Source organism: Microbacterium sp. RG1 (genome assembly GCF_005347485.1).
GTDB lineage: Bacteria > Actinomycetota > Actinomycetes > Actinomycetales > Microbacteriaceae > Microbacterium > Microbacterium binotii_A.
Genome location: NZ_CP034121.1, coordinates 1,080,475 through 1,136,181 on the forward strand (window position 1 = coordinate 1,080,475; position 55,707 = coordinate 1,136,181).

A 55,707-nucleotide genomic window follows, 5' to 3' on the forward strand; every position below is an offset into this window, starting at 1 on the left:
CCTGGTCACGCTGCTCGCCCAGGGGACGTGGTCCTTCCGCTTCGAGGCGTTCGCCGACCGGTACGCCACCTGGCGGCACGCGGCGGAGCTGAAGATCCCCGCCGGCGTGGACGTGGCGCTGATGCGCGAGATCGGAGCGCGTCTGTTCGACGATGCCGCCGCGGAGAAGGACCGCCCCGCCGCGGAACGGCGTCTGTTGACCGACCAGGCGGCGAGATTGCGCGCGAGCGACACGGACGAGGAGGCTTCCCTCGCAGTCGTCCACGACGATCGCATCGCCGACGCCTTCACCACCCGGCCGCTCGGTGAGCTCTGGACCGTCGGCGCGACGCATGATCTCCTCGTGGAGCGCGAACGGGCCGGAGTCGGCGCGTGGTACGAGTTCTTCCCTCGATCCGAGGGAGCGACGCGGCGAGCGGACGGCACCATCGAGCCGGGCACCTTCCGCACGGCCGTGGAGCGGCTCACCGGCGTTGCGGCGATGGGGTTCGATGTGCTCTACCTGCCGCCGATCCATCCGATCGGCCGCACGCACCGCAAGGGCCCCAACAACACGCTGAACGCGGGCCCCGCCGACCCCGGGTCGCCGTGGGCGATCGGTGCGCCGGAGGGCGGCCATGATGCCGTCCACCCCGAGCTCGGCTCACTGTCCGACTTCCGCGCCTTCGTGGCCGCCGCCGCATCCGCCGGCATCGAGATCGCGCTCGATCTTGCGTTGCAGGCCTCACCCGACCACCCGTGGGTGAAGGAGCACCCGGAGTGGTTCACGACCCTGCCCGACGGAACGATCGCCTATGCGGAGAACCCGCCGAAGAAGTATCAGGACATCTATCCCGTCAACTTCGACAACGACCCCGCGGGCATCCGCGCCGAGGTGCTGCGGATCGTACGCCACTGGATCGCCCAGGGGGTGAGGATCTTCCGCGTCGACAATCCCCACACCAAGCCCCTGCAGTTCTGGGAGTGGCTCATCCGCACCGTCCGCGACGAGGCGCCCGACGTGGTCTTCCTCGCCGAGGCCTTCACCAGGCCGACGCCCCTGCGCGGGCTCGCGCAGGCGGGATTCCAGCAGAGCTACACGTACTTCACGTGGCGCAATTCGAAGGCCGAGCTCGAAGAGTTCCTCGACTCGCTCGCCCACGAGACCGACGACTACCTGCGCCCGAACCTCTTCGTCAACACCCCCGACATCCTGACCGAGTACCTCCAGTACGGAGGACGCGCGGCCTATCGCATCCGAGCGACGATCGCGGCGACGGCGGCCCCGACCTACGGCGTCTACGCCGGGTACGAGCTGTTCGAGAACGTCGCGCGCCCGGGCAGCGAGGAGAACATCGACAACGAGAAGTACGAGTACAAGCTCCGCGACTGGAGCCGGGCCGAGGCCGACGGCGACTCCCTCGCGCCGTACCTCACCTTCCTCAACCGCGTCCGCCGCGCGCATCCCGCGCTACGCCAGCTGCGCAATCTCCAGATCCAGCACAGCGACGACGACGCGATCCTGGTGTACTCCAAGCACCTCGCGGGCGCTCTCAGCGAGAGCGGTGAGAACGACACGATCATCGTGGTCGTGAACGTCGACCCGCACTCGGCCCGCGAGACGACCGTGCATCTGGACACCGAGGCGTGGGGCATCCCGGCGGGAACGCCGTACGTCGTCGAAGAGCTCGTGACGGGTAGCACCTGGACCTGGACCGACCACAATTATGTGCGCCTGGACGCGTTCCGCGAGCCCGCACACATCCTGCACGTGAAGGGCCTTGCATGAGCGTCATCGAATCCCGGGTGCTCGACACCGTCGCCACCGGCTCCTACTACGCCCCGCACGACGTGCTGGGTCTGCACCCCGACGGCGCCGCTGGCGGAGTGATCCGTGCCCGGCGGCCACTGGCCGCATCCGTCACAGCCGTCTTCGCCGACGGTCGTGAGGTGGCGCTCGAACACGTCCGCGCGGGCATCTGGGAGGGAGCGTACCGCGGTGAGGCGGGTCCGTACCGACTCACGGCCACCTACGAGGGTTCGGCCCCGTACACCGCTGACGACCCCTACCGGTTCTCTCCGACGGTCGGCGAGCTCGACCTTCATCTGATCCGCGAGGGACGCCACGAGCAGCTGTGGCAAGTCCTGGGCTCCCACGTACGCGACCACGAGGGCGTGACGGGGACGTCCTTCGCCGTCTGGGCGCCGCACGCGCAGGCGGTCCGCGTCGCCGCGGACTTCAACGGCTGGGACGGCCAGGCGCACAGCATGAGATCCATGGGCGCGAGCGGCGTCTGGGAGCTCTTCGTCCCGGGCATCGGGGCGGACAGCACATACAAGTACGAGCTGCTCACGCGCGACGGCCGCTGGATTCTCAAGGCGGATCCGATGGCGCGGCGGGCCGAGCTGCCGCCGGCGACGGCCTCCATCGTGACCGCCTCGAGCTATGAGTGGAGCGACGACGCGTGGATCGCCGGGCGGGCTGGCGCCCAGCCGCTCGAGCGCCCGATGTCGGTCTACGAACTGCATCTCGGCTCCTGGCGGCCGGGTCTGGGCTATCGCGACGCCGCAGACCCGCTCATCGAGTACGTGAGCGCACAGGGGTTCACGCACGTCGAGTTCCTCCCGCTCGCGGAGCATCCCTTCGGCGGTTCATGGGGATACCAGGTGAGCGGTTACTACGCGCCGACGAGCCGATTCGGCTCGCCCGACGACCTCCGCTACCTCATCGACCGGCTGCACGGCGCCGGTATCGGCGTGATCATGGACTGGGTTCCGGGCCATTTCCCCCGTGACGAGTTCGCGCTCGCTCGTTTCGACGGCGAGGCCCTCTATGAGCACCCGGATCCCCGACGCGGCGAGCACAAGGACTGGGGAACCCTGATCTTCGACTACGGCCGGGCCGAGGTGCGCAACTTCCTCGTCGCCAACGCGCTGTACTGGTTCGAGGAGTTCCACGTCGACGGTCTGCGCGTGGATGCGGTCGCCTCCATGCTGTATCTCGATTACTCCCGCGAGGCCGGCGAGTGGGAACCCAACATCTACGGCGGCCGCGAGAACCTGGAGGCGATCCAGTTCCTCCAGGAGACCAATGCGACCGTCTACAAGAAGTTCCCCGGCGTCGCCATGATCGCCGAGGAGTCGACAAGCTATCCGGGCGTCACCGCCCCGACGAGCGCCGGCGGTCTCGGATTCGGCTTCAAGTGGAACATGGGATGGATGAACGACTCGCTCGTCTACATCTCGCGCGATCCGCTCTATCGTGCACACCACGAAGGCGAGCTGTCCTTCTCGTTCGTGTACGCGTTCAGCGAGAACTACGTCCTTCCGATCAGCCACGATGAGGTGGTGCACGGCAAGGGCTCCCTGTTCGCGCGGATGCCCGGCGACCACTGGCAGAAGCTCGCCGGAATGCGCCTCTTCCTCTCCTACATGTGGGCCCACCCCGGCAAGCAGCTGCTGTTCATGGGTCAGGAGTTCGGGCAGATCGCCGAGTGGTCCGAGTCGCGCTCCCTCGAGTGGTGGCTGCTCGACCAGCCCGCCCACCGGGAGCTCGGCGACTTCGTCGCCGCCCTCAACGCCACCTACCGTGACACCCCGGCGCTGTGGCAGCGGGACGCGGACGGCTCTGCGTTCTCCCGCATCGGCGGACCGACGTGGAACCCCAACGTCTCAGCGTTCGTGCGATGGGATGCCGACGGTCGGCCTCTCGTGGCGATCTTCAACTTCTCGGGCGCACCGCTGCACGACTACGAGCTGGATCTGCCCCTCGCAGGCGTCTGGCAGGAGCTGCTCAACTCGGACGCATCCGCCTTCGGAGGTTCCGGGGTCGGCAACCTCGGAGCGGTGACCGCCGACGCATCCGGGCGCGCACGGATGACGCTGCCGCCGCTCGGGGCGCTCTGGCTCTCCCCCACGGACTGACAGAACGGGTTGCGGACGGCGCGGCCTCAGAACAGGAGCGAGGCGAGTCGTCCGCGCGCGCGGATGACGCGGGGATCCGCGTCGCCGACGAGGCCGAACAGCTCGAGCAGACGTGCCCGAACCGGAGCCCGGTCGTCTGCCGGGAGCGCGGCGAACAGGTCGAGCAGACGCCCGAAGGCGTCGTCCACGTGCCCGCCCGAGATGTCGAGGTCGGCCACGAGGAGTTGCGCGTCGACATCGGTGGGCGCGGCAGCGGCCGCCGCACGGGCCTGCTGCAGATCCGCACCCTGCACCCGCTGAAGCAGACGCACCTGTCCGAGCCCGGCGTGGGCATCGGCGTCGCGCGAGTTCTCTGCGAGCGCACGCTCGTAGGCGGACGCCGCTCGCGCGTAGTCGCCTTCTTCGATAGCGGCGAAGGCCTCCGCGTGCAGGGGCGGCAACGGGGCCTCCTCGGGAGCGTCCGCGGTGCTCTCGGCGCCGGCGTCGACCGTCCCCGTGACCCCGTTCTGCGCGGCGAGCTGCAGGAGCTGTGAGAAGACCTCGCGGACCTGCTCCTCCGGCACAGCGCCGGTGAACAGCGGCACCGGCTGGCCGCCGACCAGAGCAACGACCAACGGGATGGACTGCGCGCGGAAGCCCTGCGCGATCTGCGGGTTCGCGTCCACATCCACCTTGGCCAGGACGAGACGACCTGCCAGCTCCTCGACGACCTTCTCGAGGATGGGGCTGAGCTGCTTGCACGGCCCGCACCACTCGGCCCAGAGATCCACGACGACCGGGACCGTGCGTGAGAGCTCGAGGATCTGGCCGAACGTCGCGTCGGTCACGTCCCGCACGAGAGAGCCGGAGGCCGGAGCGGACGGTGCAGCATTGGAGCCCGGCGCGGGCCGGTTGCGCAGAGCGGAGAGATCGACGGCGCCACGCAGAACGGCGCCAGGGGCCTGATCGGACATCACAGAACCTTCGCTTCCAGGATGTTGGAGGTGTAACCGAGGAGTCGGATCTTCTCTGAAGAGCCCTGTGCCGGCACGTAGAAGAACAGCTGGTCGGCGAAGGTCGAACTCACTCCTGTCGCGGACTCCGACACACCGGTCAGTGCTTGCACGGTCGGATTGTCGGTCAGCTTGATGACGACGTCGCCGCTGTTCGGCGTGACCGTGTCGACCTCGTTGACCGAGACGGCGACGATCGCTCCACTCTCGAGCGTCGCGAGAGCGAGCGGCGTCTGACTGCCCGCCTGAGCCGCGAACTCGATCGTGCCAGTCGAGGCACCCGTCTCATTGAACTTGTCGCGCCGCTCCTGGCGGTTCGCGGCCACGTTCTGGCTGAACAGGTCGGTCTGCTCGTCGAACAGTCCGATGGACGTGCTGTCCTTGCCGTTGTTGAGCACGTCCGCGTAAGCCTCGGCCAGCTTGTCCGGCGCGACCGTCAGGAACGACGAATCCGGCGGCACCTGGGAAGCGCCGATGTAGGCGGGGGCGAGGTCGGGCATCTCGACCGACCCGAGCAGATCCCCGATGTAGGACAGCTTGTAGTCGGCCCACTGGTCGGCCTGCGTCAGGAACATGATCGTGGAGACGGGCCCCTGAGCACCTTCCTTCTGCACGACGGCCATCACGGTGCGCGGCCAGTCGTCGAACGCCTGCGGCAGGATGATCTGCGTCGGCTCGGCCGGAATCGGAGGCAACGCCGCTTCGTCCGCGAGAGCGCCGCGCAGCACGTAGTTGGTGTTGCGCTCGGCCAGCGCGGCTCCATCGAGTCGGGTGGCCGCGAGGTTCGCGTCGCGTGCCTCATCGGCGGAGGCGACCGTCGTCGAGATGCGCTGCAGGATCGCCTGCGCCTGCGCCTCGGTCACTGCAGGCGCCTGCTGGTCGGCGGAGTCGACGATCGATGCCGTCCCGGAAGGCGTCGGCGTCGGTGCCAGATCAGGCCACGCATCGGGCGAGCAGCCGGTGAAGACGAGCGCACCCGCCACGGCCAACGGGATGGCGAGGAAGGGACGACGCGAGGAGCGTCTCGACGGGCTGGCGCTGATCACGCCCTTCGCCCCTGGCTCCACGGCGAGATCGATCGGCTGGGTCTCCGGCAGGGGCGGCGGCGCCTTGCGGCGCGGTCCGCGCGAGCGCCGGTCGTGTCTGATGGCCAGGACGTACAGGACGATCCCCGCAACGAGCGCCACGCCGCCCAGAAGCATCAGGGGTCCCGCCCAGGGCGTAGTCTGCGCGATGTTCCAGGTGATGCTGGCCTCGGCGGGAGCGGGCTTCGTCCCGTCCGAGGCGATCAGCACGCTCATCGAGTCGGGCAATTGCAGGGGGACGCTGACGGCACGGTCGTCGCTGTACTGGGCGAGCCAGAGGTCGGACTGCGCGGGATCGCGGCTCTCCGTCGTCGCAGGCGCGGCTGCAGACTCGTCGCCTTCCGCGGCCGCATCGGCGGGTGCACTCGCCTCGGAGACCTCGGGCTCGACGACCGCCGCGTTGAGAACGCCGTCCTGCCCCACGGTGACGTCGTTGTACGTCTGGTCGGAGAGCCATGCGCGCATGTCAGCGGTGCGGCCGTAGGCGACGAAGACGCCGTCGGAGGAGGAGACGCGAAGGGTCTGCGTGCCGGGGAGAGAGGTGAGGACGGCGCCGTCGACCATCGTGTAGGCCGCTCCGTCGGCAGCGGGGATCTCGGCGCTCTGGGTGGACGGGCCGTAGAAAACGGTCCGTTGAGCGATGCCTGCCCCGATGAGCAGAGCGGCCAGTACGAAGGCCGCGACGGCCCAGACGAAACGCACGAAATCTTCCTCCCATGCCCGCGGAGCGGAACGATCCGACATTCGAGACTAGCCGAGACGCCTGTGTGTTGCGCGAGAGGGGGTCGCTCCCGCCTCCACAGACGCGTCACCCGTATCGTGTGTGCAGCACGTTCCGCTCGCCGAGGAGGCACTGTGAAGCTTCACAACCCGTTCCGCATCGCCTTCATCGGCACGCTCGGTGTCGGCCTGGGGCTTCTGCTCATCGGCAGCGTGCAGACTCTGTCGACGATCCTTCTCTACATCGGCACGGCTCTCTTCCTTTCGCTCGGTCTCGAACCCGTGGTGGCCTGGCTGACGAGAAGGCGGTTGCCTCGCTGGTCCGCGGTGCTCGTCACCGTCCTCGGCGTCCTCGCCATCTTCGCGGGGATCGTCTGGATGGTCGTGCCCATCATCGTGAGTCAGGTCAGCCAGCTCGTCGAGGAGGTCACGCGCTTCCTGCAGAGCACGTCGTGGCAGGACGTCAAGAACTGGATCCATTCGGTGTTCCCGGGAATCCAGGACAGCACCATCGACGACACCGTGTCGAACGTCCAGGATTGGGCGATCTCGAACTGGGGGAACATCACCGGCGGCGTCATCAACGCGAGCCTCGCCTTCCTGGGCGGGCTGACGGGCGCCTTCATCGTCCTGATCCTCACGATCTACTTCACCGCGTCGACGCCGAACCTCAAGGCCGCCGTCTACAGTCTCGTCCCGGCTTCGCGCCGTCCGCGATTCATCGAGTTGTCCGAGCAGATCACCGACTCGGTCGGCTACTACGTCATGGGACAGGTCAGCCTCGGCGTGATCAACGGCGTGTTGAGCGCGATCTTCCTGACCATCATTCAGGCGCCGTTCCCCGCCGTCCTGGCCGTGATCGCGTTCTTCTTCTCACTCATCCCGCTGGTCGGCACCCTGACGGGTTCGGTCATCATCGTGTTGACCTGCCTCATCCCCGGCCTGGGGTCTCCGACGACCGCGCTCACCGCTGCCATCTGGTACGTCATCTACATGCAGCTCGAGGCCTACCTGGTTTCGCCGCGCATCATGAGTCGCGCCGTCGCGGTCCCCGGAGCGGTGGTCGTGATCGCCGCCCTCGCCGGCGGATCACTGCTCGGACTTCTCGGCGCACTCGTGGCGATCCCGGTCGCCGCAAGCATCCTCATCATCTACCGTCAGGTGATCGTCCCGCGCATGAACGAGCGCTGATCAGCTCTGAGGCCCGTCCCATTCCGTCGGCAGGGGCGCAGCCGCGGGGTTGACGACCTCGACGATTTCGTCCAGCACGCGGCGGGTCTGCGCCTCCCCCACCCACAAGTGCTTGCCGCCCTCCACGGGGATCAGTGTCATCTCGGGGACCGCTGCGAACCGTTGACGCGCCTCTTCGGGGCGCAAGTAGTCGTCGAACTCCGGAATGAGAGCGATCAATCGCCGATGATCTCCCCGCCAGGCGGCGATCTCGGACTCACTGGCGCGGTGAAGCGGAGGCGAGAGAAGGATGGCCCCGTCGACGGGGTGTTCCCGGCCGTATTTGAGTGCGAGCTCGGTGCCGAAGGACCAGCCGACGATCCACGGATGCGGAAGCACGCGCTCCGCGACGAGGTCCATGGCGGCCGCGACGTCGGCCTGCTCGCCGATGCCTTCCTCGAAGTGACCGTCGCTCCGTCCGCGCGGCGACGAGGTGCCTCTGGTGTTGAACCGGAGCACGGCGAGGTCCGCGAGAGCCGGAAGGCGTGCGGCCGCCTTGCGGAGGATGTGCGAATCCATGAACCCGCCGTGGGTGGGCAGCGGATGAAGCGTCACGAGAGTGGCGACCGGGTCCTTCTCGAGCGGAAGCGCCAACTCCCCCACCAGTTCGAGCCCATCCGCCGTGCGCAGAACGATGTCTTCGCGCCGCGCCGGAAGCACACTTGCCCCACGGATCTCGGCCATCACGCCACCTTCCAACAGTGAGAATGCCAGTGCCGACGAGCCGCGAGGTCGGCGGCGTCGCCCATGACGCCGTCGGCACGCCACACCACGAGGTGGGCCGTTCCGGCCGGGACGACGCGGTGACAGCCGGGACAGGTGTACTCCTTCACGGCCTGCATGGCCGAGATCGGCTGCACCGTCCACTCGCGGCCGCCGCGCATCTCCGTGCGTTTGAAGCCCGCCAGGAGGCGCTGGAACGACTCTTCGGAGCCGGAGTGCTCGGGGCGGCGTCGACGCGATCGCGCCACGGTCACCACCAGTTGTTGTTGATCCAGAAGTTGTAGGCGCCCGCCCAGCTGCCGTAGCGCCCCACAGCGTAGCCGTTGGCCCAACGCAGGTTGTCGACGGGGTCGTACCCATTGCCGGGAACCTTGCTGCACGGCAGCGCCTGGACGAGGCCGCACGCGCCTGAGCTGCGGTTCGTGGCGTTGGGGTTCCAGCCACTCTCCTTGGAGACGATGTAGTCGACGTAGCCCCAGTCGCTCTCGGCGAGGCCCGCGGCGGCCATCCACTCGGAAGGGGCTCCGCCACCGGAGTAGAAGGGAGTCGCCGGAGACGCCGCTGCGACCTTCGGCTCCGGCTCAGGCGGCGGCTTGGGCTTCTCGAAGGCGCTGTAGGAATCCCGATCGAGCGACACGACGGCCCCGGAGGCCACGACGAGGCTCTGCGCGTCGTCGATCGTGCTCGAGTAGACCGTCTCGGTCTCGGACTGCGTGGGCGCCGCATCCGCGAGCGCGAATGCGGCGGGACCGACGGATGCGGCGGCGAAAGCCAATGCGGCGACGCCGGCGAACACCCCGACGACCCCACGACGCCGCGACCAGCGCGCGCTCGTCGCGGCCTTCGAAGCGGGTGCCGAGGCCGGAGCAACCAACGCACGAGCCGACCGTCGGGTCAACGGCGCCGGGTTTCGGGTGTCATCTCCGGAAGTCACGATGTCCCGATTGTAACGATTCGGTCCTGAGAACGCCATGCGAGCATCGCGCCGCGTCTCTCAGCCGACCGCCAGCATGATCTCGACGACGGCGTCGAGCACCGCATCCACCTGAGTCTCGCGGTATCCCCCGCGCTGCATCCGGAAGGCGACAGACCGCACCTGTTCAACGGTCAGGCCCGTGCCGTCCGTCAGATAACCGGCGATCCGATCGGCCACGAGATCGACTTCCTCCACCCGGTATCCGTAGTGGACGAACGAGACGCGGTCGAAACGGTGTCGACGATCGCGCCCCAGTCGGTCGAGCACCACCTGCGCGTCTTCACGCTGCTGCTGAACCCAGGCACGTGCGCCCATGCGGGCGATCGTCTGCTGACGCTCCTGCGCGGCGAACGCGTCCTCCACACGACCGAGTGCGGCATCCACCGGTGCGATCGCGTACCCGCCGCGCACCAGCGCGAACGACACGTCCCGCACGTCGGAGGCGCCGACCGGGGCGTCTCCTGGTGCGTCGGATTCGAAGGCCTCGCGCGCACGCGCGAGGAAGGCGTCCACAGCGGCAGGGTCGTAGCCCTTCGCCCGCCCTTGCACGCGCGGGAAAGCGTTGTGACGGGACGCGGTGGAGATCGCCGTGGCTTCGCTGCGCTGCTCGAGCGCGGATTCTTCGTGAACTGTCATGAGACCGCCAGAGGTGTCAGCAGGTAGAACAGCGCGAGAGCTGCCGGAGCGGACGGAAGGATCGAGTCGAGCCGGTCGAGCACGCCGCCGTGCCCGGGAAGCCAGGAGCTCATGTCTTTGATGCCCAGGTCACGCTTGAGCATGGACTCTCCGAGGTCGCCCGCGGTCGCCGTGCCCAGGATCACGAGGCCGAAGATGATGCCGGTCCACCAGGGCAGCGCGAGCATCAACCACGAGAGCAGCACGCCCGCGATCACCGCGGCGAGGGCGGCGCCGGCGAATCCCTCCCAGGTCTTCTTGGGACTGATGCGCGGTGCCATGGGATGCCGCCCGAGTGTCAGGCCGGTCACGTAGGCGCCTGTGTCGGACGCGATCGCCACGATGAGGAAGGCCATGACCCACCACTCGCCGTGCTCCTGGCGCAGCAGCACCAGCGCGAGGCTCGCGAGGAACGACACGTAGACGGGGAGGAGCGCGCCGGCCAGCACGTCGTCTACGACGGCCGCGTAGCGTCGCCCGTCCCGCGCGATCATCTGTCCGAGCAGACGCCACACCACGATGAGGACCACCGCGACGAACAGCGACACCCAGTGGAGCCAGAGATCGAGGAAGTACGCCGACAGCAGGATCATCAACCCGCCCGCCAGCTGCGGAACGACGTCGATCTTGCGCCCCGAGGCCTGCAGCGCTCGGGCGAACTCGAACGTACCCAGCAGAGCGACGCCCGCGCCGAAGATCAGGAACGGCCACTTCACGAAGACGAGCGCCACCAACACCACGGCGCCGATCGCGACACCGATCACGATGGCAAGGATCAAGTCTCGGCCGGTGCGCTGTTTGATCCGCTCGTTCGCCTCTTCGAATTCCGCGCGCGCGTGCGCGACCTGCAGCTCGAAGTCGTTCCGTCGCGCCCGGATGGGCGACGTCTGGCGTTGCGCCCCGGCGCGATCACGCCCGGGCGGCACTCCTTGCCCCGGTGTCGCACTCTCTGGTGCGACCCCGGCGGCATCGGATGCGTCGGACATGCCTTCTCAGACCTCGAGGAGCTCGGCTTCTTTGCGCTTGAGCGCCTCGTCGATCGCGTCGACGTGCGAACGCGTCAGGGCGTCGAGGTCCTTCTCCGCGCGCACGAGTTCGTCCTCGCCGACCTCGGACTTGAGCGCGTCGAGCTCGTCCTTGGCCTTGCGACGGATGCCGCGCACATGCACCTTCGCGTCCTCGCCCTTGCTGCGCACGAGCTTGACGTACTCCTTGCGGCGATCCTGGGTGAGCTCGGGCATCGTGACGCGGATGATGTTGCCGTCGTTCGTCGGGTTGGCGCCGAGGTTGGGCATGTCGCGGATCGCCTGCTCGATCGCCTTCAGCGCCGACTTGTCGTAGGGCGTCACGATGATCGTGCGCGCCTCCGGGTTGTTGAGCGATGCCAGCTGCGCGAGCGGCGTCGGGGTGCCGTAGTACTCCACGTTCAGCTTCTGGAACAGCTGCGGGTTGGCGCGCCCGGTTCGGACGGTCGAGAAGTCTTCCTTGGCCGCTTCCACGGCCCGTTCCATACGTCCGGCGGTTTCGGTCAGCACATCGGCGATCACGGTAACTCCCTCATATCCAGCAGTTGTCGAGTCTAGTGGCGGGGTGGGCCCCGCACGCGGAGGTCACGCCGTGACGAGCGTGCCGATCTCGTCGCCGCGCAGCGCGCGGGTGACGTTGCCTGCCGGCTCCATCCCGAACACACGCATGTCGATGCGGTTGTCCATGCAGAGGCTGAAGGCCGTGGAGTCGACCACCTTGAGTCCCTGCACCAGCGCGTCGTTGTAGGTGATCCGGTCGAGCTTGACCGCCGACGAGTCCTTGTTGGGGTCGGCGGTGTAGACCCCGTCCACACCGTTCTTCGCGACGAGAACCTCGTCGGCGCCGATCTCGAGGGCACGCTGGGCCGCGACGGTGTCGGTGGAGAAGTACGGGAGCCCGGCTCCCGCACCGAAGATCACGACCCTTCCCTTGGCCATGTGACGCTGGGCGCGACGCGGGATGTACGGCTCCGCGACCTGCGTCATCTCGATCGCGGATTGGACGCGGGTCGCGGCACCCGCCTGCTCCAGGAAATCCTGCAAGGCGAGCGCGTTCATGACGGTGCCGAGCATGCCCATGTAGTCCGCTCGGCCGCGGTCCATGCCGCGCTGGCTGAGCTCGGCGCCTCGGAAGAAGTTGCCGCCACCGACGACGATCGCGATCTCGACCTCGTCGACCGCCGCGGCGATCTCACGAGCGATCTGGCTCACGATGTCGGGGTTGACCCCCAGAGAGCCGGCCCCGAAGGCCTCCCCGGAAAGCTTCAGAAGGACGCGACGGCGCCCGGTCGATTCGTCCATGTGTGCGTCCTCTTCTCGTCTGGTCAAAACTACGGCATGCGAAAGGCCCGCACCGACGACGATGCGGGCCTTTCGAGCGACTTACGCGCCGACCTTGAAGCGGGCGAAGTCCGTGAGGGTGAGCCCCGCGTCGGAGGCGACCTTCGCGACGGACAGCTTGTTGTCGCGCGCGTAGTCCTGGTCGAGCAGGGCGACCTGCTTGAAGAACGCGTTCACGCGGCCCTCGACGATCTTCGGCAGCGCGGCCTCGGGCTTGCCCTCGTTGCGGGAGATCTCGGTGACGATCTCGCGCTCCTTCTCGACGTCGGCCTCGGGCACGTCGTCGCGGGACAGGTAGGAGGGGTTGGCGAACGAGATGTGCTGCGCGATGCTGCGAGCCGTCTCCGCGTCGTCACCCGAGTAGATCAGGACGACGCCGACCTGCGGCGGCAGGTCCTTGCTGGTCTTGTGGAGGTAGACCTCGGCGTGGTCGCCCGACAGGGTGCGCACACGACGCAGTTCGACCTTCTCGCCGATGATCGCGGCCTCGTCGGAGATGAGCTGCTCGACGGTCTTGCCGTCCACCGGTGCGGCCAGCGCGGCCTCGACGGAGTCGGCGGAGACGGCGGCGGCAGCCTCGACGACCTTGTCGGCCAGAGCGATGAAGCGCTCGTTCTTGGCGACGAAGTCGGTCTCGGTGTTCAGCTCGATGAGCGTGACCTTGCCGTCGACCTCGCGCGCGGCCACGAGGCCCTCGCTGGTCGAACGGTCCGCACGCTTCGCGTTGCCCTTCGCGCCCTTGAGGCGGAGGATCTCGACGGCCTTCTCGAGGTCGCCGTCGGCTTCCTCGAGCGCCTTCTTGGTGTCGACCATGCCCGTGCCGAGCTGCTCGCGCAGAGCCTTGATGTCGGCGATGGTGAAGTTTGCCATGAGTGGCGGCTCCTTCTGTTGGGAGAGTTCTCGCGGATGCCGATCGGCGCGGCCGGTTCGCGGCCGCGCCGATCGTAGCGGGTCCAGGGGACGCGCTGATTACTTGTCGGTGGCCTCAGCCTCGGCGACGGCCTCGACGCTCTCGCCCGAAGCGGCGGCGACCGTCTCGACCTGCTCCTCGGCGCCTGCCTCGTCCGCGGCGGACTCGGTCGATGCGACGACCGCGTCCGCACCCTCGGCGACGGGGGCACCCTGCTCGAGCAGCTCGCGCTCCCACTCGGCCAGGGGCTCTTCGGCACCGGACTCGGGGTTGTGCTTCTGCTGCAGGCCCTCGGCAGCGGCGTCCGCGATGATGCGCGTCAGCAGCGAGACGGAGCGGATCGCGTCGTCGTTGCCGGGGATCGGGAACTGGAACTCGTCCGGGTCGGCGTTCGTGTCGAGGATGCCGATGACAGGGATGCCCAGCTTGGTGGCCTCGTCGACGGCGAGGTGCTCGCGCTTGGCGTCGACGATCCAGATGGCCGACGGCGTCTTGGTGAGGTTGCGGATACCACCGAGCGACTTGTGCAGCTTGTCGAGCTCGCGCTTCTTGAGCAGCAGCTCCTTCTTGGTGAAGCCGCTGGCCGCCGGGTCCTCGAAGTCGAGCTCTTCGAGCTCCTTCATGCGGGCGAGGCGCTTGCTGACGGTCGAGAAGTTGGTCAGCAGACCACCGAGCCAGCGCTGGTTCACGTAGGGCTGACCCACGCGCGTCGCCTGCTCGGCGATGACTTCCTGCGCCTGCTTCTTGGTGCCGACGAACAGGACCGTGCCACCGTGGGCGACGGTCTCCTTGACGAACTCGTACGCCTTGTCGATGTACGACAGGGACTGCTGGAGGTCGATGATGTGGATGCCGGAGCGCTCCGTGAGGATGAAGCGCTTGACCTTCGGGTTCCACCGGCGGGTCTGGTGTCCGAAGTGGACGCCGCTGTCGAGCAGCTGGCGAATGGTGACGACGGCCATGGCCGTTCTCCTTCTGTTGCGGTTGTTCGCGTCGAACCGATCGGCCGACGAGCCTGGTGCCCGGCACACACCCGCCCGTCCGAAGACGGGACCGTCGGGTGGATGTGCCGCGGATGAAGCCGCTCTGGGCACGCGGAGTCACCTCGACATGCGAGGTGCGCCTCAAGTGTATCAGCCGCCGGCCCACCACATGATGCGGCCGACCGATGTCTCCTCCCCCGATCTCGCATCCGGGTGAGCCGTCCCCACCAGCGGCTCCGCGACCCACGCGCGTCCCGTTCCCGGGCACGGTGAAGGCATGCCCGTCCTCACCCGCATCCGCCGCTTCGCCGCCGTCGCCATCGCCGTCGCCGCGCTCGCGACACCGTCTGCCGTGGCGGCGTGGTCTCCTGGCGCCTCACCCGGCGCGGGCGCTGCGGACACGGCGCACTCGTGGACCTGGCCCGTCCTGGGGCGCGTGGTCGAGCCCTACCGGCAACCCGCCCACGACTACGCGGCCGGCCATCGTGGGATCGACATCGAGGCCGGCACCGACACCGTGGTCGCCCCCGGCGACGGTGTGATCCTCTTCGCCGGAGTCGTGGTCGATCGCCCCATCGTCACGATCGACCACGGCGACGGCCTGGTGAGCACGCTCGAGCCCGTCGCCACTTCTCTGGCGCCGGGAACGGGGCTGAGCGCCGGCGACGTCGTGGGTACGCTCGCCGACGGCGGGCACACCGCACACGGCGCTCTCCATCTCGGGGCGCGCCGCGACGGTGTGTACATCAACCCGCTGCTCCTGCTGGGCGGAGTGCCGCGCGCGGTGCTGCTGCCGTGCTGCTGAGCTCAGCGACCGGTGACCGTGTTGCGCTGACCGTTGTCGGTCACCGCCCCCTGACTGTCCGCGTGCACCGTGTTGTCGTTCCCCGACACGACCAGCGCGCTGAAGCCCGCTGCCGTGACCGCGTTGCGGTCTCCGTTGAGCGACACCGTCGACAGCGTTCCCGCATCGACGACGTTGTCCTGCCCTCCCACGGACAGGTCTGAGATGTCCGATGCGCGCAGGTCGTTGCGATCACCGGAGAGCTGGACGACGCCGAGTGCCGCCTGCGTCGCGTCCACGTGCAGCCCGGTTCCCCCGATCATCACACTCGCGCACTCGCCGGTCAGCACGACGTCCTGGTCGGAGCCGGAGATCTCCGTCGTCCCACTGCCGCAGACCACCTGCTGCCCGTCCACTCCCGGTGACGGCGCCGACGGCGAGGACGCCGGCGAGCCAGCGGGTGCGGACGAAGCCGACGGCGCTGTGTTCGGCGGCTCCGGAAGAACCGTCTGTCGGGGTCCGGCGACGACACCGCATCCGGTCAATACCGCCGCGGTGGCGACGAGGATCGCGATCTGGCCCAGTCGGCGCGGTGTCATGCCTTCACGGTACGCGCCGTGCGGGTTCTGCGTCATGCCCGTGGATGGGCTTGACGGTAGGTCGCCGCGAGTCGCTCATGCGAGACGTGCGTGTAGATCTGCGTGGTGCCGAGGTTCGCATGCCCGAGCATCTCCTGCACGGCGCGCAGATCGGCTCCGCCGTCCAGCAGATGCGTCGCGGCAGAGTGCCGCAGGGCGTGGGGGCCCGCGGCCCTTCCGATGACGGGACCGACGGTACGCGCGACGAGGTCGTACACACTGCGTGGGCCCAGAGCGCGCCCTCTCACACCGAGGAAGAGAGCATCCGACGGATGATCACCGGCACGGGCCGAGAGGACGGGTCGCGCACGGACGAGGTAGGCGGCGACCGCCTCGTCCGCCGGCGCCCCGTAGGGGACGACGCGTTCCTTGTTGCCCTTGCCGGTCACGCGCACGGTGCGACGCTCGCGGTCGAGATCCCGGCTCCGCAGTGCGCACAGCTCCGACACGCGCAGGGCGGCACCGTAGAGCAGTTCGAGCACAGCCCGGTCCCGCAACACGACAGGGTCGCCATCGGCGCCGTCACGCGCCATCGCGCCGAGCAGCTCGCCCAGCGCGGGCGCGCTCGCGACTGCGGGAAGTGTGCGGCCGCGCTTGGGCGCGATGAGACGCAGGCTCGGGTCCGCGGTGATGATCCCCTGCTCGCGCGCCCAGCCGAAGAAGCCCCGGGCGGATGCGGTGCGCCGGGCGATCGTGGCACGGCTGTCACCGCGGTTCGTCGCCTTCCAGAGCCACTCTCGCAGTTCCTCCAGATCCGCGCTCTCGACCTGTTCGACCCCGGACAGCGCGGCGAAGTCACGCAGGTCCGCCCCGTACGCCCGTACGGTCGCCGGCGAAAGGCGACGTACGTCCGCGAGGTGATCGCACCATGCCTCGATCGCAGCGGCCAACATCATGCCGCCAGCTTGCCAGTCAACGCCCGGCGCGGCGTCGCCACCCGCCGTCGACGCCCACGACGGACCCTTCCAGGAGCATGATGCCCAGGATCGCCTCGACCTCCGCGGTCGCGAGCCCCGACCGCGCCGCGAGCTCGGCCGCATCGCGCCCCACTCGCGGGCTCAGCGCGTCTCGAACGCGCGTCCGCTCGTCCGTTCGCGCGCCGGGCACCACGAGCGGCCGGGCCATCCCGAGGCCGGCGAGCTCCCGAGCCTCGGCCGCATCCGTGACGCAGACCGCGTCGAACTCGCGGAGGAGCCGGTGGCATCCGATCGAGGCCGCGCTCGTGATCGGCCCGGGCACGGCGCCCAGGGGGCGACCGAGCGACGCGGCGTGCCCGGCTGTGTTCAACGAACCGCTTCGCGCGCCCGCCTCGACGACGATGGTCGCGAGCGACAGGGCCGCGATGAGGCGATTCCGTGCGAGGAACCGCCACTTGGTCGGCGCGGCGCCACAGGGCACCTCGGCGACCACCGCCGCTGTGGCGGCGATCCGCTCCAACATCCGTTCATGCCCGGCAGGATAGGAGCGATCACAGCCGCCGGCGAGGACCGCGACGGTCGAGCCGGAGCGGGTGGCCAGGGCGCTGCGATGGGCCGCACCGTCGATGCCGTAGGCAGCGCCCGAGACGACCGAGACGCCTGCCGCGACGACTCCGGCAGCGAGCTCGGCCGCCACGTGCTCGCCGTAGGCGGTCGCCGCCCGCGCGCCGACGAGGGCGATGGACGGCCCACGGAGCGCATCAGGAGCGCCGCGGACCCACAAGGCGATCGGAGCGTGATCGCCCAGATCGTCGAGCGCCTCGGGCCACTCCGGGTCCGTCGGGACGAGGATCGTCACCCGCGAGCGTTCGGCCCGCTCGAGGGGGTCCATCAGGAGGTCGTCCCGCAGCCGAGGACGCCAGCGCGCCGCCGCATCCGCGGCCGCACGCGCCCCGGCACCGGTGATGCGCTGGATCTCCGCGGCGTGCGAGGCGACGCGCAGCGCGGTCTCCGCCGGCACCCGCGCCAGCAGCGCTCCCGCCAGCGCGTCGCCGGGTTCTGCCACGCCGCTCCAGAAGACGCGGGCGGCCCGCTCCGGCGTGGCCCGCTCCCCCAGCATCGGGAGCATGCTCGCCACCACGGCGTCGACGTTCATGCGGCGATGCCGCGCTTCATGAAGAGGGCTCGGCCGATGTCCTCCTGCGTCGGAACGGAACGCTGCCCGAGATCAGCCAATGTCCACGCGAGTCGTAGGACGCGGTCGTAGCCGCGCAGGGTGAGCTGGCCACGTTCGAGCGCCGCGTCGAGCGGCGCCCGCACCGCGGTGGGTGGCGCAGAGGGCCCTTCGCGGAGCCAACGGCCCGGCACGTCGACGTTGCGCCGCCAGGGCGTCCGCGCCAATCGCTCCACGGTGCGCGCACGCGCGTCCGCTACCCGTCTCGCCGCATCCGCTGTCGAGACGCGTCCGACCGCGGCGTCGGCGCCCACCGCCACGACGCGGCGCATCGGAAGATCGATGTCCACACGATCGAGCAGCGGACCCGACAGCCGCCCGAGGTACCGGCGGATCGCGGCCGGCGGGCACTCGCACGTCGCTCCCCGCACCCCGTAGTTGCCGCAAGGACAGGGGTTGGTGGCGAGAACGAGCTGGAATCGAGCGGGATAACGCACGCTCACCCCCGAGCGGTGAATATGGATGTCGCCCCGCTCGAGCGGCTGTCGCAGTGCATCGAGGACGCTCGCGGGAAACTCTCCCGCCTCATCGAGGAACAGCACGCCTTCGCTGGCACGGGCGATCGCACCGGGCCGGATGACGCGGGACCCTCCCCCGACGAGCGCCGCGACGCTGGCTGTATGGTGCGGCGCCTCCAGTGGCGGAATGCGGGTGAGCGCGGTCACTGCCTCACCGGACAACGACCGGATCGATGCCACAGCGAGCGCCGCCTCGCGGTCGAGCGGAGGCAGGATGCCCGGCAGGCGCCGCGCGAGCATCGTCTTGCCGGCTCCGGGCGGCCCGCTCATCAGCAGGTGATGCCCACCCGCCGCGGCCACGACCAGTGCCTCGACTGCCTCGCGCTGACCGATGACGTCCGACAGGTCCAGTCGTTCATGCTCCTCCTCCGCTGCCGCGGCGCGGATCGGCGGGGCTACGTCGGGAACGACCACGTCTGCGCCGTGCCGCGCGGCGACTTCCGCCAGCGTCGCGGCCGGGAGCACCTCGATGCCCGTCACGAGCTGTGCCTCCTCGCCGTTCGCCGCGGGCACGATGACCCGGCGGCGCCCGGCACGCGCCGCGGCGACCACGGCGGGGAGCACCCCCGCAACGGGTCGTAACCGTCCGTCCAGCCCCAGCTCACCGATATGCACCGTGGCGGCGACCGACGCCGCATCCATTCCGCCGTCCGCGGTGAGCGCGGCGATCGCGATCGCCACGTCGAAGCCGGACCCGTGCTTGGGCAGGCTCGCCGGCGAGAGGTTGACCGTGAGGCGGCGACGTGGCAACGGGAGGCCCGAGTTCGCACACGCGTTGTGCACACGCTGCACAGCCTCGCCGAGCGCGCGGTCGCCGAGTCCGATGATGCGGAACTCGGGGGTCTGCTGGCTGACATCGGCCTCGACCTCGACGAGGGCGCCCTCGAGCCCGTTGAGCGCGATCGACCACGTACGCGCGACGGTCATCGCACGTCTCGCAGATGCTCGACGTGTCCGGTGCCGGCATCCATCCCCAGCACCGACACGGCGTCGATGCGCACGGCACGACCTCGAGCCTCGTCGGGATGCGCGATGCACCAGGCCACGGCGAGGCGCCACAGCCGGGCCCGCTTTCGTGCGTCGATGGCCTCGAGCGGGTGCCCGAAGCGCTCACTCGTGCGCGTCTTCACCTCGACGACGACGATCTCGCCCGCTTCCAGCGCGACGATGTCGACTTCGCCCAGAGGACACCGCCAGTTCCGGTCGAGGATCCGGTATCCGCGGTCGGTCAGGAAGGATGCGGCACGGTCCTCACCGTCTCGCCCCAGGTCGTCTTTCGCTGCCATCGCCCCAGCGTGTCGACCCGGCGGGACCGCCGTTCATGCCGAGTCTCGCATCGGGGAGAACCCGCCGCATCCCGCGGGGTGGGGAGAGCCGCTCAGTTGTCGAGCGAGAGTTCCTCGGGAAGCTGGAAGTCGCGACGCGAGAGCTCCTCGACGTTCACGTCCTTGAACGTCAGCACGCGAACGGCCTTCACGAAGCGGTCGGCGCGGTAGATGTCCCACACCCACACGTCGGTCATCGAGATCTCGAAGTAGAAATCGTGCTCGGTGTCGCGGCGCACGACATTGACGTCGTTGGCGAGGTAGAAGCGGCGTTCGGTCTCGATCACGTACTGGAACTGCGAGACGACGTCGCGGTACTCCCGGTAGAGAGCGAGCTCGAGTTCGCGGTCGTAGTCTTCGAAGACATCGTCATCCATGGTGCGTCCATTCTACGGCTGCGGTCCGGGTCGGCGCGGTCTCAGAAGAGTGTGGGCGCCGCGGCGATCTGCCACGAGGCACGATGGTGCGCGTGAAGTCCGTGTGCGGCGATGGCGGCACGGTGCTCGGGACTCGCGTAGCCCTTGTTGCGCTCCCAGAGATACGCGGGCGCGGCCGGGTGCAACGCGACCATGTGTGCGTCGCGCGCGACTTTCGCGACGACGGATGCGGCCGCGGCGCTCGCGCAGTCGCGATCGCCCTTGATGACGGTGCGCACCTCGTACGGCGTCGCGCCCGCCGGGGAGATGTAGTCGTGATTGCCGTCGAGCAGCACGACCGCGCCCGACATGTCCACGCCCTGCGAGCGAAGGCCGTCGAGGGCGCGGTGTGCGGCGAGGCCGAGCGCTCGCGTGATGCCCACGGCGTCGATCTCCGCAGCCGACGCCCATCCCAGAGCGCTCGCGTCGACCCACGCTTCGGCGGCGCGGGCCACATCCGCTCTGCGCGCCTCGGGGATGAGCTTGGAGTCGCGCAGCCCCTCGGGGATCCGGACGCGGCGGCTGCGCGGCGCCATGACCGTCGCACCGATCACCACGGGACCGGCGAGAGCGCCTCGCCCCACCTCGTCGCAGGCGACGACGACGCGCTGCTCGGCCCACAGCCGCCGTTCCAGTCGCAGCGTCGGTTGGACCGGACTCACTGGCCCTCCGGCTTCGGAACGTCGGCGAACACCTCGTGGTGGAAGTCGATGCCGCCGAACCGGTCGAACGGCCAGGTGATCAGGAACGCGCGCCCCACGACGTTGTCGATGGGCACGAAGCCCCGGCCGGGCTGATCCTGGTTGTATCGCGAGTCCTTCGACCGGTAGCGGTTGTCGCCCAGCACCCAGAGCGAGCCCTCGGGCACCGTCACATCGAAATCGAGCGAGGATGCGGGGGCACCGGCATCGGGCAGGAGGAGGTAGGAGGACTCGTCGATCGGAGCACCGTTGACCGTGATCTGGCCCAGGTCGTTGCAGCACACGACATGATCGCCGGGCAGCCCGATGATGCGCTTGATGAGGTGGTCGTCGCTGTCGGGCGCCGCGAGGCCGACGAGCGAGAGGACCCATTCGATCCCGTCCACGATCGGCCCCTGGCTCGGCGCGGAGACCGACGAGCCGAGCCAGCCGCCCGGGTCGCGGAAGACGACGACGTCACCGCGCTCGTAGCCCCCGAAACGCGGCGTGAGCTCGTCGACGAGGATCCGATCCTGCTCGATCAGCGTGTTCTCCATCGACGCCGACGGAATGTAGAACGAGCGCACCAGGAAGGTCTTGACCAGGAAGGACACGAGCAGCGCGATCAGGATGATGACCAGCACGTCGCGGAGGAAGATCAGTGCGCCGCGGCGCCGGCGGGGCCGCGATCGGCGCGGCAGCGATGCGTCGTCGACGGAGGGGTTGTCGGTGCTCATGCGATTCCTCGAGATACAGGCGGCATGAGCCGCACTCTAGCGTCGCACATCCGGACGCGGCCTCGGACACGACGAAGCCCCGACGCCGGAGCAGTCGGGGCTTCGTGAAAGAACGCGATCAGCGGTCGCGCTTCTCCTTGATCTTCGCCTTCTTGCCGCGGAGGTTGCGGAGGTAGTACAGCTTCGCGCGACGCACGTCACCGCGCGTCACGACCTCGATCTTGTCGATGATCGGCGAGTGCACCGGGAAGATGCGCTCGACGCCGACCTGGAAGCTGATCTTGCGGACGTTGAAGGTCTCGCGCACACCGTCGCCCTGGCGGCCGATGACGACGCCCTGGAAGACCTGGATACGCGAGCGGTTGCCCTCGGTGATGTTGACGTGCACCTTGACGGTGTCGCCGGGACCGAAGTCGGGGATGTCGGAGCGGAGCGAAGCCGCGTCGACGGCGTCGAGGATCTGCATGAGGGATCTCTTCCTGCAACCGCCACAGGTCGGCTGCGAAACGTGTTCTTATGAAAGTGGAAGCGGTGCCCGCACCGCGCGGGATGCGCGGCTGTCTCCCCTGAGGCAGAGACCGGTCAGGGCACAAACAACCATTCTGCCATGCGGCGCCCCTGGCGCCAACTTCAGGCGTCGCGGCGCAGCGTCTCCTCGACGACGATGACCTCGTGCGCCGGTGCGGTCGTGGACCGACTCGGCTCAGCCGGCGGGATGTAGGGGGTGCCGTCGCTCGTATGCAGGACTACCGCACGGGGGCGCGCCTGTCGCCACAGCTGCCACAGCTGCAGCCAGATGTTCGCCGCCCCCACCAGGACCGTGAGCACCATGACCGGCGCCCACCACTGCTGCACGAAGAGGCCGAGCGTGATCGTCAACGCATGCCAGAGGCCATAGCCGGCCACATCCCACCAGGAGAGGGCGCGCTCAGCACGGACCGTCGGTCGCAGACGAGTCAACAAGGTCAGCAGGAGCTGACCGAAGAAGACCGAGGGAATGGCGATGAACAACACCCACATCAGGGCCCAACCGCCCGCGCCCGTCACCGTCCAGCCGACGAAGAGCCAGAGCGGCAGCAGGAAGGCGGACGGCAGAAGCCAGTGGAAGCCGGCGCGACGAAGCCACATGTCTGCATCGTACGCGGCCACCCGGCGCGGGCACCGCCCGCGACCGACACTCGGGGCGGACACCCAGCGGAGCGGGACGGCTGCGTTCACGACATACGGACTGCGGCCGGGAGAGAATAGTGGGGAGAACGAAGGAGCACCATGATCGAACTGCGCACGCCGGCTGAGATCGAGCAGATGCGACCGGCCGGGCGCTTCGTCGCCGAGGTGCTGGCGACGCTGCGGGAAGAGACGAAGGTCGGCACGAATCTGCTGACGCTCGATCGCAAGGCGCACGACATGATCCGCAAGGCCGGTGCCGAGTCCTGCTACATCGACTACCACCCGTCCTTCGGCGCCAGCCCGTTCGGCAAGGTGATCTGCACCTCGATCAATGACGCCGTCCTGCACGGGCTCCCCTTCGACTACACGCTGCGCGACGGGGACCTCGTCTCGCTCGACTTCGCGGCCTCCGTCGACGGCTGGGTCGCGGACTCCGCCGTCTCCTTCGTGGTCGGAACACCGCGCGACGAGGATCTGCGCCTGATCGAGACCACCCGCGTCGCCTTGGATGCGGCGATCCAGGCGGCGACGGTCGGCAATCGCGTCGGCGATGTCTCCGCCGCGATCGCCGCCGTCTCCCACGGCGCGGGGTACTCCATCAACACCGATTTCGGCGGGCACGGCGTGGGCCGCGTGATGCACGGCGATCCGCACGTCCCGAACGACGGCAAGCCCGGCCGCGGCTATCCGCTCCGCGAAGGGCTCGTGGTCGCGCTCGAACCGTGGCTGCTGGAGACGACCGATCGGCTCGTGACCGACCCGGATGGCTGGACGCTGCGCAGCGCCGACGGCTCACGCGGGGCGCACACCGAGCACACCGTGGCCGTCACGGCTGACGGCCCCATCGTCTTGACCGACCGCGGGTTCCTCGGCGTCGACTGATCCCGACTCAGTCGGCGAGCAGGTCGGGACGCCGCTCGCGCGTGCGTTCCACCTGCTGCTCGCGACGCCACTCGGCCACGCGGCCGTGGTGTCCGCTCAGCAGCACGTCGGGAACGACGAGGCCGCGCCACTCGGAGGGCTTCGTGTACGAGGGGTACTCCAGCAGACCGTCCTCGTGCGACTCCTCGACGAGGCTCTCCGGGTTGCCGACGACGCCGGGCACGAGACGTCCGACGGCCTCGATCATCGCCATCGCGGCGACTTCGCCCCCGTTGAGCACGTAGTCGCCGAGACTGGCGAGTCTCACGTCTCCGAGGGTAGCCGCGTAGGTGAAGACCCGTTCATCGATCCCCTCGTACCGGCCGCAGCCGAACACGAGGTGGTCACGACTGCTCCATTCACGGGCCGTCGCCTGCACGAACCGCTCTCCCGCCGGCGACGGGAAGATGAACGTCGGCGCGGACGTCGCCTCTCGTGCGATCGCATCGAGCGCGAGGCCCCAGGCCTCGGGCTTCATGACCATGCCTGCTCCCCCGCCGTAGGGGGTGTCATCGACCGTGCGGTGGCGATCGGTCGTGAAATCGCGCAGGTTGTGGACGTGCACGTCCAGCAGCCCGTTGCCGCGAGCCTTGCCGAGGAGGGAGACCTCGAGAACGTCGAAGAACTCGGGGAAGATCGTGATGACGTCGATGCGCACGTCAGTCCTCGCGGGTCGCGGCCGTTTCGTCATCGCCCGCGGGGTCGTCGTCGGCGGGGAGCTCCTCGAAGAGCCCGGCGGGCGGCGTCACGACCACTCGGCCTGCTGCAGGATCGACCTCGGGGACGATCGCTTTGACGAACGGGACCAGCACTTCGTTCTCGCCCACGGCGACCGCGAGCAGATCCTGCGCGGGAAGGTGGTCGACTCGCGCGACTCGCCCGATGACCACACCATCGCGAACGACGTCGAGGCCGACGAGCTGGTGGTCGAACCAGGCGTCCTCTTCGTCGGGGGTGCTCTGCTCGTCCTGGTCGATCCAGAGGATGGCGCGCACGAGAGATTCGGCTGCATCGCGGTCGTCGACGCCTTCGAGGAACGCGACGGGGTGCGTGTTCATCCAGCGGAACTCGCGCACGGTCACGGTCTTGCCGAACCAGGGCGACGAGTCGGGGACCTGGAGGGTGAACTCCGCCCCGGGGACGAAACGGCCGTCGGGATCGTCCGTGTAGAGCTCGAGCTTCAGGGCGCCCTTGAGGCCGTGGGCCTTGACCAGGCGGCCGACACGAAGCTGGGTCTTGCCGGGACGCGGCGCGGACGCGCGCGCTCCATCGGCGGATGCGGAGGCCATCAGTCGTCGGCGACGTCGACGCGCACGCGGCTGCCGTCGGCGAGGGCGGTGACCACGGTCCGCAGAGATTTGGCGGTGCGACCGCCGCGCCCGATCACGCGACCCCGGTCATCGGGGTGGACGTGCACCTCGAGCACATCGCCTCGCGGCGACGTGGACGAGACGATGCGCACGGCGTCGGGGTTGTCGACGATCCCCTTGACGACGTGTTCGAGCGCGGCAGCCAGCACGATGATTACGCCTCGGTGCTCTCAGCAGCCTCGTCGGCGGCCTCGGCCTCGGCGGGTGCCGGCTCCTCGGCCTTCTTCTCGGCCTTGGGCTTGATGACCGACTTCTTGGCCGCGTCGACCTCGAAGGGAGCCTTGCCCTCTGCGTACTTGACGGTGCTCACGGCGTCCTTGTCGCCCTTGAAGCGACCCCAGTCGCCCGTGAGCTTGAGGATGGCGAGGACCTGCTCGGTCGGCTGCGCGCCGACGCCGAGCCAGTACTGGGCCCGCTCGGAGTCGACCTTGATGACCGACGGCTCCTCGGTCGGGTGGTACTGACCGATCTCCTCGATCACGCGACCGTCGCGCTTGGTGCGCGAGTCGGCGACGACGATGCGGTAATAGGGCGCACGGATCTTTCCGAGACGCTTGAGACGGATCTTGACAGCCACGATTCTCCTGAATGTGTGGAAGGTGGTCGAACTGGTCGCCTGGAGCGTGGGGTGCACACCCGGCGGAAGCTCTGTGGTTCGGACCCGGCCGGATAGAGGGTCGGGCGGGGTCCAGCTGTCTATTTTGCCAGATGATGACGCGGCTCGCGAACCAACGCGCGCCGCGTGTCAGACTGAGCCGGTGACCGTCCCCTTCGCCCCGTCGCGCCGCTCGACCGTCGGCCTCGAGTGGGAGCTGATGCTCGCCGACGGACGCACGGGCGATCTGGTCCCCCGCGGACCCGAGATCATCGACGAGCTCGAGGAGTCCGTCGCCCCGGAGCGCTTCGCTGTCACCGGCGAGCTTCTCACGAACACGATCGAGGTCACCAGCGGCGTCGGCGACACGGTCGAGGCGGCCGTCGACGACATCGCGGATGCGATCGCAGCCGTGCGCACCGCGACGGATCCGCGCGGCGTGGAGCTGCTCTGCGCGGGAAGCCACCCCTTCGCCCAGTGGTACGACCAGGAGGTCACCGACAAGACCCGCTACCACTCCCTCATCGAACGTACCCAGTGGTGGGGGCGCAACATGATGATCTGGGGCATCCACGTGCACGTCGGGGTCGACGACGTCACGAAGGTCTTCCCCATCATCAACGCACTGTCCACCTACCTGCCGCACCTGCAGGCGCTCTCCGCATCCAGCCCGTTCTGGGCGGGTGAGCGCACCGGCTACGCCTCCAACCGCGCCCTGGTCTTCCAACAGTTGCCGACGGCGGGGCTGCCGTGGGGGCTCAACGACTGGGCCGAGTACGAGTCGTATCTCGACGACATGGTGCGCACCGAGGTCATGGCGGATGCCACAGAGGTGCGCTGGGACATCCGCCCCGCCCCGCGGTGGGGCACGATCGAGGTGCGCGCGTGCGACGGGATGTCGACCCTGCCCGAGCTCGCAGCGGTCGCTGCGCTCACGCAGACGCTGGTCGAGGACTTCTCCCGCCGCCTCGACGCCGGCGAGGAACTGCCCACGCTGCAGCCGTGGTTCGTGCGCGAGAACAAGTGGCGCGCCGCGCGGTACGGACTGGACGCGCGGGTCATCGTCGATCGCGACGGGCGCCAGGAGAGCGTCGTCGAGCATCTCGAGGCCACACTGGAGCGTGTCGGTGACATTGCCGTCGAGCTCAAGTGCGCCGAGGAGCTGGAGGGCGTGCGCACCACGCTCGCGCAAGGGGCCAGCTACGCGCGCCAGCTCGCAGTCGCGGACGCCTCGGGCGGCGACCTGCGCCAGGTGGTGCAGCACCTCATCCGCGAGTTCCGCGCCGGTCCCGAGCGACGCGCGCCGCTGGCCGCCCGCGGCTGAACCTGTACCGCACTCATAAACTCGCTGCCTACCGTGGACCCGTGATCGTCCGCCGCCACCGCCGGCTCCGCGCAACCGCCTGGGCCGCCCTCGGCGCTGCGGCGCTCACGATGGCCGGGTGCGCGGCAGCGCCCCCGCATCGACCGAACAGCGCTCCGCATCCGGCGTCTCCCGCGCCATCGAGCTCACCGTCACGGTCGCCGACGGTCGCCTCCGACGCCCTCATCGTCACGATCGGCGACTCGATCATGTCGGGATACGGGCTCGACCCCGACGAGGCCTGGCCCGTGCTGCTCGGCGAACAGACACACCTCGACATCGTGAACCTCTCATGCGGAGGCGCGGGGTTCGTGGTCGACGGCGACTGCGGGACCAACTTCTCCGCGCTCGCACAGGAAGCCATCGACCTCAAACCCGCGATGGTCATCCTGCAGTCGTCGGACAACGACGCGGATGAGGACGTCGACGACATCGACTCGGCAACACGCGCGACGGTCGAGGAGCTGCGCGAGGCACTCCCCTCGACGCAGATCGTCGGGCTGAGCACGCTGTGGAATCAGCCGTGGGAGGCGCCGCAGTCCATCGCCTGGAGCTCGGATGCCCTCCGCACGGCCGTGGAGGCAGCCGACGGCACGTTCGTCTGGCTGGGTCAGCCGCTGCAGGAGAACCCCGAACTACTCCAGTGGGACAGCGAGCATCCCACGGCGGAGGGGCAGGAGTATCTCGCCCGTCACGTGCGCGCGGTGCTCGCCCACGCGGGCATCGTGCTCTGAAGCCGGCTCAGCCGCGGCCGAGGAGCTTCTGCAGCTCCGCGAGATCTGCCTCGCTCGGCGCCTTGCCGCCCCCGCCGAGACCGAAGCCCGACCCGGTCGGTTCCGCAGCGGGCAGTCCCGCGTTCTCGGCGGCGCGCTTGGCCGGGTTGCCCGAGCGCGAACCCTTCGCCTTCTGCTGCTTGCCGCGCTTCGCGGATGCCCCCGGACGGCCCATCGATCCCACGCCGGGCATGCTGGGCACGCCACCGCGCGCGACCGTCTTCATCATCTTCGCGGCCTGGTCGAAACGCTGCACGAGCTGGTTCACGTCGGTGACCGTCATGCCTGATCCACGCGCGATGCGCAGGCGACGCGAGCCGTTGAGGAGCTTGGGGTTGCGGCGCTCGGCCGGGGTCATCGAGCGGATGATCGCCTCGGTGCGATCGATCTCGCGCTCGTCGAAGTTGTCGAGCTGCTGCTTCATCTGGCCCATGCCCGGGAGCATCCCGAGCATCTTCTTCATCGAGCCCATCTTCTTCATCTGCTGCAGTTGTTCGAGGAAGTCCTCGAGGGTGAACTGCTCCTTCGCCAGCTTCTCGGCGACCTTCATCGCCTCGGCCTCATCGAAGGTCTGCTGCGCCTGCTCGATCAGGGTGAGGATGTCACCGAGATCGAGGATGCGACTCGCCATGCGGTCCGGGTGGAAGGGCTCGAGATCCTCGAGGCCCTCGCCGGTGGATGCGTAGATGATGGGGCGGCCCGTGACCGAGGCCACGGACAGCGCGGCACCGCCGCGGGCGTCGCCGTCGAGCTTGGAGAGGACGACGCCGGTGAAGTCGACACCCTCCTGGAAGGCCGTCGCCGTGTTGACCGCATCCTGGCCGATCATCGCGTCGATGACGAACAGGACCTCATCGGGGTCGGTAGCCGTCCGGATGTCGGCGGCCTGCTTCATGAGCTCCGCGTCGACGCCCAGGCGTCCGGCCGTGTCGATGATGACCGTGTCGTGCTGGTGACGGCGCGCATATTCGACGCCGTCGCGTGCGACCCGCACGGGGTCGCCGACGCCGTTGCCCGGCTCGGGCGCGTAGATCGCCGCTCCCGCGCGCTCGGCGACGACCTGCAGCTGATTCACGGCGTTCGGGCGCTGGAGGTCGGCGGCGATGAGGAGCGGAGTGTGGCCGTCCTTCTCGAGAAGACGCGCCAGCTTGCCGGCAAAGGTCGTCTTTCCGGAGCCCTGAAGGCCCGCGAGCATGATGACCGTGGGCGGCGTCTTCGCGAACTGCAGACGACGCTGCTCGCCGCCCAGGATCGCGACGAGCTCCTCGTTCACGATCTGCACGACCTGCTGCGCCGGGTTCAGCGCGCGATTGACCTCGTCACCGAGCGCCCGATCGCGCACCTTGCCGGTGAACTCCTTGACCACGACCAGCGCGACGTCGGCGTCGAGCAGGGCGCGACGGATCTCGCGCACGGTCCCGTCGACGTCGGCGGGGCTGAGCCTTCCCTTCGTGCGCAGATTGCGGAAGGTCTCAGTGAGCCGGTCGGAGAGGGTGCCGAAAGTCGCCATGATGCGTCGATTTTACGCGAGCGTGGCGGCGGATGAGTCGCCGGACGCTCCGAAGGGTTCGCAGAGCGACAATGCGTGCTGGAGGAGGCCCTCCAGGGACACCGACGAGGCACCGCGCTCCGCCCACATCCAGACCGCACCGAGCACCCCCGCGCCGTATGCCGCGGCGCGGATCTGCGCGCGCAGAGCGTCACCGGGGGCATCGGTGAGACGACGGGCGATCTCACGCTGGAGCAGCGCCAGCCGTTCGGCGCGCTGCCTCTCGAGTTCCTCGCCGAGTCCCATGGCGTCCGCGTTGGTGATGGCGAGCGCGAGCGTGTCGGGCGCGAGGTCGCGTCCGATGCGAGCGAGTGCATCGGCGACGGGTACGCCCGCAGCCATCGCTGAGAACGCCGCCGCCAGCCGCGCATCGAACCCCGACCACAGCACGTCGCTCTTCGCCCGGAAGTAGTTGAAGAAACTGGTGCGCGCGACGCCGGCGCGGCGAGTGATGTCGCCGATCGAAGTACCGTCGTACCCCTGCTCGAAGAACAACTCGCACGCGGCCTCCGCGATCGTCTCGGGCGAACTCGCCCGAGGCCGTCCCATTCGCGGCGCGTCAGTCACCCGTGCAGCTTAACCAGCACCCCGCGTCCGGTCGCGGCCGCATCCCTCCCGCAGGAGATATCCCCTCATCAGGACGATTCGGTCCGGATCGTCCTGATTTGTGAGGATCTCCTGCCCAATGGGCGCCGGCGCCCGGGCCACGGATGCGGCGGAGCGGCACTCGGGAACCGCGGTAGGCTGCATTCTTGGACCGGATACAGCAAGTCCGTCCGCACGCATGCGTGCGTCCCACCTCGCCGAAGGCCTCCCCATGATCTCTGCATCTCTTCGCCCCCGTCGCGCCGCCGCCGCGGCCGCGGGACTCGCCGCCGCCCTCGCCCTCACTGCGTGCGCCGCAGGCGGAACCGCTGACACCGCGCGCGACGGCGGAACCCTGGTGTACGCGACCGGCGACGCCGAGCCGACGTGCCTCGACCCCCACGTCGGCGGCAACTACCCGCAGGCGCTCATCTCGACGCAGTACCTGGAACCGCTCGTCGGCCGAGACGCCGACGGCACGATCACGCCGTGGCTCGCCGAGTCGTGGCAGGTCAGCGACGATGGTCTGACGTGGGACTTCACCCTCCGCGACGGCCTGACCTTCACAGACGGCACGCCCGTCGACGCGGCCGCGGTCAAGACCAACATCGAGCACCTGAAGGACCCCGACACGGCGTCCAGCACCGGCTACCTGGCGGTCGCCAAGGTCACCGACGTGGAAGCCGTAGACGCGACGCACGCCCGCTTCCACCTCTCCGCTCCAGACTCCGCCCTGCTGGAGTCGCTCAGTCAGCAGTGGACCGCGATCGAATCCCCTGCCGGGATCGCCCGCGGGCAGGAGGAGAACTGCAAGGCTCCCATCGGCACGGGGCCCTTCGTCGTCGACTCGTGGACGCCGCAGGAATCGGTGCACCTCGTGCGCAACGAGGACTACGCCTCCCCCGGCCCCGAGGCGCAGCACGACGGCCCCGCCTACCTCGACGCGATCGAGTGGCGCTTCATCCCGGACGCGGCGACGCGGCAGGCCGCCCTGCTGTCAGGCGAGGTGCAGGTCATCGACAACCCGCAGCCGGACGCGATCGTCGCGGCGGAGAACTCCACCGACACGACCCACATCGACGCACCCCGGCCCGGATCCGTCAACCGCATCGAGCTGAACACCGGCCAGGCACCCTTCGACGACATCCGCGTCCGCGAGGCCTTCATCCGGGCCGCGGATCCGGACCCCGGCATCACGGCGCTCTACCAGGGCACGGTGACGCGCTCCTTCTCGCCGCTCGCGAGCACGGAGCCGGTCGCCATCGGTGACGAGTCGCTGTTCACGACCGACACCGCGCGCGCCGAAGAGCTGCTCGACGAGGCCGGCTGGACCGCACGGGATGCGGACGGCGTCCGCATGAAGGACGGAGCACGCCTGAGCGTGCGCTTCCCCGTCAGCACCAACCAGTCCGTGGCGGCGGAGCAGTCCCTCTTCGAGCAGATCCAGGCGAACGCCGGCGCGGTCGGCTTCGACGTCCAGATCACGCCGTTGGACCTCTCCGGCTGGTACGCCGCGCTCGGCGCGAAGGAGTACGAGGCGGTCAGTGCTCCGTACACGAAGGTCGGCCCCGACGTCCTGCGCATCCTGTACGACTCCGATGGCATCGTTCCGGCACCCAGCGGCTACTTCGCCAACCACGCGCAGCTGTCGGACCCGGAGCTGGACGCACTGCTCGATCAGGCGTCGGCCGCATCCGATGAGCAGCAGCGCGCCGACCTGTACGCCCAGGCGCAGCACATCATCCTCGACAGCTACGCCATCCTCCCCCTCTACGACCAGCAGAACCACTTCCTGGTACGCGGGGCGAGCGGGGTCACGACGCTGGGAACGGTCGCGACGCCGACCTTCATCGACGCACGCCTGAACGGCTGAGCGCTCGGTGCGGGTGCTTCGCTGGGTGGCGGCGCGCGTCGGATCGGCGCTGCTGGTGGTGTGGCTCGTCGCCACCGTGGTGTTCTTCGCGCTGCGCGCCTCCGGCGACCCCCTCGAGGCGATCCTCGGCGGCCCGGGCTCTCAGGCGGGGCCTGAGACGGTGGAGTCGGCCACCCGCACGTACGCGCTCGACCAGCCGCTGATCGTGCAGTACCTGCTGCAGCTGGGCCGCATCGCGACCCTGCAGCTGGGTGATTCGTACGCCAGAAAGCAGCCAGTCGCCGAGCTCATCGCCGCGCAACTGCCCTCGACCCTCTTGCTGGCGACCCTCGCCCTCGTGGTCGCTTGGCTGCTGGCACTGATCGGGGCCGTCATCGTGACGGTGGTGCGCGGCCGGACGGCGAAGGTCGTGTCCACCGTCCTGCGCTCCATCGAGACGGTCGCCACGGTGATGCCGCAGTTCTGGCTCGGCGCGGTGCTGATCCTGCTGTTCGCGGCGACGTGGCGCGTGCTGCCCGCCACGAGCGTCGGGGCCGATCCCGCCGGCCTCGTACTCCCGGTCGTCACCCTCGCCGTGCCGATCGCGGGATTCCTCGCGCAGGTCATGCGCGACTCACTCGCCAGCGCCGACGCCGCTCCCTTCGCGACGACGGCCCGCAGCCGAGGCGCGTCCGAGGTGCGGGTGCTGCTGCGGCACACGCTGCGACACGCCGCGCTTCCCGCGCTGGCACTCTCGGGCTGGGCCTACGGCAGCCTCCTGTCCGGTGCCGTGGTGGTCGAGGCACTCTTCGCACGCCCCGGTCTCGGGCGCCTGCTGATCGATGCGGCCACCGCCCGCGACGTCCCACTCGTGATCGGGGCCGTGGTCGTCGTCGCGCTCATCTACGTCGTCGTGGTCGTGCTGACGGATGCGGCGGAGCTTCTCGTCGATCCCCGCCTGCGCGGCCGCCGCCCACGGGCGCTGCGCGCCCCGACCGTGGCCGTCGGCGCATGAGCGCCGGCACCTCGGTCCGCGCACGGCCCGGCGTCGTGAGAGCGTTCGCGTATGCCTGGGGCGCGGCAGGCGTCGCGGCACTGGTCGGCCTCGGCGTGCTGATCGTGGCGATCGTCTGGCCGGGTCTCCTGGCTCCGGGCGATCCGCTCGCGATCGCCCCGGCCGAAGCGTTCCAGCCGCCGAGTCCTGCACACCTGTTCGGGACGGACGAGTCGGGGCGCGATGTGTACACGCGCGTCGTCCACGGCGCCGCTGCATCCGCCGGTGTCGGCGCCGCCGCGACGGCCATCGGCGTCGGGGCCGGCCTCGTGCTGGGCTTCACCGCGGGCCTCGGACCGCGGTGGCTGGATGCGGCGCTGTCGAGGATGATCGAGGTGCTCTTCGCACTCCCGACGCTCGTCATGGCCCTCCTGCTCGTGGCCGTGGCGGGCCCGGGGACGACGGCGTCGGTGGTGGCGATCGGACTCGCGACCACACCGGGCTACGCGCGGATGCTGCGCACGCAGGTGCGCCAGGTCGCGCGCAGCGGATACGTCGAGTACGCCCGCCTCGAAGATGCCGGGTGGTTCCGCATCCTCCTGCGACACATCGCCCCCAACGCGCTCTGGCCGCTCGTCTCGGTCGCCACCCTCGGCGTCGGCCAGGCGATCGTGTGGGTCTCCGCGCTCAGCTTCCTGGGACTCGGCGCGCTGCCGCCCTCGCCGGAATGGGGCGCGATGCTCAATGCCGGGCGCGTCTACATCGGCAGCGCCTGGTGGCTGACGGTCTTCCCCGGGCTCGCGATCGTCGCCACGGCCGCCGTGCTGACCGCGGTCGGGCGGCGCCTGGCCGGCGGGGTGCGCGCGTGAGCGGCCTGCACGTGCGGGGATTGCGCGTCATCCTCCCAGGAACCGGCGACGTGCTGCAGGGCATCGACCTCGACGTCGCCCCGGGCGAGATCGTCGCGATCGTCGGCGCCTCCGGCGCGGGCAAGTCCGTGCTGGCGCGCACGCTCCTGGGTTTCACGCAGGAGCAGAGCGGGACCTCGGTCGCCGCGGCGCGCTTCGAGGTCGCGGGGCACGATGCGAAACGTGCGGGACGGCGGGAGTGGCGACGGATGCGGGGGCGCGACGTCGCACTCGTGCTGCAGGACGCGCTCCAGTCCCTCGACCCGCTCCGAACGATCGAGGCCGAGGTCGGCGAGACGCTCGCGCTGCGCCGCGTTCCCCGGGCCGTCCGACGCGAGCGCGTCGTGCACGCCCTCGCGGAGGCCGGACTCCCGGACCCGGAGACGCTCCTGGCACGGCGTTCCGGCGAGCTGTCCGGCGGGATGCGGCAGCGCGCCCTCATCGCTTCCGCGCTGGTGGGCGGCGCGAACATCCTCATCGCCGACGAGCCGACCACCGCGCTGGACGCCACTGTGGCGGTGCACGTGCTGGATCTGCTGGCCCGCATCCGCGACGAGGGCCGGGGCGTCCTTCTGATCAGCCACGACCTCGCAGCCGTCGCGCGTGTCGCCGACCGTGTGGCCGTTCTGGAGCGCGGCGTGATCGTGGAGACGGGCCCGACGGCTCAGGTGCTCTCCGCGCCGCGCCACGAGGCGACTCGCGCACTGCTCGCCGCGGCGCCGCGTGGACCGAAGTCGGTCGCCGCGCAGCCGGCGGGCCGCCTGCTCCTGAACGCGGAAGGCCTCGGCCGCGCGTACCGCTCGGTCACCGCCCTCAGGGACGTCGACCTCCGCGTCCACGCGGGCGAGGTCGTCGGCGTGGTCGGTGCCTCCGGCTCGGGGAAGACGACCCTGGCCCGTCTGCTGGTGGGCGCCGAGCATCCGGACACCGGCACGATCGCGCTCGGAACGCCCGCGCCCCGCATCCGCCTTGTTCCGCAGGACCCCTTGGGCAGCTTCGATCCTCGCTGGAGCGTGGAACGCATCCTGAGGGCGTCCTCCGCCCCGTCGTCGCCCGGTCCTCGAGCGCTCCTCGACCTGGTGGAGCTGGAGCCCGCGCTCCTGCGTCGGCGCCCGGCGACGCTGTCCGGCGGACAACGCCAGCGGGTCGCCATCGCGCGCGCCCTCGCCGCGTCCCCCGACATCCTGGTGTGCGACGAGCCGGTGTCAGCTCTGGATGTGGCCACGCAGGCCGGCATCCTCGAGCTCATCCTGACGCTGCCGTCGACGACCGGGGCCGCCGTCGTATTCATCTCCCACGACCTCGCCGTCGTCCGGCGCGTCAGCGATCGCGTGCTCGTGATGAGCGCCGGTCACGTCGTCGAGGAGGGCCCGACGGAAGCGGTCTTCACCGGCGCGCGGCACCCCTTCACCCGCGAGTTGATCTCGGCCGCGTCCCGCGCGCCGCAGGAGTGAGCTCAGTCGGCGCTCGTGACCGAGATCACCGCGCCGTCCGAGTCGAGGTTCACCAGCAGCACGTCGTCGGTCGCGTCGGCGTCCAGTGCATACTCCAGGACGGCGAACGGATCCGAACCGCCGTGCTCGTCGGCGAGGATCGTCATGCTGGTGAGCTGGAGCGATCGGATGACGTCGACGTGCACATCGCCGGAGATGTCGACGAGGAGATCGGTGATGTCCTCGCCGAAGGTGTCCTGCTGCTGCAGGATGTACTCCGTCACCTCGCTGGTGCGGTCGTCGAGTTCACCGATCATGGCGTTGCGCGCCAGCAGGTCGAGCTGCTCGAGCGACGAGATCAGCGAGGCGGCGACGTCCAGCGCCACGACGGAGACGTCCTCCTGGTCGGGAGCCGTCAGATCGACCGTGACGCTCTGGTCGCCGAACTCGACGTTCTCGGACCAGAAGATGGACCCGTCCGGTCCGGATTCCAGAAGTCCGAAGAAGTCGTGCTCGATCGCCATGAGTCAATGAAACCAGCCCGACCCGCAAGGCGGTAGTCCGGCGCGCGGCTCAGGAGACGAGCTGCTCCACGAAGACATGGGGCGTGAATCCGGTGAGGTCGCCGATACCCTCGCCCTGGCCGAGCAGCTTGACGGGGATGCCGGTGCGCTCCTGCACGGCCAGCACGAATCCGCCCTTGGCCGAGCCGTCGAGCTTGGTGAGCACGAGCCCGGTGACACCGGCCTGCTCAAGGAACGCCTCGGCCTGCATCAGACCGTTCTGACCCGTGGTCGCATCGAGCACGAGCAGTACCTCGCTGATCGGCGCCTGCTTCTCGATCACGCGCTTGATCTTGCCCAGCTCGTCCATGAGCCCGCCCTTGGTGTGCAGGCGTCCGGCGGTGTCGACGAGGACGATCTCGGTCCCCGTCTCGACCGCGTGGGCCACGGTCTGGAAGGCGACGGATGCGGGATCCTGCCCCTCCTGCTGCGGGCGGACGATCGATGCTCCCCCGCGCTCGGCCCAGGTCGCCAGCTGGTCGACGGCAGCAGCCCGGAAGGTGTCGGCGGCGCCCACCACCACCGAGCGGTCGTAGCGGCGCAGGAAGTTCGCGAACTTGCCGATGGTGGTCGTCTTACCGACACCGTTGACACCGACGACGAGCACGACCGCCGGGCGCTCGGTGAGTCGGAGCGTGGAGTCGAACTTCGCGAAGTGCTCCTCCAGAGTCTCGCGCAGCATCCGCTGGAGATCCTTCGGGTCGGTGGTGCGGTACCGATCGACCTTCTCGCGCAGCTCGTCGATGAGTCGCTCGGTCACGTCGGGGCCGAAATCGGCCGTGAGCAGAGCGGTCTCGAGGTCCTCCCACGTGCTCTCGTCGATGACGGGCTTGACGAACATCCCTCGCAGGGCACGCCCCAGCGACCACGATCTCTCGGCCATGACTCCAGCCTACGCGGCCGGGCTCACGCAGATTCGCGCTCGCGGACCCGCTGGCCCACGACGGCTGAGACGCCGTCCTGACGCATGGAGACGCCGTAGAGCGCGTCGGCGATCTCCATCGTCCGCTTCTGGTGCGTGATCACGATCAGCTGGCTGGAGGCGCGCAGCTGCTCGAACACCGTCAGGAGGCGCCCGAGGTTGGCGTCGTCGAGCGCCGCCTCGACCTCGTCGAGGATGTAGAAGGGGCTCGGGCGCGCCTTGAAGATCGCGACCAACAGCGCGACCGCCGCGAGCGAGCGCTCACCTCCGGAGAGCAGGGACAGCCGCTCCACCTTCTTGCCGACCGGGCGCACCGAGACGTCGATTCCGGTCGTGAGGGGGTTGTCGGGATCCGTCAGCGCGATGCTGCCGGTGCCACCCGGAAACAGCAGCGGGAACACCTCGGTGAAAGCCACGCGGGTGTCTTCGAACGCATCGAGGAAGATCGACCGCATCCGCTCATCGAGCTCCTCGATGATCGTGAGGAGGTCCTTGCGTGTCTGGGTCAGATCGGCGAGCTGCTCCGTGAGGAAGGTGTGACGCTGCTCGAGGGCTGCGAACTCCTCCAGCGCGAGCGGGTTGACGCGTCCGAGCTGCGCGAGTTTGCGCTCCGCTTCCTGGAGTCTCTTGCGCTGCTGTCCGCGATCGAAGGCGATCGTGGGTTGCTCCCCGTCCTCGCTCGGTTCGACGGAGTCGTCCGGGATGGCCTGATCCGGCCCATATTCCGCTATCAGAATGTTCTCGTCCAGACCGAGCTCGCTCTGCACCCGCTCGCGCAGCGAGCCCACATGGAGCTTCTTCTCGTGAATGCGCAACTCGAGTCCGTGCACGCTCTCGGTGATTCCGCTCAGTCGCTCGCGCAGCGCGGCCTCCTCGCGTCGAGCCTCGGAGAGCTCCGCCGTGACGGCCGTGCGCGCGGACTCCGCCGCAGCGAGTTCCACACGCGCCTGCGACACCGAGCGGTCGACCGAATCCAGCAGCGCCGGTAACTGAGCTGCGACGGATGCGGCGATGTCGCGCTGGCGCCGACGGATCACCGCACGGCGGGCCGCTTCCTCGGCGGCCGCCCTCTCGCGTTCGCGTTGGCGCTCGAGCTGGGCGATGCGGGCCTCACCCGCCCGGATCCGCTCGCGAAGAGTCTCCACCTCCAAGCGGGCGCGCATCTCGCCGTCGCGCGCCGCGTCGAGTGCGGCGAGCATGCCGTCGCGGGCCGACGCGTCCAGGATCGGGCGCGGCGCCTCCTGCGCGGACGCCAACCGGTCAGCCGCGACACGTGCGGAGTCCTCGGCCTCTGCGACCGCCGTCTGCGCCTGGCGCAGCGTCTGCGTGAGCCGCTCGCACTCCGCCACCGCGGCTTCGTGGCGGACCGTCGCCCGGTTGACCTTCTCGGCGTGCGCCGCGAGTGCGGCGTCGTGCGAGCGCAGGGCGTCGAGGGTGTGCTTGGTGCGGGCGCGCGCCTCCTGGAGGGCACGAGTCTGATCGGAGAGGGCTTCGCGCAGGGAGTCGGCGACGACCTGCAGCTCACCGAGTCGCTCCGCAGCGGTATCGCGCTCGGCCGCGAGCTCGAGCCGGGAGCGTCCCTGGCCGCTGCCGGCTCGCACCGAGAAGCGCGTGACGATCTCGCCCGTGCGGGTGACGACGGTGAGGTCGGGGGCCGAGGCGAGGACACGCTGCGCGGCGGAGAGGTCCGCGGCGATCACGACGCGCGCAAGGAGTCCTGCGACGCCCGCCGGAGCGTTCACGACATCAGTCGCCCGCACCGCGCCCTCGATGTCGGGGATCTCGGCAGGGGCGGCCGACACCTCGGCGATCACGATGTCGACGACGCCGAAGTCGCCGCTGCGCGCGACCGCCGCCGCATCCACCGCATCCGCCTCACTGTCGACGAGCACGCCCTCGGCGACGGCGCCCAGAGCTGCGGCGATGGCGGCCTCGTAGCCGGAGGTCACCTGAACCGCATCGCCGACGAGCCCACGGACTCCGTTGCCGCCCGCAGCGATGAGCTCGGATGCGCCGGTTCGCACGTCCAGCGCACGTCCGAGGGTCTTGACCTGGGCGGAGAGCGCGTCGACCTCGCGTTCGGTGGCGTGCAGACGTTCTCGGATGCCGGCCACCTCGGTCTCGGCATCGGCAGCGTGTCGCTGCGCCTGCTCGTACGCGGCGGCGTGCTCTGCAGACGACGTCTCCGGAACGAGGTCCGGGTCGGCGCTGGCGAGCTCCTCCTCCGCCTCGGCCCGACGGGCGAGGGCAGCGTCCAGCGCCTTCTGCTGACGCTCGACGGCGGCGCGAACGGCCGCGAGTGCCGATTCCGCCGCTTCCGCCGTGCCGCGCAGGGCCGTGAGGCGCATGTCGTGCTCGGAGACGAGGGCGCTCTGCGCGGCGATGTCGGCGTCCAGCGCGTCCAGTTCGGCGCGCGCGCGGGTCACGTCGCGCGCGGCCGCGGCCGCGGTGTCCTCGGCCTCGCCGACGCCTGTCGTGATGGTGTCGAGCTCTTCGCGAGCCTCGTCGATGACAGCCTGCGACACCGTCGGTGCGGGCGCGAGCGAGTCCTCGTCCTCGGAGAGCAGGCTCAGCCGTTGGCCCGCGAGCGTGTAGAGACCGCGCAGGCGCTCCTGCACCTGTTCGAGCCCGAACGCGACGCGGCGCGCCGCATCCACCGCTTCGGAGCGTTCCTGGGCCTCGAGCGCTGCGACACGAGCCTTGACCTGGTCGGCGCGATCCTGGAGGAGCGTACGTTCCGCTCGGCGATCCTGTTCGTTGCGCGCGAAGTCGGCGAGCTCCGCCTGCAGAGCGACCAGCTCATCCGCGAGCAGTCGAGCCCGCGCATCACGCACGACCGCGGCGATCGTCGCCGCCTCACGTGCGATGTCGGCCTGGCGTCCGAGCGGTTTGAGCTGACGGCGCAGCTCGCCGGCGAGATCGCTGAGGCGGGTGAGGTTCGCCTCCATGGCCTCGAGCTTGCGAAGGGTCTTCTCCTTGCGGCGGCGATGCTTCAGGATACCGGCCGCTTCCTCGATGAAACCGCGACGGTCTTCGGGGCTCGCCTGCAGCACGGTGTCGAGGCGCCCCTGCCCGACGATGACGTGCATCTCCCGGCCGAGTCCGGAGTCGCTGAGCAGCTCTTGCACGTCGAGGAGTCGGCAGGACTGCCCGTTGATCGCGTACTCGCTGGCGCCGTTGCGAAACAGCGTCCTGCTGATCGTCACCTCGGCGTACTCGATCGGCAGCGCCCCGTCGGCGTTGTCTATCGTGAGCTGCACCTCGGCACGGCCGAGCGGTCCCCGGGTGGACGTGCCGGCGAAGATGACGTCCTCCATCTTCCCGCCACGGAGGGTCTTCGCGCCCTGCTCGCCCATCACCCAGGCGAGGGCGTCGACGACGTTGGACTTGCCGGATCCGTTCGGTCCCACGATCGCGGTGACACCGGGTTCGAGGGCGAAGGTCGTGGGCTGCGCGAACGACTTGAACCCTTTGAGCGTCACGCTCTTCAGGTGCATGCGGGTCCTCCGGTCGTCGGGCTTCTCACGACGTTACCGGAGCGGTCCTCTCCGCCCTGGCAGCGACGCAGGGACGGAGCGCGACACGCCCGGGATGTTGACAGCTGTCTCTCAGACACGCTAGCGTCCTGATCTGCCAACCGACGTTGAGAAAGGAGATCGCAAGATGACTCGTCTGCTTGTCACCACCGCGCCGAACACGTGCGCCGTCGATGCGATCCGCTCCGTCGGTGTGTTCCAGAACGGTCGCACGCACACCGCTCGTTGACCCTCGCCGGGGATAACTCTGCCCATCACCGGGCAGAGATCCGCGCGGAGTCGACCACACGCTGAGCCGTTCGTTCCTCCGCCGCCCGTGCCCTCGCACGTGGTCGGCCCTTCCGACCGCACTGCGGCCCCATCCGGCGGCCGCATCCTGCCCGCTCTCATTCGGAGAAACCATCGTGAACATCACGCAGGACGCCCCCATCCGGGCGTCGCTTCCCACCCACCCGCCGTCGCCTTCACAGGCGCAGCCCACCCCCATCGATCGCATCGCGATGCACGTCGGACTCCGGCTGCTGCTCTGGGGGCGTGACCGCTCTCGCCGGCGCGTCTCGCCGGACGCCAACGCCCGGGCGCTCCTCGCGCAGGACGTTCGCCGAGCGTACGACCTCGCCGTCGTCCGCACAGGCGCGCAGCCGACGATCCGATGATCGACCCGAACACCACACTCGGAGCACCATCATGAACACCCTCACCACGCTCGAGCTGCGTCCCGTCGAGGTCCCCACGGACCTCGACGGGCCCGGAGCCCGGGACTTCCATCGGCTGGCCGCCATCCGCAACGAGGTCTATCGCGAGATCTCCGGAACGGACGACGACCGGATGACGCCCGGCGAGCTCGCGCCCTTTGCCCGCTCAGATGCACACGAACTGCGCCTCCACTGGCTCGTCCTCCTCGATGACGAGCCGGTGGGGCGCATGGGCATGGACCTGCCACAGGAGGACGGCTCACGCACGGCGTACGTCTTCATCGAGCTCCGACGCGGCGCCTGGGGTCAGGGAATCGGCGAGCGTGCGCATGCACTCCTCGAAGAGACCGCCCGCGCGCACGGCCGCAGCGTCATGCAGAGCTGGGTCGAGCATCCCGCCGCCGACGGCGAACAGCTGACGCCCCCGACGGGCTTCGGCACGGTGCCACGCGATCATCCGGCGCGTTTCCTGCTGCGGCACGGATACACGCTGGAGCAGATCGTGCGAAAGAGCGCCTTCACCCTCGAGAACAGCCGGGCGGCCCTGGAGCAGCACGCCGCCGAGGCGCGCGCCGCGGCCGCCGGCTACCGCGTCGTGCAGTGGGAGACCCCCACACCCGACGAGTATGTCGAGGGCTACGCCTGGATGAAGTCGCGCATGTCGACCGACGCCCCCTCAGCGGATCTGGTGGTGGACGAGGAGACCTGGGACGCCGCGCGTGTGCGCACGTGGGACGCAGAGATCCTCGACGGCGGACGCCGGATGCTGGTGACCGCTGCGCAGCACATCGCCACCGGCGAGCTGTGCGCGTTCAACGAGCTCGTACTCGGGGTCGACCCGGAGATCGCGTCGCACCAGTACGACACCCTCGTGCTCTCGACGCATCGCGGACACCGCCTCGGAATGCTCGTGAAGGCCGAGGGGCTGCTCGCGTGGCCGCGAGTCGCCCCCACCTCAACGCGCGTCGTGACATACAACGCGGAGGAGAACCGGCCGATGCTCGACATCAACGAGGCCATCGGCTTCGAGCCGGTCAGCTACGAGGGCGTGTGGAAGCGCGTGCTCTCGTGACGTGCGGGGTCCCGCAGGACCCGCTGGTTCGGAGTGCCACTCTCGCGCTCCGAACCGGCGGGTCTCTCAGCGCCGCACCGGAGGATGCGGCACGCGCGGTGCGCCGAGGGAAGGTCAGCGCGTTCGCTGGCAGTGCGGGCAGTAGTGGCTCGAACGGTTCGTGAAGGCGACGCGCACGATCGCGTGACCGCATCGGGCGCAGGACTCGCCGGTGCGCCCGTAGGCGTTCAGTGAGTGCGCGAAGTACCCGGCCTGTCCGTTCACGTTGACGTACTGAGCGTCGAAGCTCGTCCCGCCCTCCGCGAGGGCCTTCTGCAGCACCATCCGCACCTCCGCGAGGAGGCGGTTGACGACTCGGGTGCTCAGTGTCGCCGCCACGGTCTCGGGATGGATGCGGGCAGCCCACAGCGCCTCGTCGGCGTAGATGTTGCCGATGCCGCTGACGACACCCTGATCGAGGAGGACCCGCTTGATGCCCGAGCGCTTCCGTGCGACGAGCCGGCGGAAGTCCGCGTCGTCGAACGCAGGATCGAGCGGATCGCGCGCGATGTGCGCCACCTGCGTCGGAACACTCGCGCGATCCGTCCCGTACCCTCCCGCCGCGCCGTCACGGGTGGGCACGAGGCGGTCGACGGCGAGGGAGCCGAACGTGCGCTGGTCGGCGAAGACCACGGCCAGCTCGCCGTGCTGCGGATGCCGAATGTCGAATCGCACGCGCTCGTGACGCTCGCGCGGCGCATCCGGCTCGCGCAGGAGCATCTGGCCGCTCATTCCGAGGTGCGCGACGACGGCCTGCTCCCCCGCATCCGCCAGCGGGATCCAAAGGAACTTGCCGCGGCGCGCGGGTACGCCGAACGTGCGACCCGCGAACTGGGCCTCGAAGTGCGCCCCGTCGCCGGAATGACGGGTCAGCGCGCGCTCGTCGAGCACCTCGACACCGTTCACGAACGCACCGTCTACGGCGGGGGCGAGACCCGCGCGCACCACTTCGACCTCGGGGAGCTCGGGCACCTCAGTCGCGCCCGCTGAGGGTGCGCCACGCCGTCAGGGCAGCCGCCATCTCGGCCTGTTTCTTGCTCGTCCCCGAGCCCGTCGTGCTGAGATCACCCACGGTCACGGTGCCTTCGAAGACACGCGCGTGGTCGGGTCCGGTCGAGTCCACGCGGTACACGGGCGCGGGCAGACCCAGTCGTGCGGCGAGCTCCTGCAGCGCGGTCTTCGGGTCGACCGCGGCGTCGTAGCGCTCCGGGTCCGCCAGCAGTGGCTCGATGAGGCGCAGGACGAGGGCCGTCGCCGCATCCGATCCGGCGGACAGATAGGTCGCGCCGATGATCGCCTCGGTCGTGTCGGCGAGGATCGAGTCCTTGTCGTCGCCCCGGGTCAGCTGCTCACCGCGGCCGAGGCGGATGTACGCGCCCAAACCGATCGAACGGGCGACCTCTGCGAGGGCGACGGTGGACACGACGCTCGCCCGCCGCTTGGCCAACGAACCCTCGTCGAGTTCGGGATGCGAGCGGTAGAGCTTGACCGTCACGGCCTGTCCGAGCACCGAGTCGCCGAGGAACTCGAGCCGCTCGTTGTGCGGAATCTGGCCGTGCTCGTACGCGTACGAGCGATGCGTCAGCGCCAGCGCAAGAAGCTCGGGGTCGATATCGACCCCGAGCTTCTTGGAAAGTGCGGAGAGATCCGCAGCTGCGTCCGTCACGGAACGCGGCTCAGATGTCAGCGACCTTGCGGCCCTTGTACTCGAGGAACAGCTCGGTACCCTGCGAGTCGGTGACGACCTTCGCCTGGTGCGGGCGGCTGTAGACGACCTTGCCGTTCTCGATGGTCTTGACGAGGGCGGGAGCCTCGGCCTTCCACTGCGCGCGGCGCGAACGGGTGTTGGAGCGCGAAACCTTGCGCTTCGGGGGGTTACCTGCCATGGTCTTCTCTTTCTACGAGGTCTGTGTGCTTTGTCCTGCGTCGCCGGGCTCCGTAGCCGGTTCCGCTACCAGGTCCGCAAGCGCTGCCCAGCGAGGATCGAGGGCTTCGCGCGGTGCCTGCGCGGGGTGGTCTGCCAGACGCTCACCGGTCTCGGGGTCGAGACCTGGGCAATCCGGCCGGCACACCGGCTGGAACGGAAGCGACAGGACGACGCCATCCCTGACCAGATTTTCAAGATCCACGTGGTCGTCTTGAACTTCGAAGTCGGACGCTTCCGAACCAGGATACGCGAAAAGCTCCTGGAACTCGACTTCGACAGGCGCGGCGATGTCGATGAGGCATCGTCCGCACACGCCCGCGTACTCGGCCTCGACGTCCCCGGTGACGAGGATGCCCTCGTGGACGGACTCCAGGCGAGCCTCGATGTGCACCTCTTCGCCCTGTGCAACGGAGACGAGCCCTTCGCCCCATTTCTCGGGCGCGGGAACGTCGAAGGACACCTCGCGCATCTCACCGGGGCGATTGACGATGTCACGCACACCGATGCTGAAGGGGCCGGGTCGACGATTTCTCACCCGGAGAGTCTAGCCCGCCGACGCGAGGCGGGGCCGGTTCAGATGCCGCGGCCGCCCGTGTCGAGGAACCGCGAGACAACCGGCGGAACATACGGCGAGACGTCACCGCCGAGAGAGGCGACCTGTCGCACGAGCGAGCTCGACACGAGTGCGTGCGAGGGGTCGGGCAGCAGGAACACCGTCTCGACCCCTGCGAGATGGCGGTTCACGATCGCCATCGGTGTCTCGTAGGCGACGTCCACCTGCGAGCGGATGCCCTTGACGAGCACACCGGCACCGACCTCCGTCGCGTAGTCGACCAGCAGGCCGACGCTCCATGACGCCACCGTCACGTGCTCGGCCGGGAAGCCGTCCTCGCGGATCGACTGCTCCAGCAGGGAGACACGCTGAGCGATGGGGAGCATCGCCTCCTTGCCCGGATTGTGCACGACGAGCACGTGGACCTCGTCGTACAGGCCCGCGGCCCGACGGATGACGTCGAGGTGACCGAGGGTGGGCGGGTCGAAGGAGCCGGGGACGACGGCGATCCGGTTGCTCACCCTCTCACCCTAGCGGGGCGCTCTCGGCAGGAGAGGAACGCACCGCGAAGCCGTCAGTTCTTTCCCAGCGCCGCGCGCTCGTCCGCATCCAGCCGACGCTCGATCGCACCCGCGAGTCCGGGATGCCGCAACAGCGCGGGGTCGTCGACCAGGATCACCTCGCCGTCGCTGCGCGCACGCGCGATGAGATCGGCGTCCGTGACGACGCGCAGCATCCGCAGAGACGAGCGTGCTCCCGACTGCGCTGCTCCGAGCACGTTGCCCTCGCCCCGTAACTGGAGGTCCACCTCGGCGAGCTCGAAACCGTCGAGCGTCGCCGCGACCGCCTCCACGCGCGTGCGAGCGGATGTGCGCGGCGGCGCGTCCGTCACGAGCAGGCAGAGCCCCGGCACCGAACCGCGCCCGACGCGTCCGCGGAGCTGGTGCAGCTGAGACACGCCGAAGCGGTCCGCGTCGAGAATGATCATCGTCGACGCGTTGGGCACATCGACACCGACCTCGACGACGGTGGTCGCCACGAGCACGTCGATGTCGCCCGCGGCGAAGGCGCGCATGACCGCGTCCTTCTCGTCCGAGGGGAGCTTGCCGTGCAGCAGCGCGATGCGCTTGTCGGCGAACCGGGGATGCTCGGCGAGAAGCCCGACGACCTGCACGACACCCCACCGTGGACGGGCGGCACCCGCGTCGTCGGGGAGATCGTCGATCGTGGCCGAAGGCTCCTGCCCGGCTTCGGCGATCGCGGTCTCGGGCTCGACGTCGATGGCCGGACACACCACGAAGACCTGATAGCCCTTCTCCACTTCCTCCGCCGCGCGCATCCAGACACGTTCGAACCACGCGGGCTTCTCACCCACGGGCGCGACGAACGACTCGATGCCGGCGCGCCCGGCAGGCATCGTGCGGATCGTGGAGACGTCGAGGTCGCCGAACACGGTCATCGCCACGGTGCGCGGAATCGGCGTGGCCGTCAGCACGAGCGCGTGCGGACTCGTGCCCTTGGCACGGAGCGTCTCGCGCTGCTCGACGCCGAAGCGGTGCTGCTCGTCCACGACGACGAGGGCGAGGTCGGCGAACGTCGTCTTGTCGCTGAGCAGCGCGTGCGTGCCGACGACGATGAGCGCCTGTCCGGCGGCGACCCGCAGTGCCGCCTTGCGCCGTTCGGCGGCGCCCATCTGACCGGTGAGCAGCGTCGGCATGAGCTCGGGAGCGAGGGTGGGACCGAGCATCTTCGTGAGTGAGCGCAGATGCTGTGCGGCGAGCACCTCCGTCGGGGCGATCAGAGCCGACTGCCCACCGCTCTGGGCCACCTGGAGCATGGCACGCAGAGCCACGAGCGTCTTGCCAGAGCCCACCTCGCCTTGCACGAGGCGGTTCATGGGCCAGGGGCCGACGAGATCGGCCGCGATGGCATCGCCCACGGAGACCTGGTCCGGCGTTCGATCGAAAGGCAATGCCGCGTCGAAACGCTCCAGCAGAGACCCCGCCGGGCGAGGCTCCGCCGACAGCGCACGGACGAGCTGGCGCTGCTGCAGAAGAGCGGTCTGCAGGACGAGCGCCTCCTGCCAGCGCAGAGTGTGCACCGCCTGGTCGACGGCATCGTCGAAGTCCGGCCGATGCACGCGCTCCAGCGCGTCGCGGAAGCTCAACAGCCCCTCGCGGGCGCGGATGTCGTCCGGGATCGGATCGTCGAGAGGTGCGAGCAGATCGAGCGTGTGGGAGATCAGCTCACCGATCTTCCAGCTCGACAGCGATGCGGTCGCCGGGTAGATCGGTATGGGCTGCGAGGCGTACGCCTGTGCGTTCATCAACGCCACGCTCTCGTCTTCGAAGAGCTGATAGTCCGGATGCGCGAGCTGCATCTGACGGCGGTACTCGCCGACCTTGCCCGAGAAAGTGCCGCGCCGGCCGACCTTGAGCTGGTCCTGCCGCCACGACTGATTGAAGAAGGTGAGCACGAGGTCGCCGCGGCCGTCGGTGATGACGACCTCGAGGATCGAGCCTCGTCGGTTCTTCATCCTCCGGTCGGTGACGCTCTTGACCTGCGCCACGATCGTGACCTGCTCGTCGACCGTCAACGAATCGATGGGGGTGAGCTCACCGTGCTTCGCGTACCGACGCGGGTAGTGCGTCAGCAGATCGCCCACCGTCCGCATCCCGAACGCCCGCTGCAGGGTCGTCGCGGCCTTGCCCCCGATCACGCCGTCGAGACGGGAATCGAGGGTGACGGACATGAGCCGATTCTACGGCGGGCCTCCCCCACGCCCATCGGTAGGGTGAGGGGGTGACGCGCATCATCGCCGGAGCCGCCGGCGGACTCCGACTCGACGTGCCGGCCAGTGGCACCCGGCCGACGAGCGACCGCGTGCGTGAGTCCCTCTTCGCCGCGCTCGAGTCCCAGGACATGCTTGCCGGCGCCCGCGTGCTGGACCTGTACGCCGGCTCGGGTGCGCTCGGCCTCGAAGCGCTCAGCCGCGGCGCCGTGCACGTCGATCTCGTCGAGCACAATCCGAAGGCCGCCGCCGTGGTGCGGCGCAACGCCGAGCTGATCGCCCGAGCCGCCGGCGCGACGGCGCGGGCTCACCGCAGCACGGTGAACGCGTTCCTTCGTCAGGGCGGAGGCGAGTACGACCTCGTGTTCCTCGACCCGCCCTACGACATCGCCGACGCGGAATTGGCCGAGGCGCTCGCACTGCTGCGTCCTCTGCTCTCCGCCGACGCTCTCGTGGTCGTCGAGCGTGCGAAACGCTCCACTGAGCCCGAGTGGGAGCTCGCAGACCTGGAGCAGGTGCGCGAGCGCCGTCACGGCGACACCGCGCTGTGGTGGGCTCAGCCGCGCCCCGCGTCCCAATCCGCGTAAGGATCCCATCCGCCGCGATCGGCGGGACTCGCGCCGTCCACCGTGACCGGATGCTCGCCGCGCGCGCGGACCGCGCCGATCCGACGGAAACCCTCGGGGAGGTCGACGTGAGCGGGGAAGGTGGCCAGAAGGGCGTGATCCTCCCCGCCGCTGAGTGCGACCTCCGCATCCGGGCCGAGAGGCGCCGTGTCGAGCGCGATCGTGACGCCGGAGGCATCCGCCAGGCGCGTCGCGTCGAGCACGAGACCGTCGGACACATCCATCATGGCGCGCGCGCCCGCCGCCGCCGCACGCGGTCCGAGGGCGATGGGCGGATGCGGGCGCAACTGCGCTGCGATGTCCTCGCGCTCTGCGTCCGTGAGCACCTGCGGGTCGACCGGCATCGGGCGCGCATCGGCGTCGCGGAACCGGGTGAACAGGAGTCGCAGCCCGCGCGCGGCACCGCCCAGCTCCCCCGCGATCGCGACCGTGTCGCCCTCCCGCGCGCCGGATCGGAGCACTGCAGGGCCGTCGAGCTCCCCCAACGCGGTGACGGCGACGGTGAGGGTGTCGGAGACCGTCAGGTCGCCGCCCTCCACGGCGCACCCGGGTGCGAGCTCGTCGCACGCCGCGCGCAGGCCGTCCGCCATGGCCTCGATGAAGCCGATCGTCGTGTCCTCCGGCATCGCGAGCGCGACGAGCAATGCGGTGGGACGCGCACCCATGGCGGCCACGTCCGCGAGGTTCACGGCGGCGGCCTTCCAGCCGAGGTCGAACCCTCCCGTCCACGCGAGCCGGAAATCCGGGCCGTGCACCAGGGTGTCCACGGTCGCGACGACCTGCCCGCCGGGCGCCAGCACTGCTGCGTCATCCCCGGGACCGACCACGGCCGAGCCGGACCCGACACGCGCCAGGATGCGGCGCAGGATCTCTCGCTCGCTCAGCTCCGCCACGGTCGTCTCGCTGCGCTCGTCCACCCCGCCACGCTACCCGTCTCCACGCTAACGCGAGACGGATGCGGGCGCGCCCGGGGTTAGCCTGGAGGGGTGATCCGCCCCCGACTCGGCCGTCTGGCAGCCGTCGCCCTCGCCCTGGTCGCCCTCACCGGCTGCAGCAGCACGGTCGCGCTCGACCCCGCCCCGGCAGCGAACGATCCGCGCTGCGCGGATGTCACGGCCTACCTGCCCCAGAATGTGGCGGGCCAGGACCGTCGGTGGACGGACGCGCAGGCGACGGGGGCGTGGGGCGACCCGGCCGCCGTGATCCTGACCTGCGGCGTGACCCCGCCCGGACCCTCGACTCTCGTCTGCCAGACGGTGTCGGGCGTGGACTGGCTCGTCGACGACAGCGACGCACCCCGGTACCGCCTCACGAGCTTCGGGCGCACGCCCGCCGTGGAGATCTACCTCGACAACGACGTGGTCTCCAGCGTCGACGTGCTCGACAGCCTCTCGTCCCTGGTCGCGAAGTTGCCGAAGGACGGGGAGTGCACCGCACGCCCCGGCACCTCGTAGGCGTCAGCGTCGCGCGAGCGCCGTCTCGATGAGCTCCGACAGCAGCTCCGAGTAACTGAGGCCCGACGCGATCCAGCACTTCGGGAACATCGAGATCGGCGTGAAACCGGGCATCGTGTTCAGCTCGTTGACGATCGGGCCGTCGGCGGTCAGGAAGAAGTCGACGCGTGCGAGCCCGCGGCCGTCGACGGCCGCGAAGGCGCGCAGCGCCATGGCCCGAACAGCTTCGATCTCCGCATCGGTCATGTCCGCGGGGCACACCACGTCCACTCCGTCGCCACCGAGATACTTGCCCTCGAAGTCGTAGAACTCGCGCGAGCTCAACACGATCTCGCCGGGAAGCGAGGCGCGCACGACGCCGTCGCGTCCCTCGAGCACACCCACCTCGACCTCGCGTCCGACGATGCCCTGCTCGACGAGCACCTTGTCGTCCTCCGCGAAGGCGACCCGCAGCGCCGCGTCGAGCTCATCGGCGGAGTGCACCTTCGAGACGCCGACGCTGGAGCCCGCGCGCGCCGGCTTGACGAACCAGGGAAGCTCGAGGTGGGCGAGGCGCGGGCGCACCGCATCCGTGTCCTCGTGCCAGTCCGCACGGCGCACCGTCACCCCGGGCGACACCGGGATGCCGTCCGCCTGCAGCGCGACCTTCATGAAGTGCTTGTCCATGCACAGCGCAGAGTCGATCACCCCTCCGCCGGCGTAGGCGAGCTCCAACGTGTCGAAGAAGCCCTGGATGGTGCCGTCTTCACCGTGCGAGCCGTGCAGGATCGGCAGAACCGCGTCCACCGCACCCAACTCGCGCACGGTGCCGTCCGCGTCGCGGACACGCAGCTGCCTGTCGCCCGCGGCCTCGGGCCAGATGATGCGCGTGCCGTTGTCTACGACGGCAGGCAGGTGATCGGCGATGAGCGCGAACTTGTCTGGGTCGTCGTCCTCGAGCACGAACGCGCCCTCGCGGGTGAGGCCGACCGGAATCACCCGGTAGCGCTCGCGATCAAGCGAGCCCAGAACCCCGCCCGCCGTGGCGGAACTGATCGAATGCTCGCTGGAGCGACCGCCAAAGAGCACCACCACTACCGGCTTGTCCATGCTGGGTCCTCTCCCCCTGCGGGGTGTCGTCGTCGGTGGTCAGGTGGGGGGCGATCTCTCGCGGGTTCATCGTGCCGTCCAGCACACGCTTGACCTGCTCGACGATCGGCATCTGCACGCCGCTCGCCTTGGCCAGTTGCAGGATCGGAGCGACGGATGCGAGTCCCTCCGCCGTCTGCTGCATCTGCGCCACGACGTCCTGGAACTTGTACCCCTGTCCGAGGAGCCTGCCGGCGGTGTTGTTGCGGCTGAGAGGCGATTGGCACGTGGCGATCAGGTCGCCGAGCCCGGCGAGCCCCTGCAGGGTCTCGGGCTGAGCGCCCTGGGCGACGGCGAAATCGGTCATCTCGACCAGACCGCGGGTGATGATCGACGCCTTCGTGTTCTCGCCGTAGCCGACACCGTCGACGATGCCGATCGCGACCGCGATCAGGTTCTTCAGCACGCCGCCGAACTCGGTGCCGATCACGTCCGTGTTGACGAAGGAACGGAAGTAGCGGTTGCGCGCCGCGCGGGCGACGATCTCCGCGGTCTCGGGGCTGATCGAGGAGATGACGGCGGCGGTGGGCTGCTCCTGCGCGATCTCGAGTGCGAGGTTCGGGCCGGAAGCCACGGCGATGCGTGCCGGGTCGCAGCCGAGCGCCTGCTCGATGACCTGACTCATCCGCAGCCCCGTGCGCTTCTCGACGCCCTTCATGAGCGAGACCACACGCGCCGAGCTTCCCTCGAGCAGGGGCCTGACGCCCGCGAGGTTCTCACGGAGCGCCTGACTCGGCATCGACAAGTACACCTGGTCGGCACCTTCGAGGGCCTCCGCGAGGTGCGACGTCGCGGTCATCGTGCGCGGCAGGTTGATGCCGGGCAGGTACTTCGTGTTGCGTTTGCCGGTGTGGATCTCGTTCGCGAGCTCGGGGCGGCGCGCCCACATGACGACGTTCGCGCCGCCGTCCGCGAGGATCTTGCCGAAGGTGGTGCCCCAGCTGCCCGCACCGAGCACGGCGACGCGGGTCACGGGGGTCGGGGGACGCCTACTCAAGACGGCCCGTCTCGCTCTGTCCGTGGGCGCCGGGCTCCCAGCGCGCCGCGGGAGCGGGCTCACCACGGAGATCCGACAGCAGTCCGGCGATCTCATCCATGACCCGCGCGGTGAGCTCCGCCTGAGCCGCCGGGTGGGCGGCACGGTCGCGGTACTCCTCGAGCGCGATGGGCTCCCCCACGCGCACACGCACGCGCCTGCGCAGCGGCCAGAGGCGGAACTTGCCGTAGCGCGGCATGATCTGCTGCGCACCCCACTGGGCCATCGGGATGAGGGGGATGTCACCGACCAGCGCCAGGCGCGCCGCGCCGGTCTTCCCGCGCATCGGCCACAGGTCGGGATCGCGTGTGAGCGTTCCTTCGGGATACACGATGACACCCGCCCGACGCTCCGCCAGGTGACGCGCCGTATCGAGCGCCTGCTTCGCAGCAGCGGCGCTAGAGGCGCGCGCAACGGGGATCATGCCGGTCGCGCGCAACGCCCAGCCGAGCACGGGAACCCGGAAGAGGCTCTCCTTCGCCATGAATCGCGGGGCACGACCCATGCGCCAGACGGCCACGGCGACGAGCAGCGGGTCGATCTCGCTGTGATGGTTGGGGGCCAGCACGAACGGGCCCTCTTCGGGCAGGTTGTCCTCGCCCTCGATCTCGATCTTGGCGATCAGACCGACGAACGGGACGACGATCCCACCGAGCAGCCAGAAGACGCTCGGCCGCGTCTTCTCCGCCGACGCGCGCCGCCGACGGTGCGTCTGGGGCGCCATCAGCCGACGACGTCGAAGTCGGCGCCGAGCGCGGTCAGCTTCGCGAGGAAGTCCGCGTATCCGCGGCGGATGATCCCGATGTTACGCACCGTCGAGGTGCCCTCCGCAGCCAGCGCCGCGATGACGTGGCTGTATCCGCCGCGCAGGTCCGGAACCGTGATGTCGGCGCCGTGCAGCGGGGTGGGTCCGGTGATGACCGCGGCCTGCTCCAGCGAGCGGCGCGGCACGCGGCGCGGGCCCTCCTGGAGACCGTGCGGGTACACCGTGATGTCGGCACCCATCTTGACGAGAGCCTGCGTGAAGCCGAAGCGATTCTCGTACACCGTCTCGTGCACGACGGAGCGTCCGGTCGCCTGCGTCAGCGCGACGATGAGCGGCTGCTGCCAGTCGGTCATGAAGCCGGGGTGCACGTCGGTCTCTACCGTGACGGGCTTCAGCGCCTCGCCGCGCGCGAACAGGATGCCGTCTTCACGCACCTCGAAGTGGGCACCGATCTTGCGGAGCACATTGAGGAAGGTCAGCATCTCCTGCTGGCGAGCACCGGCGACGAAGATCTCCCCGTCCGTCGCGATCGCGGCGCTCGCCCAGCTCGCAGCCTCGTTGCGGTCGAAGATCGAGCGGTGATCGTAACCGTTGAGCTTCGGCACACCCTCGATGAGGATGACGCGGTTGGGCTCGTAGGAGATGATCGCGCCCATCTTCTGCAGCAGGGCGATGAGATCCATGATCTCGGGCTCGATCGCGGCGTTGTGCAGCTCCGTGACGCCCTGTGCACGCACGGCGGTCAGCAGCACCTGCTCCGTCGCCCCGACGCTCGGGTAGGGCAGGTGGATGTTCGCGCCGTGCAGACCGCGCGGGGCGGACAGACGGATGCCGCTGGGAAGCTTCTCCACGATCGCGCCGAACTTGCGGAGCGCATCGAGGTGGAAGTCGATCGGTCGGTCGCCGATGCGGCATCCGCCGAGGTCGGGGATGAACGCCTGGCCGAGGCGGTGCAGCAGCGGCCCGCAGAAGAGGATCGGGATGCGGGAGGCACCCGCGTGCGCGTCGATCTCCTCCATGTGGGCGCTCTCGACGTCACGGGGGTCGAGCACGAGCGAGCCGGGCTCGTCGCCCTCGGCCACGCGCACACCGTGCACCTCGAGCAGCGATCGCACCACGGCGACGTCGCTGATCATCGGCACGTCGCGCAGCAGACTCGGGCTCTCGCCGAGCAGCGCGGCGACCATGGCCTTCGTGACGAGGTTCTTCGCGCCCTTGACCTCGACGGTGCCCCGCAGAGGCCGTCCGCCGCGGATCTCGAGGATCTCCGCCTCCTCCGCGAGCGGGCTGGAGGATTCGGCGGTCTGCCCGAGAAGTGTCATATGCGGTACCTCACTGTGCGGGAAGGGGCGGGAGTGTCCGCGGCTTCCAGGATTCGCGTCGCGCTTCGTAGGCGGCGATCTTGTCTTCGTTGCGGAGTGTGAGCCCGATGTCGTCGAGGCCCTCCAGCAACCGCCACCTAGTGTAATCGTCGATCTCGAACGGGACCCGGAGCTCGCCCGCAACGACCTCGCGCGCCGTCAGATCGACCGTCATCTCCATGCCGGGCTGCGCGTCGATGGCCGCCCAAAGCGCTTCGATGTCGGCCTCGGTGACGACACCCGTCACGAGACCCTGCTTGCCCGCGTTGCCGCGGAAGATGTCGGCGAACTTGGGGCTCAGCACGACCTTGAACCCGTAGTCGCGTAGGGCCCAGACCGCGTGCTCACGGCTCGAGCCGGTGCCGAAGTCGGGTCCGGCGACCAGGATCGAGCTCTGCGCGAAGATCGGCTGGTTCAGCACGAAGTCGGGATCCTGGCGCCAGTTGGCGAACAGCGCATCCTCGAACCCCGTCTTGGTCACCCGCTTGAGGTAAACCGCGGGGATGATCTGATCCGTGTCGACGGCGGAGCGCTTGAGGGCGGCGGCGACACCGGTGTGAACGCTGAACTTCTCCATCTCAGACCCCCGCCCCGACGATCGCCGGCTCTTCGACGGGATCGAGATCCCCCGGACTCGACAGCGTTCCGCGCACCGCGGTCGCCGCGGCGACGAGCGGCGACACCAGGTGCGTGCGCCCGCCCTTGCCCTGCCGACCCTCGAAGTTGCGGTTCGACGTGGAGGCGCACCGCTCACCCGGAGCAAGCTGATCGGGGTTCATGCCCAGACACATCGAGCATCCTGCGAAGCGCCACTCGGCGCCGAACTCCTCGAAGATGCGGTGCAGTCCCTCAGCCTCCGCTTCCAGCCGAACGCGCGCGGAGCCGGGCACGACCATCACCCGGACGCCCTCGGCCTTCTTACGACCCTTCACGATCGACGCGAAAGCGCGCAGGTCCTCGATCCGGCTGTTCGTGCACGAACCCATGAAGACCGCATCCACGGGGACGTCCTTCAGCTTCGTACCGGGGGCCAGATCCATGTACTGCAGCGCCCGCTCGGCGGCCACGCGCTCGTTCGGGTCCGCGATCTCGGACGGCGTCGGGACGACGTCGTTCAGCGACACGCCCTGACCAGGGTTCGTGCCCCACGTCACAAAGGGCTCGAGCTCGTCGGCGTCGAGGAAGACCTCCGCGTCGTAGACGGCGCCCTCGTCGCTCGGGAGCGTGCGCCAGTAGGCGACCGCATCGTCCCAGTCCTGCCCCTTCGGGGCGTGCGGACGCCCCTTCAGGTAGGCGAACGTGGTCTCGTCGGGGGCGACCATGCCGGCGCGCGCGCCCGCCTCGATCGACATGTTGCACATCGTCATGCGCCCCTCCATCGAGAGGGCCCGGATGGCGCTGCCGCGGAACTCGAGCACGTAGCCCTGCCCGCCGTTGGTGCCGATCTTCGCGATGACAGCGAGGATGATGTCCTTCGCGGTGACGCCGGGGCGCAGCGTCCCCTCCACGGTGATGGCCATGGTCTTGAACGGCTTCAGCGGCAGGGTCTGCGTCGCCATGACGTGCTCGACCTCGCTCGTACCGATGCCGAATGCCATCGCTCCGAACGCCCCATGGGTGGAGGTGTGCGAATCGCCGCAGACGACCGTGATGCCCGGCATCGTGAGCCCCAGCTGCGGCCCGACGACGTGCACGATCCCCTGCTCAGCGTCGCCCAGCGAGTGGATGCGCACACCGAACTCGGCGGCGTTGCGACGCAGCGTCTCGATCTGGAGACGGCTGGTCGGGTCGGCGATCGGCTTGTCGATCGCGAGCGTCGGGGTGTTGTGGTCCTCCGTCGCGATGGTCAGGTCGAGGCGCCGCAGGCCCCGCCCTTCCGCGCGGAGACCGTCGAAGGCCTGCGGGCTCGTGAC

General features: G+C 69.6%; 58 protein-coding genes (2 of these 58 cut by a window edge). 15 read left to right on the plus strand and 43 right to left on the minus strand.

Features of this window, described 5'->3' with window-relative positions; all coding sequences use genetic code 11:
* A protein-coding gene (locus EHF32_RS05170; RefSeq protein ID WP_137417125.1) for a maltotransferase domain-containing protein crosses the window boundary here: on the plus strand, positions 1-1,768 show its 3' portion. 314 nt of this gene lie to the left of the window's left edge; 1,768 of the gene's 2,082 nt are visible here — the last part of the coding sequence; its start codon lies beyond the left edge, outside the window; it ends in the stop codon at positions 1,766-1,768.
* On the plus strand, positions 1,765-3,903 hold the full coding sequence (gene glgB / locus EHF32_RS05175) for a 1,4-alpha-glucan branching protein GlgB (protein ID WP_137417126.1): 2,139 nt from the start codon (positions 1,765-1,767) through the stop codon (positions 3,901-3,903). The genes EHF32_RS05170 and glgB overlap by 4 nt, the downstream gene beginning before the upstream one ends.
* A 26-nt stretch (positions 3,904-3,929) precedes the next feature.
* Here glgB and EHF32_RS05180 read toward each other — a convergent pair whose 3' ends face one another.
* Positions 3,930-4,856, minus strand: coding sequence for a tetratricopeptide repeat protein (locus EHF32_RS05180; RefSeq protein WP_137417127.1), 927 nt, complete (start codon positions 4,854-4,856; stop codon positions 3,930-3,932).
* Positions 4,856-6,682: a glycosyl transferase gene (locus tag EHF32_RS05185; protein WP_192900696.1), complete on the minus strand. Its 1,827-nt coding sequence runs from the start codon at positions 6,680-6,682 to the stop codon at positions 4,856-4,858. Before EHF32_RS05185 ends, EHF32_RS05180 begins: the two co-directional genes overlap by 1 nt.
* A 153-nt stretch (positions 6,683-6,835) precedes the next feature.
* Here EHF32_RS05185 and EHF32_RS05190 point away from each other — a divergent pair, with 153 nt between their 5' ends.
* Complete coding sequence (locus EHF32_RS05190; RefSeq protein ID WP_137417129.1) at positions 6,836-7,891, plus strand: AI-2E family transporter; 1,056 nt, start codon at positions 6,836-6,838, stop codon at positions 7,889-7,891.
* On the opposite strand, the gene EHF32_RS05195 is transcribed toward EHF32_RS05190, so the two are convergent.
* From EHF32_RS05195 to rpsB, 9 genes are all read right to left on the minus strand, one after another.
* Positions 7,892-8,614: an alpha/beta hydrolase gene (locus EHF32_RS05195; RefSeq protein WP_137417130.1), complete on the minus strand. Its 723-nt coding sequence runs from the start codon at positions 8,612-8,614 to the stop codon at positions 7,892-7,894. It abuts the gene before it with no gap.
* Positions 8,614-8,901 carry a hypothetical protein gene (locus EHF32_RS05200; RefSeq protein ID WP_137419132.1) on the minus strand — a complete coding sequence of 96 codons (288 nt, stop codon included), beginning with the start codon at positions 8,899-8,901 and terminating at the stop codon, positions 8,614-8,616. Before EHF32_RS05200 ends, EHF32_RS05195 begins: the two co-directional genes overlap by 1 nt.
* A gap of 2 nt (positions 8,902-8,903) precedes the next feature.
* Complete coding sequence (locus EHF32_RS05205; protein WP_238343796.1) at positions 8,904-9,587, minus strand: transglycosylase SLT domain-containing protein; 684 nt, start codon at positions 9,585-9,587, stop codon at positions 8,904-8,906.
* A gap of 60 nt (positions 9,588-9,647) precedes the next feature.
* Positions 9,648-10,265, minus strand: coding sequence for a DivIVA domain-containing protein (locus tag EHF32_RS05210; RefSeq protein WP_137417131.1), 618 nt, complete (start codon positions 10,263-10,265; stop codon positions 9,648-9,650).
* The gene (locus EHF32_RS05215; protein ID WP_137417132.1) at positions 10,262-11,290 is read right to left on the minus strand and encodes a phosphatidate cytidylyltransferase; all 1,029 of its coding nucleotides are present in this window, start codon (positions 11,288-11,290) and stop codon (positions 10,262-10,264) included. Before EHF32_RS05215 ends, EHF32_RS05210 begins: the two co-directional genes overlap by 4 nt.
* Positions 11,291-11,296: 6 nt before the next feature.
* Positions 11,297-11,851 carry a ribosome recycling factor gene (gene frr, locus EHF32_RS05220; RefSeq protein ID WP_137417133.1) on the minus strand — a complete coding sequence of 185 codons (555 nt, stop codon included), beginning with the start codon at positions 11,849-11,851 and terminating at the stop codon, positions 11,297-11,299.
* Positions 11,852-11,914: 63 nt separating this feature from the next.
* Entirely contained in the window at positions 11,915-12,631 is a 717-nt protein-coding gene (gene pyrH, locus EHF32_RS05225) for a UMP kinase (protein WP_137417134.1), read from the minus strand.
* An 81-nt stretch (positions 12,632-12,712) separates the two neighbouring features.
* Entirely contained in the window at positions 12,713-13,540 is an 828-nt protein-coding gene (gene tsf / locus EHF32_RS05230; protein ID WP_137417135.1) for a translation elongation factor Ts, read from the minus strand.
* A gap of 99 nt (positions 13,541-13,639) precedes the next feature.
* On the minus strand, positions 13,640-14,542 hold the full coding sequence (rpsB, locus tag EHF32_RS05235; RefSeq protein WP_137417136.1) for a 30S ribosomal protein S2: 903 nt from the start codon (positions 14,540-14,542) through the stop codon (positions 13,640-13,642).
* 298 nt (positions 14,543-14,840) lie between these two features.
* On the opposite strand from rpsB, the gene EHF32_RS05240 reads away from it, so the two are divergent.
* Positions 14,841-15,368 (plus strand): murein hydrolase activator EnvC family protein, encoded by a 528-nt coding sequence (locus tag EHF32_RS05240; RefSeq protein ID WP_137417137.1) that lies wholly within the window; start codon positions 14,841-14,843, stop codon positions 15,366-15,368.
* A gap of 2 nt (positions 15,369-15,370) precedes the next feature.
* On the opposite strand, the gene EHF32_RS05245 is transcribed toward EHF32_RS05240, so the two are convergent.
* The 10 genes from EHF32_RS05245 to EHF32_RS05290 form a co-directional block, all read right to left on the minus strand.
* On the minus strand, positions 15,371-15,946 hold the full coding sequence (locus tag EHF32_RS05245; protein WP_161594060.1) for a DUF3060 domain-containing protein: 576 nt from the start codon (positions 15,944-15,946) through the stop codon (positions 15,371-15,373).
* 32 nt (positions 15,947-15,978) lie between these two features.
* Positions 15,979-16,881 (minus strand): tyrosine recombinase XerC, encoded by a 903-nt coding sequence (locus EHF32_RS05250; RefSeq protein ID WP_137417139.1) that lies wholly within the window; start codon positions 16,879-16,881, stop codon positions 15,979-15,981.
* Positions 16,882-16,897: 16 nt separating this feature from the next.
* On the minus strand, positions 16,898-18,058 hold the full coding sequence (dprA, locus tag EHF32_RS05255; RefSeq protein ID WP_137417140.1) for a DNA-processing protein DprA: 1,161 nt from the start codon (positions 18,056-18,058) through the stop codon (positions 16,898-16,900).
* Positions 18,055-19,581, minus strand: coding sequence for a YifB family Mg chelatase-like AAA ATPase (locus EHF32_RS05260; RefSeq protein ID WP_137417141.1), 1,527 nt, complete (start codon positions 19,579-19,581; stop codon positions 18,055-18,057). Before EHF32_RS05260 ends, dprA begins: the two co-directional genes overlap by 4 nt.
* Complete coding sequence (locus tag EHF32_RS05265; RefSeq protein ID WP_137417142.1) at positions 19,578-19,940, minus strand: YraN family protein; 363 nt, start codon at positions 19,938-19,940, stop codon at positions 19,578-19,580. Before EHF32_RS05265 ends, EHF32_RS05260 begins: the two co-directional genes overlap by 4 nt.
* A gap of 92 nt (positions 19,941-20,032) precedes the next feature.
* Entirely contained in the window at positions 20,033-20,356 is a 324-nt protein-coding gene (locus EHF32_RS05270; protein ID WP_137417143.1) for a DUF2469 family protein, read from the minus strand.
* A gap of 41 nt (positions 20,357-20,397) precedes the next feature.
* Complete coding sequence (locus EHF32_RS05275; protein ID WP_137417144.1) at positions 20,398-21,057, minus strand: ribonuclease HII; 660 nt, start codon at positions 21,055-21,057, stop codon at positions 20,398-20,400.
* Positions 21,054-21,812, minus strand: a complete 759-nt coding sequence (lepB, locus tag EHF32_RS05280; RefSeq protein WP_137417145.1) for a signal peptidase I — start codon at positions 21,810-21,812, stop codon at positions 21,054-21,056. Before lepB ends, EHF32_RS05275 begins: the two co-directional genes overlap by 4 nt.
* Positions 21,813-21,930: 118 nt before the next feature.
* Positions 21,931-22,278, minus strand: coding sequence for a 50S ribosomal protein L19 (rplS, locus tag EHF32_RS05285; protein WP_137417146.1), 348 nt, complete (start codon positions 22,276-22,278; stop codon positions 21,931-21,933).
* A gap of 164 nt (positions 22,279-22,442) precedes the next feature.
* Positions 22,443-22,940 carry an MFS transporter permease gene (locus tag EHF32_RS05290; RefSeq protein WP_137417147.1) on the minus strand — a complete coding sequence of 166 codons (498 nt, stop codon included), beginning with the start codon at positions 22,938-22,940 and terminating at the stop codon, positions 22,443-22,445.
* Between the two features lie 141 nt (positions 22,941-23,081).
* Between EHF32_RS05290 and map the strand changes: the two genes are divergently transcribed.
* Positions 23,082-23,864 (plus strand): type I methionyl aminopeptidase, encoded by a 783-nt coding sequence (map, locus tag EHF32_RS05295; RefSeq protein WP_137417148.1) that lies wholly within the window; start codon positions 23,082-23,084, stop codon positions 23,862-23,864.
* A 7-nt stretch (positions 23,865-23,871) separates the two neighbouring features.
* Here the strand turns inward: map and trmD are convergent, their stop codons facing one another.
* The 4 genes from trmD to rpsP are packed head-to-tail and all read right to left on the minus strand — an operon-like array spanning position 23,872 to position 25,850.
* Positions 23,872-24,561: a tRNA (guanosine(37)-N1)-methyltransferase TrmD gene (gene trmD / locus EHF32_RS05300; RefSeq protein WP_137417149.1), complete on the minus strand. Its 690-nt coding sequence runs from the start codon at positions 24,559-24,561 to the stop codon at positions 23,872-23,874.
* Between the two features lies 1 nt (position 24,562).
* A complete protein-coding gene (rimM, locus tag EHF32_RS05305) occupies positions 24,563-25,192 on the minus strand; it encodes a ribosome maturation factor RimM (RefSeq protein ID WP_137417150.1) in 630 nt (209 codons plus the stop codon).
* The gene (locus tag EHF32_RS05310; RefSeq protein WP_137417151.1) at positions 25,192-25,422 is read right to left on the minus strand and encodes an RNA-binding protein; all 231 of its coding nucleotides are present in this window, start codon (positions 25,420-25,422) and stop codon (positions 25,192-25,194) included. Before EHF32_RS05310 ends, rimM begins: the two co-directional genes overlap by 1 nt.
* A gap of 5 nt (positions 25,423-25,427) precedes the next feature.
* Positions 25,428-25,850, minus strand: a complete 423-nt coding sequence (rpsP, locus tag EHF32_RS05315) for a 30S ribosomal protein S16 (protein WP_137417152.1) — start codon at positions 25,848-25,850, stop codon at positions 25,428-25,430.
* Between the two features lie 181 nt (positions 25,851-26,031).
* Here rpsP and EHF32_RS05320 point away from each other — a divergent pair, with 181 nt between their 5' ends.
* Entirely contained in the window at positions 26,032-27,192 is a 1,161-nt protein-coding gene (locus EHF32_RS05320; protein ID WP_137417153.1) for a glutamate--cysteine ligase, read from the plus strand.
* Between the two features lie 41 nt (positions 27,193-27,233).
* Entirely contained in the window at positions 27,234-27,965 is a 732-nt protein-coding gene (locus EHF32_RS05325) for an SGNH/GDSL hydrolase family protein (protein ID WP_137417154.1), read from the plus strand.
* Between the two features lie 7 nt (positions 27,966-27,972).
* On the opposite strand, the gene ffh is transcribed toward EHF32_RS05325, so the two are convergent.
* Together ffh and EHF32_RS05335 are read right to left on the minus strand one after the other, a co-directional pair.
* On the minus strand, positions 27,973-29,514 hold the full coding sequence (ffh, locus tag EHF32_RS05330) for a signal recognition particle protein (protein ID WP_137417155.1): 1,542 nt from the start codon (positions 29,512-29,514) through the stop codon (positions 27,973-27,975).
* A gap of 12 nt (positions 29,515-29,526) precedes the next feature.
* On the minus strand, positions 29,527-30,120 hold the full coding sequence (locus EHF32_RS05335; RefSeq protein ID WP_238343797.1) for a TetR/AcrR family transcriptional regulator: 594 nt from the start codon (positions 30,118-30,120) through the stop codon (positions 29,527-29,529).
* A gap of 250 nt (positions 30,121-30,370) precedes the next feature.
* On the opposite strand from EHF32_RS05335, the gene EHF32_RS05340 reads away from it, so the two are divergent.
* Genes EHF32_RS05340 through EHF32_RS05355 form a run of 4 tightly spaced genes read left to right on the plus strand, consistent with a single transcriptional unit; the run spans position 30,371 to position 35,346 of the window.
* Entirely contained in the window at positions 30,371-32,011 is a 1,641-nt protein-coding gene (locus EHF32_RS05340; protein ID WP_137417156.1) for an ABC transporter substrate-binding protein, read from the plus strand.
* Positions 32,012-32,018: 7 nt separating this feature from the next.
* Complete coding sequence (locus EHF32_RS05345) at positions 32,019-33,005, plus strand: ABC transporter permease (RefSeq protein WP_137417157.1); 987 nt, start codon at positions 32,019-32,021, stop codon at positions 33,003-33,005.
* On the plus strand, positions 33,002-33,853 hold the full coding sequence (locus tag EHF32_RS05350) for an ABC transporter permease (protein WP_137417158.1): 852 nt from the start codon (positions 33,002-33,004) through the stop codon (positions 33,851-33,853). The genes EHF32_RS05345 and EHF32_RS05350 overlap by 4 nt, the downstream gene beginning before the upstream one ends.
* Positions 33,850-35,346 carry an ATP-binding cassette domain-containing protein gene (locus EHF32_RS05355; protein WP_137417159.1) on the plus strand — a complete coding sequence of 499 codons (1,497 nt, stop codon included), beginning with the start codon at positions 33,850-33,852 and terminating at the stop codon, positions 35,344-35,346. The genes EHF32_RS05350 and EHF32_RS05355 overlap by 4 nt, the downstream gene beginning before the upstream one ends.
* A 2-nt stretch (positions 35,347-35,348) precedes the next feature.
* Here EHF32_RS05355 and EHF32_RS05360 read toward each other — a convergent pair whose 3' ends face one another.
* From EHF32_RS05360 to smc, 3 genes are read right to left on the minus strand one after another with little or no spacing between them, the layout of a single operon-like run.
* Entirely contained in the window at positions 35,349-35,849 is a 501-nt protein-coding gene (locus EHF32_RS05360) for a DUF2004 domain-containing protein (protein WP_137417160.1), read from the minus strand.
* 49 nt (positions 35,850-35,898) lie between these two features.
* Positions 35,899-36,771 carry a signal recognition particle-docking protein FtsY gene (ftsY, locus tag EHF32_RS05365; RefSeq protein WP_137417161.1) on the minus strand — a complete coding sequence of 291 codons (873 nt, stop codon included), beginning with the start codon at positions 36,769-36,771 and terminating at the stop codon, positions 35,899-35,901.
* Positions 36,772-36,794: 23 nt separating this feature from the next.
* On the minus strand, positions 36,795-40,307 hold the full coding sequence (gene smc / locus EHF32_RS05370; protein ID WP_137417162.1) for a chromosome segregation protein SMC: 3,513 nt from the start codon (positions 40,305-40,307) through the stop codon (positions 36,795-36,797).
* Positions 40,308-40,750: 443 nt separating this feature from the next.
* On the opposite strand from smc, the gene EHF32_RS15895 reads away from it, so the two are divergent.
* Together EHF32_RS15895 and EHF32_RS05375 are read left to right on the plus strand one after the other, a co-directional pair.
* Positions 40,751-41,002: a hypothetical protein gene (locus EHF32_RS15895; protein WP_192900697.1), complete on the plus strand. Its 252-nt coding sequence runs from the start codon at positions 40,751-40,753 to the stop codon at positions 41,000-41,002.
* A gap of 31 nt (positions 41,003-41,033) precedes the next feature.
* Positions 41,034-42,113, plus strand: coding sequence for a GNAT family N-acetyltransferase (locus EHF32_RS05375; protein WP_192900698.1), 1,080 nt, complete (start codon positions 41,034-41,036; stop codon positions 42,111-42,113).
* A gap of 114 nt (positions 42,114-42,227) precedes the next feature.
* On the opposite strand, the gene mutM is transcribed toward EHF32_RS05375, so the two are convergent.
* From mutM to EHF32_RS05405, 6 genes are all read right to left on the minus strand, one after another.
* Positions 42,228-43,124 carry a bifunctional DNA-formamidopyrimidine glycosylase/DNA-(apurinic or apyrimidinic site) lyase gene (gene mutM, locus EHF32_RS05380; protein WP_137417163.1) on the minus strand — a complete coding sequence of 299 codons (897 nt, stop codon included), beginning with the start codon at positions 43,122-43,124 and terminating at the stop codon, positions 42,228-42,230.
* A gap of 1 nt (position 43,125) precedes the next feature.
* Positions 43,126-43,818 carry a ribonuclease III gene (rnc, locus tag EHF32_RS05385; RefSeq protein WP_137417164.1) on the minus strand — a complete coding sequence of 231 codons (693 nt, stop codon included), beginning with the start codon at positions 43,816-43,818 and terminating at the stop codon, positions 43,126-43,128.
* A 10-nt stretch (positions 43,819-43,828) separates the two neighbouring features.
* Positions 43,829-44,038, minus strand: a complete 210-nt coding sequence (gene rpmF, locus EHF32_RS05390) for a 50S ribosomal protein L32 (RefSeq protein ID WP_045248451.1) — start codon at positions 44,036-44,038, stop codon at positions 43,829-43,831.
* Positions 44,039-44,050: 12 nt separating this feature from the next.
* Complete coding sequence (locus tag EHF32_RS05395) at positions 44,051-44,548, minus strand: YceD family protein (protein WP_137419136.1); 498 nt, start codon at positions 44,546-44,548, stop codon at positions 44,051-44,053.
* Between the two features lie 104 nt (positions 44,549-44,652).
* Complete coding sequence (gene coaD, locus EHF32_RS05400; protein WP_137417165.1) at positions 44,653-45,153, minus strand: pantetheine-phosphate adenylyltransferase; 501 nt, start codon at positions 45,151-45,153, stop codon at positions 44,653-44,655.
* A 53-nt stretch (positions 45,154-45,206) separates the two neighbouring features.
* Positions 45,207-47,384, minus strand: coding sequence for an ATP-dependent DNA helicase RecG (locus EHF32_RS05405; RefSeq protein ID WP_137417166.1), 2,178 nt, complete (start codon positions 47,382-47,384; stop codon positions 45,207-45,209).
* 50 nt (positions 47,385-47,434) lie between these two features.
* Here EHF32_RS05405 and rsmD point away from each other — a divergent pair, with 50 nt between their 5' ends.
* Positions 47,435-48,010 (plus strand): 16S rRNA (guanine(966)-N(2))-methyltransferase RsmD, encoded by a 576-nt coding sequence (gene rsmD, locus EHF32_RS05410; protein WP_137417167.1) that lies wholly within the window; start codon positions 47,435-47,437, stop codon positions 48,008-48,010.
* Here rsmD and thiL read toward each other — a convergent pair.
* On the minus strand, positions 47,980-48,966 hold the full coding sequence (gene thiL / locus EHF32_RS05415) for a thiamine-phosphate kinase (protein WP_137417168.1): 987 nt from the start codon (positions 48,964-48,966) through the stop codon (positions 47,980-47,982). The genes rsmD and thiL overlap by 31 nt on opposite strands.
* Positions 48,967-49,035: 69 nt before the next feature.
* Between thiL and EHF32_RS05420 the strand changes: the two genes are divergently transcribed.
* On the plus strand, positions 49,036-49,503 hold the full coding sequence (locus EHF32_RS05420; RefSeq protein WP_137417169.1) for a DUF3515 family protein: 468 nt from the start codon (positions 49,036-49,038) through the stop codon (positions 49,501-49,503).
* Between the two features lie 3 nt (positions 49,504-49,506).
* On the opposite strand, the gene EHF32_RS05425 is transcribed toward EHF32_RS05420, so the two are convergent.
* The 6 genes in view from EHF32_RS05425 to leuC are tightly spaced (at most 31 nt apart) and all read right to left on the minus strand, a layout consistent with a single transcriptional unit that may run on beyond the window.
* Positions 49,507-50,592 (minus strand): D-alanine--D-alanine ligase family protein, encoded by a 1,086-nt coding sequence (locus EHF32_RS05425; RefSeq protein WP_137417170.1) that lies wholly within the window; start codon positions 50,590-50,592, stop codon positions 49,507-49,509.
* Positions 50,498-51,589 (minus strand): NAD(P)H-dependent glycerol-3-phosphate dehydrogenase, encoded by a 1,092-nt coding sequence (locus tag EHF32_RS05430; protein WP_443189865.1) that lies wholly within the window; start codon positions 51,587-51,589, stop codon positions 50,498-50,500. Before EHF32_RS05430 ends, EHF32_RS05425 begins: the two co-directional genes overlap by 95 nt.
* Positions 51,590-51,620: 31 nt before the next feature.
* Positions 51,621-52,391: a lysophospholipid acyltransferase family protein gene (locus EHF32_RS05435; RefSeq protein WP_137417172.1), complete on the minus strand. Its 771-nt coding sequence runs from the start codon at positions 52,389-52,391 to the stop codon at positions 51,621-51,623.
* Entirely contained in the window at positions 52,391-53,755 is a 1,365-nt protein-coding gene (gene murA, locus EHF32_RS05440; protein WP_137417173.1) for a UDP-N-acetylglucosamine 1-carboxyvinyltransferase, read from the minus strand. The genes EHF32_RS05435 and murA overlap by 1 nt, the downstream gene beginning before the upstream one ends.
* A gap of 10 nt (positions 53,756-53,765) precedes the next feature.
* The gene (gene leuD, locus EHF32_RS05445) at positions 53,766-54,371 is read right to left on the minus strand and encodes a 3-isopropylmalate dehydratase small subunit (protein ID WP_137417174.1); all 606 of its coding nucleotides are present in this window, start codon (positions 54,369-54,371) and stop codon (positions 53,766-53,768) included.
* A 1-nt stretch (position 54,372) separates the two neighbouring features.
* On the minus strand, positions 54,373-55,707 hold the 3' portion of the coding sequence (gene leuC / locus EHF32_RS05450; RefSeq protein ID WP_137417175.1) for a 3-isopropylmalate dehydratase large subunit. The gene runs 135 nt beyond the window's last position; only the last 1,335 of its 1,470 coding nucleotides appear in the window; its start codon lies beyond the right edge, outside the window; the stop codon is at positions 54,373-54,375.

Excerpts from the sequence above, each read along its gene's own strand:
- glgB (WP_137417126.1), top strand. The coding sequence starts at position 1,765 with ATGAGCGTCATCGAATCCCGGGTGCTCGACACCGTCGCCACCGGCTCC.
- EHF32_RS05180 (WP_137417127.1), bottom strand. The coding sequence starts at position 4,856 with ATGTCCGATCAGGCCCCTGGCGCCGTTCTGCGTGGCGCCGTCGATCTC.
- EHF32_RS05195 (WP_137417130.1), bottom strand. The coding sequence starts at position 8,614 with ATGGCCGAGATCCGTGGGGCAAGTGTGCTTCCGGCGCGGCGCGAAGAC.
- EHF32_RS05210 (WP_137417131.1), bottom strand. The coding sequence starts at position 10,265 with ATGACAGTTCACGAAGAATCCGCGCTCGAGCAGCGCAGCGAAGCCACG.
- EHF32_RS05215 (WP_137417132.1), bottom strand. The coding sequence starts at position 11,290 with ATGTCCGACGCATCCGATGCCGCCGGGGTCGCACCAGAGAGTGCGACA.
- pyrH (WP_137417134.1), bottom strand. The coding sequence starts at position 12,631 with ATGGACGAATCGACCGGGCGCCGTCGCGTCCTTCTGAAGCTTTCCGGG.
- tsf (WP_137417135.1), bottom strand. The coding sequence starts at position 13,540 with ATGGCAAACTTCACCATCGCCGACATCAAGGCTCTGCGCGAGCAGCTC.
- rpsB (WP_137417136.1), bottom strand. The coding sequence starts at position 14,542 with ATGGCCGTCGTCACCATTCGCCAGCTGCTCGACAGCGGCGTCCACTTC.
- EHF32_RS05240 (WP_137417137.1), top strand. The coding sequence starts at position 14,841 with ATGCCCGTCCTCACCCGCATCCGCCGCTTCGCCGCCGTCGCCATCGCC.
- EHF32_RS05245 (WP_161594060.1), bottom strand. The coding sequence starts at position 15,946 with ATGACACCGCGCCGACTGGGCCAGATCGCGATCCTCGTCGCCACCGCG.
- EHF32_RS05250 (WP_137417139.1), bottom strand. The coding sequence starts at position 16,881 with ATGATGTTGGCCGCTGCGATCGAGGCATGGTGCGATCACCTCGCGGAC.
- dprA (WP_137417140.1), bottom strand. The coding sequence starts at position 18,058 with ATGAACGTCGACGCCGTGGTGGCGAGCATGCTCCCGATGCTGGGGGAG.
- EHF32_RS05260 (WP_137417141.1), bottom strand. The coding sequence starts at position 19,581 with ATGACCGTCGCGCGTACGTGGTCGATCGCGCTCAACGGGCTCGAGGGC.
- EHF32_RS05265 (WP_137417142.1), bottom strand. The coding sequence starts at position 19,940 with ATGGCAGCGAAAGACGACCTGGGGCGAGACGGTGAGGACCGTGCCGCA.
- EHF32_RS05270 (WP_137417143.1), bottom strand. The coding sequence starts at position 20,356 with ATGGATGACGATGTCTTCGAAGACTACGACCGCGAACTCGAGCTCGCT.
- lepB (WP_137417145.1), bottom strand. The coding sequence starts at position 21,812 with ATGAGCACCGACAACCCCTCCGTCGACGACGCATCGCTGCCGCGCCGA.
- rplS (WP_137417146.1), bottom strand. The coding sequence starts at position 22,278 with ATGCAGATCCTCGACGCCGTCGACGCGGCTTCGCTCCGCTCCGACATC.
- EHF32_RS05290 (WP_137417147.1), bottom strand. The coding sequence starts at position 22,940 with ATGTGGCTTCGTCGCGCCGGCTTCCACTGGCTTCTGCCGTCCGCCTTC.
- map (WP_137417148.1), top strand. The coding sequence starts at position 23,082 with ATGATCGAACTGCGCACGCCGGCTGAGATCGAGCAGATGCGACCGGCC.
- rimM (WP_137417150.1), bottom strand. The coding sequence starts at position 25,192 with ATGGCCTCCGCATCCGCCGATGGAGCGCGCGCGTCCGCGCCGCGTCCC.
- ffh (WP_137417155.1), bottom strand. The coding sequence starts at position 29,514 with ATGGCGACTTTCGGCACCCTCTCCGACCGGCTCACTGAGACCTTCCGC.
- EHF32_RS05340 (WP_137417156.1), top strand. The coding sequence starts at position 30,371 with ATGATCTCTGCATCTCTTCGCCCCCGTCGCGCCGCCGCCGCGGCCGCG.
- EHF32_RS05350 (WP_137417158.1), top strand. The coding sequence starts at position 33,002 with ATGAGCGCCGGCACCTCGGTCCGCGCACGGCCCGGCGTCGTGAGAGCG.
- EHF32_RS05360 (WP_137417160.1), bottom strand. The coding sequence starts at position 35,849 with ATGGCGATCGAGCACGACTTCTTCGGACTTCTGGAATCCGGACCGGAC.
- ftsY (WP_137417161.1), bottom strand. The coding sequence starts at position 36,771 with ATGGCCGAGAGATCGTGGTCGCTGGGGCGTGCCCTGCGAGGGATGTTC.
- smc (WP_137417162.1), bottom strand. The coding sequence starts at position 40,307 with ATGCACCTGAAGAGCGTGACGCTCAAAGGGTTCAAGTCGTTCGCGCAG.
- EHF32_RS05375 (WP_192900698.1), top strand. The coding sequence starts at position 41,034 with ATGAACACCCTCACCACGCTCGAGCTGCGTCCCGTCGAGGTCCCCACG.
- rpmF (WP_045248451.1), bottom strand. The coding sequence starts at position 44,038 with ATGGCAGGTAACCCCCCGAAGCGCAAGGTTTCGCGCTCCAACACCCGT.
- EHF32_RS05395 (WP_137419136.1), bottom strand. The coding sequence starts at position 44,548 with ATGCGCGAGGTGTCCTTCGACGTTCCCGCGCCCGAGAAATGGGGCGAA.
- EHF32_RS05405 (WP_137417166.1), bottom strand. The coding sequence starts at position 47,384 with ATGTCCGTCACCCTCGATTCCCGTCTCGACGGCGTGATCGGGGGCAAG.
- EHF32_RS05425 (WP_137417170.1), bottom strand. The coding sequence starts at position 50,592 with ATGGACAAGCCGGTAGTGGTGGTGCTCTTTGGCGGTCGCTCCAGCGAG.
- EHF32_RS05435 (WP_137417172.1), bottom strand. The coding sequence starts at position 52,391 with ATGGCGCCCCAGACGCACCGTCGGCGGCGCGCGTCGGCGGAGAAGACG.
- murA (WP_137417173.1), bottom strand. The coding sequence starts at position 53,755 with ATGACACTTCTCGGGCAGACCGCCGAATCCTCCAGCCCGCTCGCGGAG.
- leuD (WP_137417174.1), bottom strand. The coding sequence starts at position 54,371 with ATGGAGAAGTTCAGCGTTCACACCGGTGTCGCCGCCGCCCTCAAGCGC.